General features: G+C 63.5%; 45 protein-coding genes (2 of these 45 only partly in view). 16 read left to right on the plus strand and 29 right to left on the minus strand.

The genetic code is table 11. The annotated features are described in order from the left end of the window. Window positions 1-2,920 carry the 5' portion of a putative Ig domain-containing protein gene (locus R6254_RS07140; RefSeq protein ID WP_318405547.1) on the minus strand. 1,736 nt of this gene lie to the left of the window's left edge, so only the first 2,920 of its 4,656 coding nucleotides appear in the window; the start codon lies at window positions 2,918-2,920; the stop codon falls past the left edge of the window. A 533-nt stretch (window positions 2,921-3,453) separates the two neighbouring features. On the opposite strand from R6254_RS07140, the gene R6254_RS21955 reads away from it, so the two are divergent. The 4 genes from R6254_RS21955 to R6254_RS07160 all read left to right on the plus strand — a co-directional run bounded on the left by R6254_RS21955 (window position 3,454) and on the right by R6254_RS07160 (window position 7,967). After that, entirely contained in the window at window positions 3,454-3,648 is a 195-nt protein-coding gene (locus R6254_RS21955) for a hypothetical protein (protein WP_412103126.1), read from the plus strand. A 92-nt stretch (window positions 3,649-3,740) separates the two neighbouring features. After that, the gene (locus R6254_RS07150; RefSeq protein WP_318405549.1) at window positions 3,741-4,580 is read left to right on the plus strand and encodes a response regulator transcription factor; all 840 of its coding nucleotides are present in this window, start codon (window positions 3,741-3,743) and stop codon (window positions 4,578-4,580) included. 95 nt (window positions 4,581-4,675) lie between these two features. Next, window positions 4,676-7,573, plus strand: coding sequence for an ATP-binding protein (locus R6254_RS07155; RefSeq protein WP_318405551.1), 2,898 nt, complete (start codon window positions 4,676-4,678; stop codon window positions 7,571-7,573). Between the two features lie 7 nt (window positions 7,574-7,580). Further along, window positions 7,581-7,967: a response regulator gene (locus R6254_RS07160; RefSeq protein ID WP_318405552.1), complete on the plus strand. Its 387-nt coding sequence runs from the start codon at window positions 7,581-7,583 to the stop codon at window positions 7,965-7,967. 60 nt (window positions 7,968-8,027) lie between these two features. Here R6254_RS07160 and norR read toward each other — a convergent pair whose 3' ends face one another. Further along, window positions 8,028-9,590 carry a nitric oxide reductase transcriptional regulator NorR gene (norR, locus tag R6254_RS07165; RefSeq protein ID WP_318405554.1) on the minus strand — a complete coding sequence of 521 codons (1,563 nt, stop codon included), beginning with the start codon at window positions 9,588-9,590 and terminating at the stop codon, window positions 8,028-8,030. Between the two features lie 190 nt (window positions 9,591-9,780). On the opposite strand from norR, the gene hmpA reads away from it, so the two are divergent. Further along, complete coding sequence (hmpA, locus tag R6254_RS07170; protein ID WP_318405556.1) at window positions 9,781-10,962, plus strand: NO-inducible flavohemoprotein; 1,182 nt, start codon at window positions 9,781-9,783, stop codon at window positions 10,960-10,962. A 103-nt stretch (window positions 10,963-11,065) separates the two neighbouring features. Here the strand turns inward: hmpA and R6254_RS07175 are convergent, their stop codons facing one another. After that, window positions 11,066-11,944: a helix-turn-helix transcriptional regulator gene (locus R6254_RS07175; protein ID WP_318405557.1), complete on the minus strand. Its 879-nt coding sequence runs from the start codon at window positions 11,942-11,944 to the stop codon at window positions 11,066-11,068. A gap of 160 nt (window positions 11,945-12,104) precedes the next feature. Between R6254_RS07175 and R6254_RS07180 the strand changes: the two genes are divergently transcribed. Both R6254_RS07180 and R6254_RS07185 read left to right on the plus strand, forming a co-directional pair. After that, window positions 12,105-13,160: a class I SAM-dependent methyltransferase gene (locus R6254_RS07180; protein WP_318405558.1), complete on the plus strand. Its 1,056-nt coding sequence runs from the start codon at window positions 12,105-12,107 to the stop codon at window positions 13,158-13,160. Between the two features lie 11 nt (window positions 13,161-13,171). Continuing rightward, window positions 13,172-13,390 carry a DUF1059 domain-containing protein gene (locus R6254_RS07185; RefSeq protein WP_318405560.1) on the plus strand — a complete coding sequence of 73 codons (219 nt, stop codon included), beginning with the start codon at window positions 13,172-13,174 and terminating at the stop codon, window positions 13,388-13,390. A 176-nt stretch (window positions 13,391-13,566) separates the two neighbouring features. On the opposite strand, the gene R6254_RS07190 is transcribed toward R6254_RS07185, so the two are convergent. Continuing rightward, on the minus strand, window positions 13,567-17,799 hold the full coding sequence (locus R6254_RS07190; protein WP_318405562.1) for an autotransporter domain-containing protein: 4,233 nt from the start codon (window positions 17,797-17,799) through the stop codon (window positions 13,567-13,569). A gap of 321 nt (window positions 17,800-18,120) precedes the next feature. Between R6254_RS07190 and R6254_RS07195 the strand changes: the two genes are divergently transcribed. After that, complete coding sequence (locus tag R6254_RS07195; RefSeq protein ID WP_318405564.1) at window positions 18,121-19,125, plus strand: LytTR family transcriptional regulator DNA-binding domain-containing protein; 1,005 nt, start codon at window positions 18,121-18,123, stop codon at window positions 19,123-19,125. 414 nt (window positions 19,126-19,539) lie between these two features. On the opposite strand, the gene R6254_RS07200 is transcribed toward R6254_RS07195, so the two are convergent. Continuing rightward, window positions 19,540-19,983: a group II truncated hemoglobin gene (locus tag R6254_RS07200; RefSeq protein ID WP_318405566.1), complete on the minus strand. Its 444-nt coding sequence runs from the start codon at window positions 19,981-19,983 to the stop codon at window positions 19,540-19,542. 133 nt (window positions 19,984-20,116) lie between these two features. On the opposite strand from R6254_RS07200, the gene R6254_RS07205 reads away from it, so the two are divergent. Beyond that, on the plus strand, window positions 20,117-20,431 hold the full coding sequence (locus R6254_RS07205) for a hypothetical protein (protein ID WP_318405567.1): 315 nt from the start codon (window positions 20,117-20,119) through the stop codon (window positions 20,429-20,431). 35 nt (window positions 20,432-20,466) lie between these two features. Here R6254_RS07205 and R6254_RS07210 read toward each other — a convergent pair whose 3' ends face one another. The 14 genes from R6254_RS07210 to apbC form a co-directional block, all read right to left on the minus strand. Further along, window positions 20,467-23,013: an ABC transporter permease gene (locus tag R6254_RS07210; protein WP_318405568.1), complete on the minus strand. Its 2,547-nt coding sequence runs from the start codon at window positions 23,011-23,013 to the stop codon at window positions 20,467-20,469. Between the two features lie 197 nt (window positions 23,014-23,210). Further along, window positions 23,211-24,749: a C13 family peptidase gene (locus tag R6254_RS07215; RefSeq protein ID WP_318405570.1), complete on the minus strand. Its 1,539-nt coding sequence runs from the start codon at window positions 24,747-24,749 to the stop codon at window positions 23,211-23,213. A gap of 23 nt (window positions 24,750-24,772) precedes the next feature. Next, window positions 24,773-25,864, minus strand: coding sequence for a formate dehydrogenase accessory sulfurtransferase FdhD (locus R6254_RS07220; RefSeq protein ID WP_318405572.1), 1,092 nt, complete (start codon window positions 25,862-25,864; stop codon window positions 24,773-24,775). Window positions 25,865-25,927: 63 nt separating this feature from the next. Then, window positions 25,928-26,341 carry a hypothetical protein gene (locus R6254_RS07225; protein WP_318405574.1) on the minus strand — a complete coding sequence of 138 codons (414 nt, stop codon included), beginning with the start codon at window positions 26,339-26,341 and terminating at the stop codon, window positions 25,928-25,930. 14 nt (window positions 26,342-26,355) lie between these two features. Further along, window positions 26,356-27,546 (minus strand): formate dehydrogenase subunit gamma, encoded by a 1,191-nt coding sequence (locus R6254_RS07230; RefSeq protein ID WP_318405575.1) that lies wholly within the window; start codon window positions 27,544-27,546, stop codon window positions 26,356-26,358. Window positions 27,547-27,560: 14 nt separating this feature from the next. Further along, window positions 27,561-27,800 (minus strand): hypothetical protein, encoded by a 240-nt coding sequence (locus R6254_RS07235; RefSeq protein WP_318405577.1) that lies wholly within the window; start codon window positions 27,798-27,800, stop codon window positions 27,561-27,563. After that, window positions 27,797-28,417, minus strand: a complete 621-nt coding sequence (fdh3B, locus tag R6254_RS07240; RefSeq protein ID WP_091999127.1) for a formate dehydrogenase FDH3 subunit beta — start codon at window positions 28,415-28,417, stop codon at window positions 27,797-27,799. Before fdh3B ends, R6254_RS07235 begins: the two co-directional genes overlap by 4 nt. Before the next feature lie 10 nt (window positions 28,418-28,427). Beyond that, entirely contained in the window at window positions 28,428-31,403 is a 2,976-nt protein-coding gene (locus tag R6254_RS07245) for a formate dehydrogenase subunit alpha (RefSeq protein WP_318405581.1), read from the minus strand. Between the two features lie 32 nt (window positions 31,404-31,435). Beyond that, window positions 31,436-31,639 carry a formate dehydrogenase gene (locus R6254_RS07250; protein WP_318405583.1) on the minus strand — a complete coding sequence of 68 codons (204 nt, stop codon included), beginning with the start codon at window positions 31,637-31,639 and terminating at the stop codon, window positions 31,436-31,438. A 292-nt stretch (window positions 31,640-31,931) separates the two neighbouring features. Then, a complete protein-coding gene (locus R6254_RS07255) occupies window positions 31,932-32,552 on the minus strand; it encodes a TorD/DmsD family molecular chaperone (RefSeq protein WP_318405584.1) in 621 nt (206 codons plus the stop codon). Then, window positions 32,549-34,690, minus strand: coding sequence for a 4Fe-4S binding protein (locus R6254_RS07260; RefSeq protein WP_318405585.1), 2,142 nt, complete (start codon window positions 34,688-34,690; stop codon window positions 32,549-32,551). The genes R6254_RS07255 and R6254_RS07260 overlap by 4 nt, the downstream gene beginning before the upstream one ends. Further along, complete coding sequence (locus tag R6254_RS07265; RefSeq protein ID WP_318405586.1) at window positions 34,617-35,303, minus strand: DUF3306 domain-containing protein; 687 nt, start codon at window positions 35,301-35,303, stop codon at window positions 34,617-34,619. Before R6254_RS07265 ends, R6254_RS07260 begins: the two co-directional genes overlap by 74 nt. Continuing rightward, window positions 35,296-35,883 carry a DUF3305 domain-containing protein gene (locus R6254_RS07270; RefSeq protein ID WP_318405588.1) on the minus strand — a complete coding sequence of 196 codons (588 nt, stop codon included), beginning with the start codon at window positions 35,881-35,883 and terminating at the stop codon, window positions 35,296-35,298. The genes R6254_RS07265 and R6254_RS07270 overlap by 8 nt, the downstream gene beginning before the upstream one ends. Before the next feature lie 59 nt (window positions 35,884-35,942). After that, window positions 35,943-37,034 carry an iron-sulfur cluster carrier protein ApbC gene (gene apbC, locus R6254_RS07275; RefSeq protein ID WP_318405590.1) on the minus strand — a complete coding sequence of 364 codons (1,092 nt, stop codon included), beginning with the start codon at window positions 37,032-37,034 and terminating at the stop codon, window positions 35,943-35,945. Between the two features lie 189 nt (window positions 37,035-37,223). Here apbC and metG point away from each other — a divergent pair, with 189 nt between their 5' ends. Next, window positions 37,224-39,314, plus strand: a complete 2,091-nt coding sequence (gene metG / locus R6254_RS07280; protein WP_318405591.1) for a methionine--tRNA ligase — start codon at window positions 37,224-37,226, stop codon at window positions 39,312-39,314. A gap of 24 nt (window positions 39,315-39,338) precedes the next feature. Here the strand turns inward: metG and R6254_RS07285 are convergent, their stop codons facing one another. Beyond that, window positions 39,339-40,253: a LysR substrate-binding domain-containing protein gene (locus R6254_RS07285; RefSeq protein ID WP_318405593.1), complete on the minus strand. Its 915-nt coding sequence runs from the start codon at window positions 40,251-40,253 to the stop codon at window positions 39,339-39,341. A 114-nt stretch (window positions 40,254-40,367) separates the two neighbouring features. Here R6254_RS07285 and R6254_RS07290 point away from each other — a divergent pair, with 114 nt between their 5' ends. Continuing rightward, window positions 40,368-41,360 (plus strand): tripartite tricarboxylate transporter substrate binding protein BugE, encoded by a 993-nt coding sequence (locus tag R6254_RS07290; RefSeq protein WP_318405594.1) that lies wholly within the window; start codon window positions 40,368-40,370, stop codon window positions 41,358-41,360. A 7-nt stretch (window positions 41,361-41,367) separates the two neighbouring features. Then, on the plus strand, window positions 41,368-42,240 hold the full coding sequence (locus tag R6254_RS07295) for an N-formylglutamate amidohydrolase (protein WP_318405596.1): 873 nt from the start codon (window positions 41,368-41,370) through the stop codon (window positions 42,238-42,240). Between the two features lie 8 nt (window positions 42,241-42,248). On the opposite strand, the gene R6254_RS07300 is transcribed toward R6254_RS07295, so the two are convergent. Beyond that, on the minus strand, window positions 42,249-43,988 hold the full coding sequence (locus R6254_RS07300; RefSeq protein ID WP_318406075.1) for a sensor domain-containing diguanylate cyclase: 1,740 nt from the start codon (window positions 43,986-43,988) through the stop codon (window positions 42,249-42,251). 148 nt (window positions 43,989-44,136) lie between these two features. On the opposite strand from R6254_RS07300, the gene R6254_RS07305 reads away from it, so the two are divergent. Continuing rightward, complete coding sequence (locus R6254_RS07305) at window positions 44,137-45,807, plus strand: SulP family inorganic anion transporter (RefSeq protein ID WP_318405597.1); 1,671 nt, start codon at window positions 44,137-44,139, stop codon at window positions 45,805-45,807. Window positions 45,808-45,897: 90 nt separating this feature from the next. On the opposite strand, the gene bamE is transcribed toward R6254_RS07305, so the two are convergent. Next, a complete protein-coding gene (gene bamE / locus R6254_RS07310; protein ID WP_318405598.1) occupies window positions 45,898-46,422 on the minus strand; it encodes an outer membrane protein assembly factor BamE domain-containing protein in 525 nt (174 codons plus the stop codon). 126 nt (window positions 46,423-46,548) lie between these two features. On the opposite strand from bamE, the gene R6254_RS07315 reads away from it, so the two are divergent. The 3 genes from R6254_RS07315 to nadB all read left to right on the plus strand — a co-directional run bounded on the left by R6254_RS07315 (window position 46,549) and on the right by nadB (window position 49,604). Continuing rightward, window positions 46,549-46,767, plus strand: a complete 219-nt coding sequence (locus tag R6254_RS07315; protein ID WP_318405600.1) for a DUF3460 family protein — start codon at window positions 46,549-46,551, stop codon at window positions 46,765-46,767. A gap of 106 nt (window positions 46,768-46,873) precedes the next feature. Further along, on the plus strand, window positions 46,874-47,746 hold the full coding sequence (locus R6254_RS07320; protein WP_412103127.1) for a segregation and condensation protein A: 873 nt from the start codon (window positions 46,874-46,876) through the stop codon (window positions 47,744-47,746). Between the two features lie 4 nt (window positions 47,747-47,750). Beyond that, the gene (gene nadB, locus R6254_RS07325; protein ID WP_318405602.1) at window positions 47,751-49,604 is read left to right on the plus strand and encodes an L-aspartate oxidase; all 1,854 of its coding nucleotides are present in this window, start codon (window positions 47,751-47,753) and stop codon (window positions 49,602-49,604) included. 74 nt (window positions 49,605-49,678) lie between these two features. Here nadB and R6254_RS07330 read toward each other — a convergent pair whose 3' ends face one another. From R6254_RS07330 to R6254_RS07360, 7 genes are all read right to left on the minus strand, one after another. After that, on the minus strand, window positions 49,679-50,455 hold the full coding sequence (locus R6254_RS07330) for a type III pantothenate kinase (protein WP_318405604.1): 777 nt from the start codon (window positions 50,453-50,455) through the stop codon (window positions 49,679-49,681). 58 nt (window positions 50,456-50,513) lie between these two features. Further along, the gene (locus R6254_RS07335) at window positions 50,514-51,959 is read right to left on the minus strand and encodes an amidase (protein ID WP_318405605.1); all 1,446 of its coding nucleotides are present in this window, start codon (window positions 51,957-51,959) and stop codon (window positions 50,514-50,516) included. A gap of 34 nt (window positions 51,960-51,993) precedes the next feature. Beyond that, the gene (locus R6254_RS07340; protein ID WP_318406077.1) at window positions 51,994-53,493 is read right to left on the minus strand and encodes a M81 family metallopeptidase; all 1,500 of its coding nucleotides are present in this window, start codon (window positions 53,491-53,493) and stop codon (window positions 51,994-51,996) included. 5 nt (window positions 53,494-53,498) lie between these two features. Then, window positions 53,499-55,151 (minus strand): ABC transporter ATP-binding protein, encoded by a 1,653-nt coding sequence (locus R6254_RS07345; RefSeq protein WP_318405606.1) that lies wholly within the window; start codon window positions 55,149-55,151, stop codon window positions 53,499-53,501. Then, entirely contained in the window at window positions 55,148-56,035 is an 888-nt protein-coding gene (locus R6254_RS07350) for an ABC transporter permease (RefSeq protein WP_318405608.1), read from the minus strand. The genes R6254_RS07345 and R6254_RS07350 overlap by 4 nt, the downstream gene beginning before the upstream one ends. Beyond that, window positions 56,035-56,988, minus strand: a complete 954-nt coding sequence (locus tag R6254_RS07355; protein ID WP_318405610.1) for an ABC transporter permease — start codon at window positions 56,986-56,988, stop codon at window positions 56,035-56,037. The genes R6254_RS07350 and R6254_RS07355 overlap by 1 nt, the downstream gene beginning before the upstream one ends. Before the next feature lie 142 nt (window positions 56,989-57,130). Next, a protein-coding gene (locus R6254_RS07360; RefSeq protein WP_318405612.1) for an ABC transporter substrate-binding protein crosses the window boundary here: on the minus strand, window positions 57,131-57,671 show its end. 1,043 nt of this gene lie beyond the right edge of the window; only the last 541 of its 1,584 coding nucleotides appear in the window; its start codon lies beyond the right edge, outside the window; its stop codon occupies window positions 57,131-57,133.

The following is a 57,671-nucleotide window of genomic DNA, read 5'->3' on the forward strand; positions in this document are numbered from 1 at the left end:
GGTTGGTGGGTGTGGAGGTGTTGTCGTCCACGACCACCACAGGCGCCGCGCCCACGGTCACCGAGACGGTGGCAGGCGCCGAGGTGCCTGCCGCATTGGTCGCGGTGTAGGTGAAGGAGTCAGCGCCTGAATAACCTGCCGTTGGCCTGTAGGTGATGCTGGTGCCGCTGGCCGTGGCCGTTCCGTGTGCGGCGGCCGTTGCCACCGCCACCGAGGTCGCCACGCCGCCGCTCAGGTTCAGCGTGATCGGGTTGGCAGCGCTGCCATACGCCACCGTGGCGCTGACGGCGCCGGCCACCGGCGTGCCCGACGCAACGGTGACGGTGTAGAAGACCGTCTTCATGAAAGGAAAGCCTGTGCCGGTGCTGCTGTCGGTCGCGGTGACGGAGAAGTTGTACGCCCCCGCCAGCGTGGGTGTGCCGGACAAGGTGCCGCTCGACACCCCCAGGCTCAGGCCCGTGGGCAGGCTGCCGCTGGTGATGGCATAGCTATACGGGGCCGTGCCGCCAGTAGCCGTGATGGTCTGGTTGTAGGCCGTGCCCCCAGTCATCGCCGGCAGGGTAGTCGGCGTAACGGTGATGGTGGGCGCAGCCACCGTCAACGTGTAGGCCTGCACACCGCTGTACGGGCCGCCACCCGACGAACTGTCGGTGGCGCGCACGGTGAAGTTGAAGCTGCCAGCGGCCGTCGGCGTACCCGACAACAAACCGCCACCAGACAAGCTCAGTCCGGCAGGCAATGCGCCGACGCTGACCACATAGGTGTACGGTCCCAAGCCGTTGGCGGCAGAGATGTTCTGGCTGTAGGCCGTACCAACTGCTGCTACGGGCACACTGCTTGGCGTCATCGTGATGCTCGGCGTGCCAACCGTGATCGTCACGGTGGCCGGTGCCGAGGTACCGATGCCATTGGTGGCCGTGTAGGTGAAGCTGTCGGGACCGCCATAACCGGCCGTCGGCGTGTAGGTGATGCTGGTGCCGCTGGCCGTCGCCGTGCCATGTGCGGCGCCGGACCCCACCGCCACCGACGTCGCCGCGCCGCCGCTCAGGTTCAAAGTAATCGGGTTGGCGCTGCTGCCGAAAGCCACCGTGGCACTGACATTGCCGGCAACCGGCGCGCCGGCCGCCACGGTGACGGAATAGGCGCGCGAACCCGTGTACGGGCCGCTACCGGTGCTGCTGTCGGTCGCGGTGACGGTGAAGTTGAACGGCCCCGCCGCCGTGGGCGTACCCGACAGCGTGCCGTTCGACGCCAGGCTCAGGCCCGTGGGCAGGCTGCCGCCGGTGATGGCATAGCTATAGGTGGCCGTGCCGCCGGTAGCCGTGATGGCCTGGCTGTAGGCAACCCCGGCCGTCATCGACGGCATGGTGCTCGGCGCCACACTGATCGTCGGCGCAGCCACCGTCATCGAATAGGCCCGCGCACCGCTGTACGGGCCGCCACCCGACGAACTGTCAGTGGCTCTCAAGGTGAAGTAGAAGGTGCCAGCGGCCGTCGGTATGCCCGACAGCACACCGCCACCAGACAAGCTCAGTCCGGCAGGCAATGCGCCGTTGCTGACCACATACGTGTACGGTCCCGTGCCGTTAGCGGCAGAGAGGCTCTGGCTGTAGGCCGCACCGATGGATGCTACGGGCAGGGTGCTTGGCGCCACCGTAATGAACGGCGTCCCGACCGTGATCGTCACGGTGGCCGGCGTCGAGGTGCCGAAGCCATTGGTGGCCGTGTAGGTAAAGCTGTCGGGACCACCGTAACCTGGCGTTGGCGTGTAGGTGATGCTGGTGCCGCTGGCCGTGGCCGTGCCGTGTGCGGCGGCCGTTGCCACCGCCACCGACGTTGCCGCACCACCGCTCAGGTTCAAGGTGATCGCGTTGGCGTTGCTGCCGTAGAGCACGTTGACGCTGACGGCGCCGGCCACCGGCGTACCCGACGCAACCGTGACCGAATAGGCGCGCGAACCCGTGAAAGGAGCGCTTGTGCCGGTACTGCTGTCGGTCGCGGAGACCGTGAAGTTGTACGGTCCCGCCAGCGTGGGTGTGCCGGACAAGATACCGGTCGATGCCAGGCTCAGGCCCGTGGGCAGGCTGCCGCTGGTGATGGCATAACTATACGTGGCCGTGCCGCCAGACGCCGTGATGGCCTGGTTGTAGGCCGTGCCCTCAGTCATCGCCGGCAGGACAGGCGGCGCGATGGTGATCGTCGGCGCAGCCACCGTCAGCGAGTAGGCCCGCGTGCCACTGATGGCAAGCGCGTCCGTGGCCTTGACGGTGAAATTGAACGTCCCCGCCGCCGCTGGCGTGCCCGCCAGAGTACCTGCGCTGGGCAGGGTCATGCCCGGAGGCAGCGAGCCAGCAATCAGCGTGTACGTATATGGTGCCGTCCCGCCAGTCGTGCTCAGGGTCGTCGGCGAATATGCCTGGCCGACAGTTGCCGCGGGTACCGAGCTGGGAGATAGCGACAGGCCAATCGTGACGTTGTAGACGATGGGCTGGGCCACGTCGTCCTTGACTGTGAAGGTGTCAGAGGGCGCGCCGTCCCCGTTATTGATGTAGCGCACGGCGTTGGTAACATTCGAGTCTTCCAAGCTGCCATGCGCGGGCTGGACCAGGGTGCCGGTCAGGCCAAACTGCGAGCATAAACTGTTGGAATAGTCTTCGTAATACGTTCCGCCAGGGTTCACTGTGATGGACCTGGGCGAGGGACAATTGCTGGCCGCATGGGCCAGTCCCGCGCCACCCAGCAACATCACCGCCGCACAAAAAGAAAAAGCCAGCCAGCGGCCCAGACCTGTGGCGCTGCCGCGCCATGACGCAAGCCGCCCGAGTTGCCCGAGTAAGGCCAACACCGCCCAGAGCGGCCCCACGCCCCGCTGCCCTGAAGAAACACCCGAACCCGCGCGAACAGACAGCTCTTGCAACATAACGTCTCCCTATCTTTTATATTTTTGGCATCCAGGCCCACGCGAGCAACGGCGCTACAGCTTGATGCGGTCTACTCAAAAAAGCATGTCGCAGGCAAGCCATGCGATGCCTTGCGCCTTCCCGCCAACAAAGAAAACAATACATTTTGTATCAGTATGAAAAATGACTACTAAATAAGTAACGGAAGTGAATGCCGATCTGGTGGCTCATTGGCAAGAAAATCGCGCGTCGCTTGCACCGAAGGGGGCCCGACTTGAGGGAACCCGTGCGTATCGCTTTCACAGCCGCAGGAACAAGCGCCAAAGCAGGACAGCGGACGCCCTTACCCGGACGTTTCAACGGGCCTCAGCGATGAGACCTCGCCTTGAAATGCTATGTTTTTAATAGCTTTCCCCGCTTTACACACAAGGGCTATAGCTACTTTTTACAAAAATTGATCTGCATGCGTCGCAGCCACTGCGCCGGATCTGCGACCTCCTGCGGGCAGACCGGGTGCGCCATGGCGGACGCATGCCATTCCACCGGATAAGCCATGGGCACCGCGCTGGCCGCTGCCTTGCGAAAACCCCGCCACCACGATGTGTTGGGCCGGAATGCCACGCGCCTTTTCGTGGGCGATCATGGCCACTATGGCCACTATGGCCGCCTGAGACTGACGCAGCCCGACTTCATCCTGACCATGCATCCGTCCACCAAGATGGAAACAGCGCGCTCTTCCCCTGCCTGATCCGGGCTTGATCGCCCAGACCCAGCCCATAGACTCCATGGGAAGAAAAGCCAATGGGTAGCGCCCAGCCCCATGAACAGCGATCAAGCACCGTGCACGACCAAGACATTTATTCCCTGACACCCCTGGGTGAACGCCAGCTGCGCGGGGCCATGACCACGGTTTTCCCCGAGGAAGTTGAATTGCTGGTCCGGGTGGATGGCGTCCTGACCGTGGGCCAGATCAAGGCCGGCATGAAGCCTGTTGCGCCGGCCAACTTCGACGCCACCTTCTTGCGGCTGATCACGACGGGCCTGCTGCACCTCCGGCTGGATGACCCCTTTGCCGATCAGTTCCTGATCATGCCCTCGAAGAAAGCGCTGAGCTGGGCCGCCGCAGAAGCCGATGCCGGCAGCGCCTCGCTGCAAAAAGCCGGCTACTTTGTGTGTATTGCGCACCAGCGACCGCTGCGCGCACTGGCGCAGCGTCAAGCGCTCTCCGCCCTCATCGTGGAAGATGAGCCCCACCTGGCCAAGTTCCTGCAGCATTACCTGACGTTTGAGGGCTTCCATGTGCGTATCGCCGGCACACGGGCCGAAGTCGTGGCCGAACTGCGCAAGCTTCCTGTCCCCGACCTGGTCCTGCTGGACGTGATGCTGCCCGATGTTGACGGCTTTGACATTCTGCTCAGAATGCGCCAGCACCCGGCGTTCAAGGGCGTGCCGGTGATCATGCTGACCGGCAAGGCCACGCGCGAAGCGGTCATCAAAGGCCTGGCCGGGGGCGCCAACGGCTACGTCACCAAACCCTTCGAGGCTGACGCCTTGCTGGAAGCCGTGCGCAGCGTGACCGGCCTGCCCGGTGAACCGCCGGCCTGCCCGCCCAGTCGCAGGTTGTGGTCCACACCCCATCCATCCCAATCCAATCCAAGCAGCGCCTGGCACTCGCCATGAGCCGGTCCAGACTTGTGCGGCTGCAATACATAGCGGCCCAGCGCGCTCAGGCTCACCCTGCCCACCCCGTCCTACCGCACGCTGATGGCACAGCCATGAAACTCACCTTTCTGACCAAGATCAACCTGGCCCTGGGCGCAGGACTGGCCATCCTGCTGCTGATCGGCGTGGGTGCTTACACGACCATCAATGCCTTGCTGGACGACGCCCGCAGCGAGAGCGACTTGCACGACACCGTGCTCTTGCTGGAGCGGGTGGTGTCCCAGCTGAAAAACACCGAGGCCTGGCAGCGCGGCGACCTGCTCACGGTCAATACAAGCGATTTGAAGGTCTACCAGCGGGCCCACTTCGCCGTCAAACCCGCGCTGACCGAAGCGCGCGCAGCCGCCGCCAGCGTCAGCACACCCTGGCTTCGCCCCTTGCCGGAAATTCCCATGGCCCATCCCCTGGAAGCCATGGCGCAAGCCCTGAGGACCCGGCCAAAATTCGGGCTGCAGACCGCGTCCATGCGGGTTGACAGTGACTCGAATCGCCAGCTTCTTGAAAAACTCGACAACCTGGTCGAGCGTATCAAGACCAGTGAATCCCTCGCCTTGCAGCGCTCGCGCGAAAAAAACCAGCGTAGCGCACAAACCATCAAACTGCTGCTCCTGGCCGGCGGCCTGCTCTCGCTGGGGCTGCTGGTCTGGGCGATCGTCGTGATCAACCGCTACGAAGCCAAGCGCCGGCGGGTCGAAGCCCAGTTGTCCGACAGCGTGGCCATGAGCCGCGCCGTGACCGAAAGCATGGCCGAGGGGGTGATCACGGCCACCGCGGATGGTCGCATCGCGAACGTCAATGCCGCCGGCCTGAAGCTGTTTGGTTATCGGCTGCCAGAGCTGCTGGGGCGTCCGGTGACACAACTGATACCGGCTCGCCACCACCCTGTGTTTGAGGTTTTTTTCAACTCCCTGCTCTCACGGCCCGAGGGCTTCAAGGTGTCCGGCCGCGAAACACGGGGCGTGAGCAAGAACGGCGACGAGATGGCGCTGCAACTGTCATTCGGCAATGTCACGGTGGACGGCCAGCGATTGTTCACGGCCATCGTGCATGACATGACGCAAACCAAACGCATCAGTGATGCACTGCACGCCAGCGAATCCCAGCTGCGGCAGATGAGCGACACCGTGCCGGCCTTGCTGGCCTACGTGGACGCGGAGCAGCGCCTGCAGTTTCACAACAAGGCCTACGAGGAAAGCTTTGACCGGACCCACGCTCAGATCCATGGCAAACACCTGCGCGACGTCCTGGGGGACGACTTTTATCACCAGGTGCGGGACAAGATTGAAGAGGCGCTCTCGGGTCGATCGGTTCGCTACGAAGGGGCCAGGATCAACGCCCAGGGCGAACTGCGGGACTACGACATCACCTACCTCCCGCGCTATGGTGAAGGCGAGCAGCAAGGCTTGGTGATGGGTTATTACGCACTCGGCAACGACATCACCGAGTTCAAGCGGATTGACCGCATGAAGAGCGAGTTTGTCTCGACCGTGAGTCACGAGTTGCGCACACCGCTGACCTCGATACGCGGCTCGCTGGGCCTGATCTCAGGCGGTGTCGCCGGCGTGTTGCCCGACAAGGCCCAAAAACTGGTGGACATTGCCAAAGACAACTGCGAACGCCTGATCCGCCTGATCAACACCTTCCTCGACAGCGAAAAAATCGAGTCCGGAAAAATGCACTTCGAGCTGCAGGTGATGGCCCTCCAACCCCTGCTGGAGCAGGCACTGGCGGCCAACGAAGGTTTTGCCGCACAGCACCAGGTCACGCTCGCGCTGGATGCCCCTGACAGCAGCCTGCATGCCCATATCGACAGTGACTGCCTGATGCAGGTCATCACCAACCTGTTGTCCAATGCCGTGAAGTTTTCACCGCCGCAGACACCGGTTCAGCTCAGGCTGCTGCGCGTCGGTGAACGGGTGCGGGTCGAGGTGATCGACCAGGGCTCCGGCATCCCCGAGGCATTTCGCAAGCGCATCTTCCAGAGGTTCTCGCAGGCTGACTCCTCGGATGCCCGGCAAAACGATGGCACCGGCCTGGGTTTGAGCATTTCACGCGCCATCGTGGAACGCATGGGCGGGCGCATGGGTTTCAGCTCAGAACCCGGCCAGGGAACCCTCTTCTTTTTTGAACTGCCCGAGTGGCAAGCCGTCACCGGCACGGACACGCCCCCAGGCACACTCGGCTACACGGTGCCCAGGCCACGCATCCTGGTGTGCGAAAACGATCACGAAGTCGCGGGCCTGCTCGACACCCTGCTCGACAAGGGCGGCTTTGACGTGGACAGGGTGCACAGTGCGGCGCAGGCGCTGGAGTTGTTGACCATCCAGGCCTACGCCGCGATGACGCTGAGCCCGCGACTGCCAGACCAGGCCGGCAGCGCGCTGATACGCGCGCTGCGCGGCGAAAAACACACACACCATTTGCCCATCGTGCTGGTCTCGGCCATGGCCAGGCAGGGGCAGCTGCACGTCAGCCAGCAACCGCTCATGGTGTCGGGCTGGCTGGAAAAACCGATGGATGAAAACCGGCTGATCCTCGGCCTGCGGCGCGCGATTGCAGGCATCACCGGGAACAAGCCACGCCTGCTGCATGTGGCCGGTGAGCAGGACATGCAACGCATCACGACCACCGTGTCGCGGGATCCGAGCCGCTTTGCATCGGCCGCCACCCTGGAAGACGCCCGAACCCATCTGCGCACCGGCCAAGTCGCCGCGGTGCTGCTTGACCTTGATCTGGGCCTGGGGGAGATAAGCGGCGCAGACCTGTTGGCTGACGGTGAAACGCTGACGCCTTCCCCGTCCGTGCTGATTTTTTCAGCCAGCGATGTGAGCGCCGTCAAGCAGGAACACACCGTCACCCTCCTACTGAAAGCGACAACGTCCGATGGTGACATGCAGGTCACGCTGGCGCGAGTTCCTGCCCGCGCCACGCCACTTCAACAACCAAGCTAGTCTCACCATGCCGGCCCCCCTTCAGCGCATCCTTTACGTCGAGGACGAGCCCCACATCCGCACGATTGCCCAGATGGCGCTTGAAGCCGTGGGCGGATTGACCGTTGTGGCCTGCGCCTCGGGTCGTGAAGCGCTGGCAACAGCCCCCAACGCCGACGCCGACCTGCTTTTGCTCGATGTGATGATGCCCGGCATGGACGGCCTCAACACGCTGCAGGCCTTGCGCCAGTTACCGGCCACCGCCCACACGCCGGTGATTTTCATGACGGCCAAGGTGCAGGCGGCCGAAGTGGCCCAGTACCAGGCCCTGGGCGCGCTGGACGTGATCGCCAAGCCCTTTGACCCGATGGAGCTCTCGGCGCAGATCAGGCGGATTTTCGATCGCCCGCGCTAGGAGCCTGTTGCGTCCTGTCATGCCCCATGGCGCACGCCAGCGGCCAGGCCGGGCTGGCCCTTAATCACCGCGCAGCCCCAGCCTTTTCGCCAGCCTGACCAGGTTGGCGCGGTGCAGCCCCAACTCACGCGCCGCCGAGGCCCAGTTGCCCTGATGCCGTGCCAGGCTGGCCTCGATGCGCTGGCGCTGGTGCGCCTCCATCGAGGTCCGCAGGTCCACTGAAAACGCTGCCGGCGGCGTGTAGTCGCTGGTATCAAGCGCCTCTGCCCTGATGGCTGGCGCGGACAAATCAAGATGTGCCGCCGTCAGGCTCACGATGCGCGGCCGTTTGGCCAGGCCGGCCAGCGCTTTCAGCGCGCTGCGGCCCATCAGGTGTTCGAGTTCGCGCACATTGCCGGGCCAGTCGTGGGCCAGCAGGGCCGACTGCGCGCTCGCCTCCAGCCGCAAGCTGCCCAGACCGAGGCGCGAACGATTTTGCTCGAGGAAATTGCCGGCCAGCAAGAGCACATCATGGCCGCGCTCGCGCAGCGGCGGCACCACCAACGGGTAGACGCTGAGCCGGTGGTAAAAATCGGCGCGCAGCCGCCCGGCACGCACCTCGTCGGCCAGGTCGCGGTTGGTGGCGGCAATCACCCGCACATCGACCTGGTGCTCGCGGTCCGAACCCAGGCGCTGCAACTGCCCGTTTTGCAGCACACGCAAGAGCTTGGCCTGCACCGTCAGCGACAACTCGCCGACCTCATCGAGGAACAAGGTGCCGCCGTCGGCCAGCTCAAACTTGCCGCGCCTGTCCACCACCGCCCCGGAAAACGCGCCGCGCACATGGCCAAACAACTCGCTTTCCACCAGCGTCTCGGGCAGCGCCGCGCAATTGATGCTGATCAGCGGCCGCGACGCACGCGGTGATGCGGCGTGTAACGCCTGCGCCACCAGCTCCTTGCCGACGCCGGTTTCGCCGGTGATCAGCACCGTCAGTTCGCTGTTGCCGACGATGGCGATTTCCTCCAGCAGCCGCCGGTGCGCCGCGCTCTGGCCGATCAGCGTGGGCACGCCATTTTCCGCGGCCAGCGCGCGGTAGCTGTCGGCGCGCTGGCGCTCGTCTTCCACACGCAGTGCCAGCCGCTCCAGGCGCTGCACCACGCTGACGGTGGCGGCGGCCAGGCTGGCAAAAGCCTGCAGGTCGCCCAGGTCCACGCGTGAAAAGCGCTCGGTGTTGAGCGCATCCAGGGTCAGCACGCCCCAGGGCTTTTCAGCCACCAGCACCGCGCAACCCATGCAGTCATGCACCGGCAGATGGCCGTGTATGCCCTCCACCAGGCCGTCATAAGGGTCGGGCAAGGGGCTGTCGGGCGCAAAACGCGTCGGGCCGCCGGCCTGCAGCAGTTGCGCAAAACGCGGATGTTCGTCCAGCTTGAAGCGCCGCCCCAGGGTGTCGGGGCTCAGGCCATTCACCGCCACCGGCAGCAGGCAGTCGCCGTCCAGCCGCAGCAGCGCCGCCGCATCGCAGGGCAACAAGGCGCGCACGGCTTCGAGCAGGCGGCGGTAACGCTCGCCATCGGGCAGTTCGCGGGACAGGTCATCGACCAGCGGCACCAGGGCTTGCAACATCGGTTTTGTATTCATATTGACTCTTCATTAAATCATTATGACTTCATTCAAAGAGTATCTTTTTGACTCACAGCTGCTGCAAGTCCTTGATTCATATGGGCGCAAGGCATGGCACGACTCTTGAGTAAAGAGTACGGGCCACAAGCCCCGGCAATGAGTCCTGCTTCGCGTGGTGCGAAGCGACACTGCCCTTACTGGAGAACCCATGCTGACCGCCAACCAACGCGCCATTGTCAAATCCACCGTGCCCCTGCTGGAAAGCGGCGGCGAGGCGCTGACCACGCATTTCTACAAGATCCTGCTGACCGAGCACCCGGAGGTGCGGCCCTTTTTCAACCAGGCGCACCAGGCCAATGGTGACCAACCCCGCGCCTTGGCCAACGGCGTGTTGATGTATGCCCGCCACATCGACCGGCTGGAGGCCTTGGGCGGCCTGGTCGCGCAAATCATCAACAAACATGTGTCGCTGCAGATAGCACCGGCGCATTACCCCATCGTGGGCGGCTGCCTGCTGCGTGCCATACGCGAAGTGCTGGGCGCCGAGATTGCCAGCGACGAGGTGCTGGCCGCCTGGGGCGCAGCCTACGGCCAGCTGGCCGACATCCTGATAGGTGCCGAGGAAAAAATCTACGCCGACACCGCCGCCGCGCCCGGCGGCTGGCGCGGCGCACGCGCCTTTCGTGTGGCGCGCAAGGTCGCCGAAAGCAGCGAAATCACCTCCTTCTACCTGGCCCCGCAAGACGGCGGCGCGCTGGTGAATTTTCAGCCCGGCCAGTACCTGGGCCTGCGCCTGGTGGTGAAGGGCGAGGAAATCCGCCGCAACTATTCGCTGTCGGCCGCGCCCAATGGCCGCGACTTGCGCATCAGCGTCAAGCGAGAAGCCGGCGGCCTGGCCTCCAACCATTTGCACGACAGCGTGCACGAAGGCGATCTGCTCGACGTGTTTCCACCGGCCGGCGAGTTTGTGCTGGCCGAGGGCAGCAAACCGGTGGTGCTGATCAGCGGCGGTGTCGGTATCACACCCACGCTGGCGATGCTGGACGTGGCCCTGCAAGGCCAGCGGCCTGTGCATTTCATCCACTTCGCGCGCAACCGCAAGGTCCATGCTTTTCGTGAGGCCCTCGTGACACGCCAGGCCAAACATGCGCAGTTGCAGCACTTTTACGTCTACGACGAACATAGCGGTGAAGCCGATGTGCCACACGCCACCGGCCGCGTCAGCAGCGCGCAGCTGGCCGAGTGGTTGCCGCCCTCGCGTGATGTGGACGCTTATTTCCTCGGGCCCAAACCGTTTATGCGTCTGGTGAAAAAACAGTTGCGCGAGTTGGGTGTGCCGGAGGCGCAAACCCGCTACGAGTTTTTCGGCCCGGCCAGCGCGCTGGAGTAAGGCTCGTTCATGCGCAAGCAGCTACTGTTTTAATAGCTGCTTGCGCTTATTTCATATGGGCTATGGGCCGTTTTCATCTAAATCCTCCGAAGCGGCGAGCAGCCTACCCCGGCTGACGCGATATCCAGGACCGCGCCGCAGAAGTCGCGGCCGGTGACAGCGCGATGTCGTCGTTGCTGCGGCGCAAGGGCTCGCGCAGCACCGAACGTTCGCTGATGTCCAGCGCCCGCATCACGGCCGCTGTGCGTGTCTCCACCCCCAGCTTCACGTACATGTGTTCCAGGTGTTTTTGCACGGTGCGCGGGCTGATGGACAAGAGCGCCGCGATTTCGGTGTCGGTCTTGCCGCAGGCCAGCCAGTGCATGACCTCACCCTCGCGCAAGGTCAGCGCCGGCGGGTTGAGCTCGTTCAGCCAGGTCGGCGGCGACGCGCTGTCGTGGGACACCACAGCGGCGCCATGACAGGCGTGGCTGTACAAAAAAGCCAGGTGCGGCCGCAACAACTCCAGCCGCTCGCGATCCCTTTCGTTGAAGTCCAGCCCGCGCCGGTTCAGCACCACACTGACCAGGGTGCGGGGGTTGCGTTGCAACGGCACGGCGATGGCGTATTCCAGCCCGATGCGCTGGTAATAGTCGCCGTACAGGGCGCTGCGCTGAAAGTCGTGCCGGCTCACCAGGTCGGACAGGCGCCGCGTCTGCTCGCCCCCGTCCATGCCATGGTGTAGCACCAGCGGGTGTTCGAAAAAATGCCGGTCAAAACAGGCGATCTCGTCGGCGCCCAGGCGCACGCCGGGCAGGCCCACCACCTGGCGGTGGCCGGTAAACAGGTCGCAGACCGAAAGGGTGGTGAGTTCGGAGGCGACGTAGCCGTTCAATCCCAGCACCGCCGCGCGCGCAAAACTGGCAACGTCCTCCGCCTGCGCTTCGATACGCGCCAGCACCTGCAAGGCACTTGCGTAATCGTGGCGGGTGAGGTGATTCATGGCGCTGCTCCACAAGAATCAGACATACGCATTGCTGCGTATTGGCGCCTGGCGACGGCGGCCCCAGTATGTCGTTGCAGGCGATTTTGTCCGGTTCAGTATAGGAGCCGCTCCCCAGCGGTGCAAGCCAGCGCAGTGGAAGAAAGGTAAGGAGAAAACCATGGCTATTAACGAGGAAAAACTCAACGCTTTCATGGGCCAGTTTGTGAATGATTTTGGTGCCGTGATGCATGCCGCCACCATCGTGGTGGGCGACCAGTTGGGCCTGTACAAGGCGCTGGCCACGGGGCCGGCCACGGCCGAAGAACTGGCGCGCCGGACCCAGACCGATCCGCGTTATTTACGCGAATGGTTGTCAGCGCAGGCTGCAAGTGCTTACGTCAGTTACGCGCCCGAGAGCCAGACTTTTTCGCTCAGCGAGGAGCAGTCCTTTGCGCTGGCGCAGGAAGGCAGCCCGGCCTTTATTCCCGGCGCCTTCCAGATCGCCGTGGCGCAGTTCAAGGCGATTCCGAAAATGCTGCAGGCCATGCGTACCGGCCTGGGGGTGGGCTGGCACGAACATGACGCCGCGCTGTTCCACGGCACCGAACGTTTCTTCCGCCCGGGCTACGCCGCCAACCTGGTCAGCGCGTGGATTCCGGCGCTGGAAGGGGTGAGTGCCGCGCTGAACCGCGGCGCCCGCGTGGCCGATGTGGGTTGCGGCCACGGCGCCTCGACCATCCTGATGGCGCAGGCTTTTCCGGCCTCGAGTTTCACGGGTTTTGACTACCACGAGCCCTCCGTCCTGCATGCGCGCGACGCGGCGCAAAAAGCCGGCCTGGACGGCCGCCTGCGTTTCGAGGTGGCGAGCGCCAAGGATTACCCGGGCAGCAACTACGACCTGGTCGCGGTGTTTGATTGCCTGCACGACATGGGGGACCCGGTCGGCGCCTCGAAACATGTGAAGAACAGCCTCAAGTCCGACGGCGTCTGGATGATCGTCGAACCTTTTGCCAACGACAAACTCGAAGACAACCTGAACCCGGTCGGCCGGGTGTTTTTTTCAGCCTCCACGTTTATCTGCACGCCCGCTTCACGCGCGCAGGAGGTGGGGCTGTGTCTGGGCGCCCAGGCCGGCGAGGCCCGCCTGCGCGAGGTGGTCACACAAGGCGGCTTCCGGCATTTCCGGCGCGCCACCCAGACGCCGTTCAACCTGGTTTTTGAAGCCCGTCCCTGAAAGGAGTCCCCATGTCACGCCAATACATTGATTGCCGCGAATACCCCAGCACCATGAACTGCAGCGTGGCGCTGTCGGCCGACAACGACAAGGAATTGCTGGAAGCCGCCGTGCAACATGCGGTTGCCATCCACGGTCACACCGACTCGCCGGATCTGCGCAAGCAGCTGGCGTCGATGTTCAAGCCGGGCACGCCACCGCTGCAACAGGCCCAGGCCAAAGCCGCCTGAAGTCCTGATTCGCTATCCATTTGATAGCTACTTACGCCCATTCTTTATGGGCGGGAGGCCTTTTTTTCTTAAGAAATCAACTCAGCTCGCTTCGTTTTTGTAAGGAAAAAATGCCTGTAGCCCAGATGGTACCTGCGCAGATACCGGACACCCGCCACCTACCGTTTGCGTGCGTCTTACCAGGCCATCTTCAAGCCGGCCACCAATATGAAGGCGTTCTGCCCCGAACCCCGGTATTCGTAGGCCGCATCCGCATAGCCGCTCAGCGTGCGGCTGATCTGCCCGCTCGCCGTGGCGCCCAGGGTCAGCGCGCTGCGTTTGATCGGTGTGCCCGTGCTTGTGAAGCTGGCCGCCTGGCCTGCAAGACGCGCCGAGATGGGTGCGTTGTTGTCACCGATCAGGTGCGACGCAACGGCCCGAAGTTCCAGCTTGCCCGTACTGGCTGCATCGCCCGTGTTGCTCAGTGGCCGCACAAACTTCATGCCCGCCGATGCGATGGTGTTCTGCGTGCGGCGCCCAGCCACCGTCAGGTTGGCGCCTGCAGCGCCGGTTTCCGTAAAGCCGTCTTCGCTCAGGCGTGTGTGGCGCAGCCCTGCCAGCGGTTTGAGTTGCCAGTTGCCAACGTTCATCGTGTACTCAAGCTCGGCGCCTGCGCCCCACTCCGTGCCGTGGTGGGATGAACTGGCGATGGCGCTTGCATTGCCGATGGCCACCGTGCGGCTCGTGTCAAAGCTGTGATTCGCGTAACTGCCGTCGAGTTTCAACTGCCACGCACCCGACGCATAACGGGCATACAGCCCGGCCTGCGGTGAATCAATCTTGCCGTTGGCAGGGGCGATGCCGCGGGTGTTGGCATCCCAGTCGGTGCGGCTGTAAGACAGCGCGGCCCCGGCCAGCCAGTCGGTATTGATGGCCCGGTCCAGGCCCAGCACAAAGCCATTGGCCCGGTAGTTGGAGTCAACACCATTGCCGTCACTGGCGCTGCGCCCGCCGCCGCCCATGGCCTGGGCCCACAGGCCGCCCTCGCTGCGTGCGGGCAGCAGGCCGGCTCCAGCACCGCCTGAGCCAGCATCACTTGCCGTGGTCGCCGGCAGCGCTGCATATTGCGTGGCGCTGAATCCGGCCGCGCTGCTGCTGCCCTGCGTCGCCAAACCGCTGCGTGTCCCCAGTGCCGATGAGAAGTTGCGCCCCACGGAAGCGGCGATCTGGCCGGCTGCGGTGTGCTGGTTGCCCGACAGGGCATCAAACGCTTGACGCGCTTGTGCGGCCGAAAGATTGTCGATCTGCTGGATCAGCTTTGCCGCTTGTGCATTGCCCGGTGCCAAGGCAAAGAGATTCAGGTAATTGGCCACATTGATCTGGTTGGGCGTCACGGCCACGCTGCTGTAGCCCTGGGTTGTGCTGGATGTCAGCGTCAAGCTCACCGCATTGGCCAGGTAGCGCAGTGTGGGGGTGAGAAAGGCCAGGTTGCTGCTCACGCCTGCAAACGTGCCGGTTTGTGTGCCGGTGTTGGTGAGCAGGGTGTAGCTGGTGTCGCGCGCATAAGTGCCTGCGCCGGCCTGCACGTCCACCGTGCCGCCAAGGGCGAGGTTGCCGTTGACGTTCACCCGGTCGGCGTTGCCGGCCGCATCGGTCTCGACGCGGTAAATAGAACCGGCTGCAAAGCCCAGGTTGCCGTTGACCGTCAGGGTGCCTATGGAGTTGCCGGGGGCCAGCACGCCGCCCGAGGCGATGCTGGTGTTGCCCACAGTGCCGCTGCCGCCCAGGATGCCGCCGCTGTTGACGGTGACGGCAGAGCCGCTGATGGCGCCGTTGACGAACAAGGTCCCGGCGTTGATGGTGGTGGCGCCTGTGTAATTGCTGGTGCCGCTCAGGATCAGGCTGCCTGTGCCGATCTTGCTCAGGGCGCCTGTGCCCGTCATGGTGCCGGCATAGGTGCCTGAAGTGGCCTGGTCAAAACTGATGGCGGCGTTGTTGGTGATGTTGCCTTGCAGGCTGGTGGTGTTGCCCTGCAAGGTGCCGCCGCTCACCGTGGTGCCGCCTGTGTAGTTGTTGGTGCCGCTCAGGATTTGTGTCCCCGTTCCCGTTTTGGTCAGCCCGCCACTGCCGCTGATGGCGCCTGCGTAGCTGGTGGCCGTGTTGTCGCCTCCGGTGGTGAGCGTGGCCGAGCCCAAGGCGACGTTGCCGCCCGCAGTGCCGCCACCAGACAGGGAGCCGATGGTCTGGCTGAAGTTATTCAGATCCAGCGTTGCGCCGGCGGTGTTGGCCAGCACCACGGTGCTGGCGCCGGACAGCGTGTTGGCTGCACCGGCCTGCAGGGTGCCGCTGTTGAGGCTGGTGCCACCTGTGTAGACGTTGGCACCGCTCAGGACCAATGCGCCGGCGCCAGTCTTGTTCAGCCTGCCGTTGCCGCTCAGGATGCCGGCATAGGTGCCCAACGTGGCCTGGTTGAAAGTGATGCTGGCGTTGTTGGTGATGTCGCCCTGCAGGCTGGCGGTGTTGCCCTGCAAGGTGCCGGCGCTCACCGTGGTGCCGCCTGTGTAGTTGCTGGTGCCGCTCAGGATCAGGTCGCCTGTGCCGATCTTGCTCAGGGCGCCCGTGCCTGTCATGGTGCCGGCAAAGGTGCTGCTCTGATTGCCGCCGCCAAGGCTCAGCGTGTTGCCGGCCCCGAGCAGCGCGGTACCGCTGCCAGTCAGGCTACTCAAGCCCGCCGATGCGCCGAGGTTGAGTTGCGTGCCGGTGCCCAGGTTCATCGTGGCGTTGTTGCCGAGCGCCGTGGTGCTGGTGGTACTCAGGCTGCCGCCCTGCACATCGAAGTTGCCGCTGAAGGTGTTGTTGCCGCCCAGGCTGAGATCAGCCGCGCCGTTTTTCGTCAGCGTTGCAGCGCCTGCCAGTACGCCGCTCAAGCTCAGGTTGTTGGTGCCGGCAACTGCCAGCGCCGCGTTGACTTGGAGGTTGTTGGCCAACACCAGCGCCGCACTGTTGTCCAGCGTCGATGCGCCGGTGACGGTTAACGCGCTGCTGCCGAGGGCCCCCGCGACGCCGAGCGTCAGGGTGCCGGCGTTCAAGCTCGTGCCGCCGCTGTAGGTGTTGACGCCGTTGAGGGTCAGGTTGGCGCTGCCGTTTTTGCTCAGGATACCGGCGCCGCTGATAACACCGCCCAGGATCAGGTCATTGCTGCCGGCCACCGCCAGGCTGGCGTTGAGTGTCACGTTGTTGCCCAGGCTCAGGACCGTGCTGTTGTCCAGGGTCGAAGCACCGCCGACGGTCACGTTACCCAGCCCGAGTGCGAGGCCATTGCCGACGGTCAAGGTCCCGGCATTCAAGGTGAAGCCACCGAGGAAGCCGTTGCTGCCGTTGAGGGTCAGGTTGGCTGCGCCATTTTTCGTCAGGCTGCCTATGCCATTGACTGCGCCGTTGAGGGTCAGGTCGCTTGTGCCGCCAATGCCGAGGTTACCGGCCAGGTTGATGACATTGCCGACGCTCACCGCTGACGCCGCATCCAGCGTGGTGCCGCCGGAGGCATTCAGTCCGCCGGCACCCAGCGCCGAGTTGGACGCCAGAATCAAGCCGCCGGCAGTCAGACTGACTGCGCCCATGAAGTTGTTGTTACCGCCCAGGGTCAGGCTGGCCGCGCCGTTTTTGATCAGGCCGCCGGCGCCGCCGATCGCGCCGTTGAGGACCAAGGCATTGGAGCCGCCGACGGTCAGGTTACCCGCCAGGCTCATCGCGTTGCTCAAGGTGACGGCAACGTTGCTGTCGAGTGTGGCGCCGGTGGATGCCGTGACCAGACCGGTCCCCAGCGCCGTGTTGCTGCCCACCACCAGCGTACCGCCCTGGAGGTCGGTGCCGCCGGTGTAGCTGTTGGCGCCGGTGAGGACCAGGGTGCCGTTGTCGAGTTTGGCCAGCTTGCCGCCGCCATCGATACCGACGCCGATGACGGCGGTGACACCCGGATCGACGCGGATCATCGTGGTGGCGCCTATTGCGGTCAATTGCCCGGAGCCGCTGGCCACGAGGTTGTAGCCATCGGTGAGGAATTGCAGCCCGGTGAACAGTTGCGGGGTCTGCACGGTGACGGTGCCCGCCGTGCCCTGGAACACGCCGAAATCATTGGCCCAGGTTTGTTTGACCGTGCCATCGGCCGACGTCCAGTTGCTGGTGCTGCCCCACCAGCTGCCGGTGCCGCCATCGACCACGCCGTTGGCGACGCTCTGGCTGCCGTCCCAGTACCTGATGCTCTGCGCCTGGACCTTGCCCGCACCGGCGACGCCTACCAGCAAGGCCACCACCGCCACGCAGGCCGCAGAGCTTGCCGCCCCGCCGCTCCGGCCGGAGCTGGCGGTTTCAGAAACCGCCTGGTACACGCCGAGCGCGCGGTTGAAGATGGTGCGATGGATGTGGTTCATGAAAACTCCCTGGGATTTTTTGCAGACTGGGCCGAATGCAAAACGCGCGCGATTGCTTCAGCGTCAAGGGATAAATTTTGCAATCAAAATACCTGCAACTCCAGCTGCAGAGGACGAATAGCCCAGCCCAGGGACGAATAGACCACGGGCGTTGTTTTGAGGTTGAAATTTGCCCTCTTGAACTGCAGTTCATGCCCGACCAGGCTGCGGGCAATCGCGCTGAATCGCGCTGCCAGTTGTTAAAAAGTAGCAAAAATGAAACCCGACAAAGCCTTTGTACATGGCCGCCCCGACCTCCTGACGACCTGACCGACTATGCCCATGATCCTCACAGCCCCCCAAGCCGCATCGTTTCGTACTTGGGAAAACACCCACTCCGGGGCGGCGCATCAGCCCGCGCATTGGCCGCATCTCGTGGCCTGCGAGCTGCTCGGCCAGCCGCTGGCTTTGGCCCTGCCTGCCGTGCTGAAGCGCCTGGGCCATCTGGGGGCGGCCGACCGGGTGTATGTGATCGAGTACGACGGCGCGTTGCGCCTGTTTCGCAATACCCATGAGTGGACGCGGCGCGGCGTGACCTCCCATGTGCAAGCCCTGCAGAACACGCCCGTGGACATGCTGGGCAGGCTGCACCGCGAGGCGCTGGCGGGCCATGCCGTGGCGGTGCTTGACACCGGGCGCATGCCGAAGGACGCCAGGGCGCTGCAGGCGGAGTTCCAACGGCAGGGCAACAAAAGCGTGCTGTGCCTGCCCCTGGTGTTTGAGGGGCGGCTGTGCGGGCTGTTCGGTTTTGACGCCACGCGCCAGCACACGCAGTGGAGCGACGAGGTCGTGGCGGCCATGTTTGGCTGCGCTGAACTGCTGGCCATGGCCCTGCATGGCGGTGCTGCGCGAAGAGCCCATAGGGCGAATAGCGGCAGTCGTGCCGGTGGCGACGCCAGGTCGCCAGCGGAGCCAGCCAACTTTGCGGCGCTGGTCTACCTGCGCCACGGAAGCGGTCTGCGCGGTATTCCTCTGGCTTCCATCGTGGCGCTGCGCGCGCAGCGCAACCACAGCGAGGTTTTTCTTGAGGACGGCGGGACGCACAGTGATGCTCGCTCACTCAAGGAATGGGAAGCCTTGCTGCCCGCCGACCCGTTCATGCGCGTGCATCGCGGCGCCATCGTCCGTACCGATGCCGTCCGCGAACTGGTGCGCCGGCCCAGTGGCCGCTGGCATGTGACTTTGCCCATCAACGCCGGGGTGTGGAATGTCTCCCGTGAGGCGCTGGCCGGTTTGCGCAGCCGAATCAGCGCCGCCCCTGGAACGGGCATGGGCACCCCCCTTTGAAGGCCGCAGCAGGGCGTATTTCTGCTGGGCAGAACGAGCACTTGCCCCGATGCAGCCGCCTTCAAATGAGTCACCTCACCCTCGGTTGCCAGCGCTGTCGCGCCATCGCGGGTAACCGCGCGTATGCGTGGGGCGGCTGACCTGCGCAGCCAACAGTGAAAAATCGCGCCAAGCCGCGCACCCGTACGGCAACCCGGAAGTCGTGCAATCGCTACACTTTTAATAGCTGCTTGCGCAGGATTGACGCCGGCTAGCAGTGTTTTTTATGCCTAAAATCCAGTTGGAACGGCATTTTCAGGCGCCCGGAAGTCGAATCGACAGTAATTTTTGGAAAAACAGGCCTCTGGCCCCCGTTTTTTCTACGTAACAAGCTATTATTTCTATAGCATTCGCCGCAGCAAGATCTGCCCGCGTTTACTCACTCCGGTTCCGCATCCAATCCGCCGTTTGAAAAAACGAGGTGTTCAACCGCGCACGCAAAGCCTCGTCAACACCGGTCTCCACCATGGCCTGGTCCATGCAGGCCAGCCATTCGTCGCGTTCCCGGATCCCAATCGAGCCCGTGGCGCCGCCCCCGCCGCCCTGCTGCGGCATGTGCCGCATGCGCAGGCGTGGATGGCCGAAACGGTCGGTGTAGTGCTGCGGCCCGCCCAGCCAGCCGCATAAAAACCAGAACAGGCGCTCGCGCGCATTCTCCAACGTGCTGCCATGCACGGCGCGCAGCGCGACGTAGCCGGGCTCCAGGTCCATCAGGTCATAAAAACGCTCCACCAGCGCCTTGACGCGTTCTTCGCCGCCTATCCATTCAAAAGGGGTGGCAAACGGCGGGGTGCCGGGTGGTTTTTCTTCGATTTGCATAAGAGTCGTTATTCAAAAAGGCTTGCAGGGTTTCAATTATCGGGATCAGGGCCGGGTGCAGCGTCATATGTATTGCAGGTGTAACAAGCTCCATGTCGCTGAACTGCGGGGAGGAACTTCGGCTCTAACGGCCATGACTCAATATCTGAAAGGCGCGGCGAAACGCCTTACCTTTTCGCTGGTGGCGCTGTCTGCCTTGAGCGGATGCGCGGTTTATGGACCCGCCCCCGGCGTGCCCTATGCCTATGGCACGGACGCCAATGGCCAGATCGTTTATGCGGTGCCGCCCGTTTATGCAGCCCCGTACTACGACCCCTACTTCTCCCCGGCCTACATCGGGCCACCGGTCTTTTTCAACTTCGGCTTTTGGGGTGGCGGCCGTGGTGGTCGGGGCGGTGGCCGTGGCGGCCATGGCGGTGGTGGTCATGGCGGCGGCGGTCACCGTTAGTTGGGCGGCGGCAGGTCTCACATCGCGCGTAGGGCTCACTGCGCCTTGCGCAAGGTTTCGACCACGGGTGTGTTCAGCACAGACCGCAAGCCCCACCAGCCGGCAGCCAGCGCCAGCAAGGCACCGGCCAGGCTGCCAAACAGCGGCACCGTCCACGATCCGGTCCAGCTGAAGTCAAACACATAACGCGCCAGCGCCCAGCCCACCAACAAGGCCACCAGGGACGCCAGAAAACCGGCCAGCAAACCCACACCGGCCAGCTCGGCGCGCTGCACCTGGCGCAGCAAGGAGGCGCGTGCGCCGACGGCACGCATGATGGCGAACTCCAGCGCGCGTTCTTCACGCGTGGCGGTGATGGCCGCAAACAAGACCACCAGCCCGGCGGCCAGGGTGAAGCCGAACAAAAACTCGACCGCGCGTATCACCTGGTCCAGCACACGTTGCACCTGGGCAATGGTGCTGCTCATGTCGACGTTGGTGATGTTGGGAAAAGCCTTGACCAGTTCGTTGTCAAAGCTGCGCGGCTTGGGCTGGCCCTCCAGCGCCGCCACCCGTTCGGGCGCACGGAAGGCACTGATGTAGGAGACCGGCACGTCGGTCAGATGGTCCACCGGGTACATCACAAAAAAGTTGACGCGCATAGAGCCCCAGTCGACCTTGCGCAGGCTGGTGATTTTGGCCTCACTGAGCTGGCCACCTATGTCAAAACGCAGGCTGTCACCCAGCTTGAGGCCCAGGGTTTTGGCCAGGCCGTCTTCCACACTGATGGCGCCTTTTTCCTCGGCCGTCCAGCGCCCGCCCACCACCTGGTTGTGCGAAGGCATGTCGGCACTGGTGGAGAGGTTGAACTCGCGGTCCACCATGCGTTTGGCGCGGTCGTCCTCGAAGTTGTCGGGTGTCACGACCTGGCCGTTGACCGCCACCAGGCGGCCGCGGATCATGGGGTACCAGTCGAACTTTTTCACGCCGCCATCCCGCAAGGCCTGCTTAAAAGCCTCACCCTGCTCCGGCTGCACATTGATCACAAAACGATTCGGCGCATCGGGCGGCGTGGCATTGCGCCAGCTGCTGATCAAATCGGTGCGCAGCAACACCAGCAGCATCAGCGCGAGCAAACCAACGGCCAGGGCGCTGACCTGCACCACCGCATACGTCGGACGGGCCGACAACTGACGTGTGGCCAGCACCAGCCAGCGCGGCGCCGTGGCTTCGTTGACGCTGGCGCGCAGCAGTTTCACCGCCACGTAGCTGGCCGCCGCAAACACCCCCACCGCGGCGGCAAAACCACCAACCGCCACCAGGCCCAGCTTGAGGTCGCTGCTGGCGGCCAGCAGCAAGGCGGCAAAGCCGGCCACACCGAGCAGCAAGACCGCCAGCGAGGCCGGCCGCAGGTTGCCGACATCGCGGCGTATCACGCGCAGCGGCGGCACCTGCGCCAGTTGCAGCACAGGCGGCAGGCCAAAAGCCAGCAGCAGGGTCAGGCCCATGCCCATGCCAAACGCCACCGGCCAGAAGGTGGCGGCAGGCAACACGGTTTCGACCAGGCCGGCCAGCAACAATACAAAACCGTAATGCACGCCGTAACCAATCAGCACACCCAGGGCGCTGGCGAACAGGCCGGCCAGCACAAACTCAAAGGTGTAGGCCAGCGCAATGGTGCGCTGCGGCTGGCCCAACACACGCAACATGGCGCAGTCGTCCAGGTGTTTGGCGGCAAAGCCGCGCGCCACAATCGCCACGGCGACGGCGCTGAGCAAGGCCGCCAGCAAGGCCACGAGGTTGAGGAATTTTTCGGCGCGGTCCAGGGTCTGGCGCATCTCGGGGCTGCCGCTTTCCAGCGACTCCAGGCGCACGCCGCGCAACTCGGCTTTTTTGATCTCCTGCGTGGCCCACTGCACGTAACTCTTCACCGCCGCATCGCTGCCGGCCACGGCCAGACGGTAGTTGGTGCGGCTGGCCGGCTGGATCAGGTGGGTGGCGGCCAGGTCGGCGGTATTGACCATGACCCGCGGCGAAAAGTTGATAAACCCGGCACCACGGTCCGGCTCCTGGACAATCACACGGGTCAGCTTGAAACGGGCGTCACCCATCAGCAAGGTCTGGCCCACGCGCAAGCCCAGCGCATCAAACAGCGAGGCGTCGGCCCAGGCGGTGCCGGATTCTGGAATATCACGCGTGGGGCTGCCGACACCCTCGGGGCTGTCGGCCACCGTCATCTCACCGCGCAACGGGTAACCGGCGGGCACGGCCTTGAAAGCCACGAGTTTGCTGCTGCCGCCGTCTTCTTCAGGCGCGCGGCCCATGGTCGGAAAAGTCACGGTGCTGATCGCCTGCAGGCCCAGGCTGCGCGCCTTGGCGATAAAGGCTTCGGGTGTCTGGCCGTCGCTGCGGATGACGGCGTCACCGCCCAGCAGTTGGCGTGCGTCACGCTGCAAGCCGCCTTTGAGGCGGTCGGCAAAAAAGCCCACGGCCGTCAGCGCCGCCACGGCCAGGGTCACGGCCACGATCAGCAGGCGCAACTCGCCGGCACGCAGGTCACGCAGCAGGGTCCGCCAGCCTAGCTTCAGGAAAAGTGGGTTCATGCTTGGACGATAACGTAAAGTCCACGACCTTGGAGCCTGTCGGGCTTGGGGCGCCGAAAGCGAAAATGGGCCCCAGTGAGGACAGTTTTTGCCGCATTTGCAGGTCCATCGCCAAGCTATGGGACAAAAAGACGGTGAAAAATGGACCGCTGCGGTCAATTTGCAGCCGGCGATCCCAAGTCTGGCAGGCTCCTAGCTCACGGACGGGTTTTGCTGCCCGGGGTTTCGCTCACAGGTGCGGCCGGCGGCGGTGCGTCCAGGCGCAGCTCCAGCTCACGAAGCACTGGGCGGATGTTGGCGCCCACTCTGATTTGCGGATTGGAAAATCCGTCATCCTTGCCGGCATCGATCTCGCGCTGCTGGATCAGCGGCACGGCACGCGCAAACGCCCGCTCGAAAGAATGGGTCTTGCGCAGCTGTTCGTCAAACATGGCGCGGCCAAAAAAGGTGAGTTCGGAGAGGCTGCCACAGCCGTAAGAGGTGTGGGTGGCGTCCGCCGCCGTCATGACCAGGGTGTTGTCCGTGGCCAGCACATCGATCCAGCCGCCCGAATAACAGGCCGACACGGCGATCACGCGGTTGCGTATGCCGGCCTTGTCCAGCGCCGCCCGCAGTTCGGCAGGACTGAGCGGCTCAACCTGCAACGGCCAGTGCGAGGCGGCAAGTTTGAAGTCGCTGGCGCCGTGGGAGGTCAGGTACACCACCAGCACGTCGTGTTCCTTGTCCATGCGCTGGGCCAGCGCGTCGATGGCGCGCTGCAGGTTCAGCGGCGTGGCCCAGGGAAGCGTGTCCGTGGTGCTGCCGTTGTTCAGCAAATGGATCACGCGGCCAGCGGCGTCAAAACGCTCGGCCAGGATGCGGCTGACCAGGGTGCTTTCGCGCAGGAACACGTCTTCCGGCGCGAAGGGCGCAAACACCAGGCCGTAGACGTCGGTCACGCCCGGGCGCTCATGCGCAATGGCCGCGATGGTGCGTTGCCACAAGGCCTGCTGCTCTTCCATCACTTGCTGACTCAGGCGCAGCTTGGGTTTATCGTCTTCGCTGCTAGCCGTGCGGCTGTAGTCGCGCTCCCAGCTGCGGGCTTCGAACTGCCACATGGTCAAGGCATTGGTCGCGACCAACGCCAGCACAAACACCACTGCGCGCCAGGTCCAGCCGGCGAAACGCAATATCAGGAAAAAACTGACCCCCAGCGACCAGGCGGTGAAGACTAGGTAAAACACCCAATACAGCCAGGGCTGGGACAAGAACTTGCCCGTGATCCAGCCATGCTGGATGTCCGCCATCAGGCCTTCATAGATCAGGATGTTGGGCAGCGACGCGATCAGCCACAACACAAAACAGCTGGCCACCCCGCTGAGCCGCGCGCCGCTTCGCGCCGTGTCGGCGTCCGGGCGGGCCGGCGCGGGAAAAGTCCACCAGGCCAGGCCGATAAACACGGCCAGCGTCCACCAACTGGACAACCAGGCCTGCACGTCAAAACGGGCTGGCCCGGCAACCTCCACACGCAACGCGGCAACCTCGACCACAAACACCAGCAGCGCCAGCAGCAGCACCTGCCACGGCGTGGGCGAACGCCCGGCCACGCGGGGCGGCAGGAAAAACGCGGCGCGTAAACCTTCCAGCAACCAGCGGGCTGTCGGCAAAAAACCGGTCGCATCGTCGCGCCGGTCGGCGTCGGGCATCAGGGCTTCGGGAATACCGGGCAGCGTGGCTTGAATCTGGGAATCTTGCATGGCGGCATCATGCCACGGGCTTGTCAGGACTCGGTTGCAGGCCCACGCAATTTGGGCCCCGCCAGCTCAGGCTGCAGATGCAGCCGCTGGGGATTGGCATAACAAACAAAACGCTTGTTGGTCGCACGGCCGATCGCACACAAGCCCACTGCCTGTGCCACTTGGTGACCCATTTGGGTGATGCCGCTGCGCGAGACCACAATCGGCACCCCCATCTGGGCGGACTTGATGACCATCTCGCTGGTCAGGCGGCCGGTGGTGTAAAAAACCAGGCCGTCCAGGCCGAGGTCGGTCGGGGAGGCGGCTAATGTGGGCTCCCCCTCTTCACCAGCCGGAGCCGCCGAACCGGCTTTGCCGGGCCGCAGGCGCAGCGCCCCCGAGGGGCTGGAGCCTGCGGCTCCAAAGCTGCTTGAGCAGCTTTGGACAGGCGACAGAAGCGAAGCCTCTGGCGAGCGGCGGCCTGCAAGTCCTCGCGAGGACACGTCAGTGCCGAGCGTGGGGGCCATATTCATCCACATCCAGCCGGCGATGGTGTCGATGGCGTTGTGGCGCCCGACATCCTCGACAAACAGCAGCATGTTGCCTTCGATGTCGCTTTCGTCGTGGCCCGCCTGGAACAGGGCACAGGCATGTACAGAGCCGGCGGACTTGTAAGTGGTTTCCTTGAGCCGTATGGTATTGACCAGCCCGTAGAGCTGCCCCTGCGTGATGTGGGCGTCGGCCGGCAGGACAATCTGGTCCACCTCGTCCATCAGCCCGCCAAACACGCTGCCCTGCCCGCAGCCCGTGGTGACCACACGTTTGGCGGTTTTTTCCTCGATGTTTTCTATACCGTGGCGGGTCTTGACGGCGGCGGCGCCTACGTCCCAGTCCACCGTGATGGACTCGATATCGCCCACCTCTTTGACCAGGCGTTGGTTGCGCAAATAACCCAGCACCAGCAGCTCGGGGTGCGCGCCCAGGGTCATCAGCGTGACCAGTTCGCGCTTGTCCACATACACCGTCAAGGCACGTTCGGCTGGAATGGAAATCTGGAGCACCTCACCGTATTCGTTGACGGTGGCTATCTCGCAGGTTAGCGGCGCACGGGCTTGGGTCAAAAATGGAAGAGACATGACCTGAGCCTATCGCAAAAAAGCCGGCCCTCCCGGAGCCGGCCCTGGATGAGGAAGGCCCCCTCAGGGTTTGTTGGCCGGATTAACCACCGCATCAGGCACCTTGCCACTTGGCGGGCTGGCGGCCGTGGCGGTCGGTGAGTGTGCTCCTGCAGCTTCCAGGGGTTTGGCGGCTTCGGGCGGCGTATAGACAAAGGCGCCCGGATCGGCGCAGGCCGGCGTAACCAGCGGCGGTTTGACGTCCGTGCCCGCCGCCTTGGCGGATTTGTAATAACTGGCCGCGACCTTGTCCTGCGATTGACACAACTGATAGGTATCCACCTTGCCAGCCCAAGCGGTCTTGGCGGCTGCTTCGGCGGCTTTGGCCTTGGCTTCGTCGCTGAGCGGTGGGAGTTTGGCCAGCGCCAGTACAGACACACCCAGCAACAAGCCCGTGAACAGGCCTTTGAGCAGGCCGGAAATTAGAAGATTTTTCATGGCGTCCTCGATTTTTATACCTGCACGGTCTGGCTAGGCGGCGCGGCTTCGCTGCGCTGGGCCGGCACACGGCCTGCCTTCACGTCTTCATACCAATAAGCGTGGTGCTCCTTGGCCCAGGCCTCGTCCACATAACCGCTGCGCATGGCCTTGTATGCGCCTTGCATGCCAATGGTGCCGAGGTAGATATGGCCCAGGAACAGACACATCATGAGCACGGTGGCCACGGCATGCACCATGTGGGCAATTTGCATGGTGGCGCGTTCGTAGACCAGGCCAGGCAGCAGCTTGTCGAGCACAAAGCCAGACGACACCACCACCACGCCGAGGAAAAATACACCGCCCCAGAAAATCAGTTTTTCACCGGCGTTGAAACGGTTGGAAGCCGGCTCGGCGCCGCCTAGCAGGCCGCCACCCTTGAGCAGCCAGTTCATATCGCCTTTTTGCGGCCAGTTGTCGCGCAGGAAGGTGAAAAACACAATCACCAGCGACACGGCAAACAGTGGTCCGGCAAAGTTGTGCGCGGTTTTGAGCACATAGGTCAGCCAGCCAAACAAGGTGCTGCCCATGACCGGCAACAAGAAGAATTTTCCAAAGGCCATCACCAGGCCGGAAATCGCCAGGATGGAAAAGGCAATCGCATTCGACCAGTGCGCCGCACGCTCAAACGGCGTAAAACGTTCGATCTTGCGGCCGGTGTCTGACCCATGAGTTTTGATGGCGCCCTTGCCGAAGTAAAAAATCGCAATCGCCAGCAGGACAATCAGGAACAAGGAACCGCCGTAAGGAATGATCCAGTTGTTGCGCACCTGGCGCCAGGCCTCGCCGGCATTGGTCAGGCGCGAACCCGGGTATTGCACAAAGGGCTGGATCAGATTGCCGGCTTCGGGCGCTTCGCTTTTCGGCAGGCTGGTGTAACCGGTGATGCCCGCGCCCACGTCGCGCCACAGAGGCGCATTGTTGCCAGGTTGCACCTTGGCCCGCTCGCCGTTGGTCTGTTTGGCGTAATTGGGGGCCGCATCGGCGTCGGGTTTGACCTCAAAAATATTCTGGCTCTGGATGCCACCAGCGGCCGGTGGCGCGGGCGCTGCAGGCTGCTGCGTGACCACCCCTGTCGCCGCCGGCGGACTCGCGGGGGCTTGCGCAGCGGCCCAGCCGCCCAGCCCAAGCGCTATTAAAAATATAGCTAGTCGCGCATGTTGCATATGGCCTCCGGCTATTATTTATCCGTATTCAGCTTGGTGTATTCGTTCTGGCTGTTTTGCATGCGCACCTTGAGGCCCTGCTCCCAACTGGTCTTGTCGCCGGCCTTCCAGCCGGGCGCCGAAAAACCGTCGTTGGTACCCATGTAGGCCGGGACATCGCTTTTGGTGCCGCTCAGGGTTTGCGGTTTTTCGCCGCAGGCAGACAGGCCGGCCACAACAAACAGCGCGGGAATCAAGAGGGTCAGGCGTTTCATGATTTGGCTCCTGCTGGTGGCTGACCGGCTTGCCGGGAACCATAGGCCGTTCCCCAACCCCAGACCTCGGCACCCTTGCCGCGCTGCACCACACGGTTGCGGAAAATATCCGCGACCACGTCGCCATCACCGGCCAGCAGCGCCTTGGTCGAACACATCTCGGCACAAGCCGGCAGCTTGCCTTCGGCCAGCCGGTTGCGGCCATATTTTTCAAACTCGGCCTGGCTGCCGTTGGCTTCGGGACCACCGGCGCAGAAAGTGCATTTGTCCATCTTGCCGCGCACGCCGAAAGTGCCTTGTGAGGGGAACTGCGGTGCACCAAACGGGCAGGCATAAGAGCAGTAACCGCAGCCTATGCAGACATCCTTGTCATGCAGCACCACACCTTCATCGGTGCGGTAAAAACAGTTGACCGGACACACCGCCATGCAAGGTGCGTCGCTGCAATGCATGCAGGCCACCGAGATGGATTTTTCGCCGGGCACACCGTCGTTGAGCGTGACCACGCGGCGGCGGTTCACGCCCCACGGGACTTCGTTTTCGTTTTTGCAGGCGGTGACGCAACCATTGCATTCGATGCAGCGCTCGGCGTCACAGACAAATTTCATTCTTGCCATGATGTATTCCTTATGCTTTCTCGAGATTGCAGATAGTTGTCTTGGTTTCCTGCATCATCGTCACGCTGTCGTAACCGTAAGTCGTCGCCGTATTAACGGCTTCACCACGCACCACGGGCGCAGCGCCGTTGGGGTAATACGCCAGCATGTCGGCGCCTTGCCAGTGACCGGAGAAGTGGAACGGCATCCACACGGTGTCGGCCCCCACACGTTCAGTCACCAAGGCCTGCACATTCAGTCGTGCGCCGGTCGGTGTACTCAACCACACGCGCCCGCCATTGCTGATGCCGCGCTCGGCGGCGGTCTTGGGGTTGACCTCGACAAATGCCTCTTGCTGCAACTCGGCCAGCCACGGGTTGGAGCGGGTTTCCTCGCCACCACCCTCGTATTCGACCAGCCGGCCCGAAGTCAGGATGAGCGGATATTTGAGTTCCACCTTGTCGGCCACGTTTTTCTGCTGCAGGGTTTTGTACAGCGTGGGCAGACGCCAGAAGGCTTTCTTGTCGTCGTGTGTCGGGTACTTGGCCACCAGGTCCGGACGGATGCCATAAATCGGCTCGCGATGCTGCGGAATCGCGTCGGGGAAATTCCAGACCACAGCACGTGCCTTGGCATTGCCGAAGGGATAACAACCATGGTTTTTCATGGTCACGCGAATCATGCCGCCCGAAGAGTCGGTTTTCCAGTTTTTGCCTTCGGCCGCAGCTTTTTCAGCATCGGTCAACTCATCCCACCAGCCCAGTTTTTTCATGAACAGGTGATCGACTTCCGGATAACCCGTGGTGATGTCGGCGCCTTTGGAGTGGGAGCCATCCTCGGCCAGCAGATTGACGCCGTCTTTCTCCACACCGAAGTTGGCGCGAAAATTACCGCCGCCATCCATCACATGCCGGGAGGTGTCATACAGGTTGGGCGAGCCCGGGTGTTTGAGCTCGGGCGTGCCCCAGCACGGCCACGGCAGACCGAAATAATCGCCCGTCACGTCGTAGCCCGTTTCCTTGTCCTTGCCGGGTTTGGCCCTGAGTGTTTTCACATCGAACAAATGCATGTTGCGCATGTGGGCCTTCAGGCGCTCCGGGCTTTGCCCGGTGTAGCCAATGGTCCAGCAAGTCTTGTTGACTTCGCGCAGGATGTCTTCGGGCACGGGTTCGTCCATGCCCTTGACTTTCTGCATCTTGAAGTTTTTCGACAACTCCTTGGCAAAGCCGAATTTTTCAGCCAACTGGTGCATGATCATGTGGTCGCTGCGGCTTTCCCACAGCGGCTCAATCACTTTTTCGCGCCACTGCAGCGAACGGTTCGACGCCGTGACGGAGCCGCTGGTTTCAAACTGGGTCGCCGCCGGCAGCAGGTAGACCGCACGGTTCGGGTTGAGGTCTTCGGCCTTGCCGGGCATGGCGGCCATGGCCGCAGTCGCCGACGGATAAGGGTCCACCACCACCAGCAGATCCAGCTTGTCCATCGCGCGTTTCATTTCCAGGCCGCGGGTCTGGGAGTTGGGCGCATGGCCCCAAAAAACGCAGGCGCGTAAATTGGAGTCCTGGTCGATCAGATCGTTTTTCTCCAGCACACCATCAATCCAGCGTGACACCGTGATGCCGGGTTTGCCCATCATCGCGGGCGAGGCATAACGGGCCTTGATCCAGTCGAAGTCGACGCCCCAGGTCTTGGCAAAATGTTTCCAGGAACCTTCGGCCAAACCGTAATAACCCGGCAGCGAATCCGGGTTGGGGCCGATGTCCGTCGCACCCTGCACGTTGTCGTGGCCACGGAAGATATTGGCGCCGCCACCCGACACCCCAACGTTGCCCAGGGCCAGTTGCACGATGCACGAAGCGCGCACCATGGCATTACCTATGCTGTGCTGGGTTTGCCCCATACACCACACCAAGGTCGAAGGCCGGTTCTTGGCCATCATGGTGGCCACACGCAGCATCTGCTCTTCCTTGACGCCGCAGGCTTCTTCCACCTTGTCCGGTGTCCACTTGGCCATCACCTCGGCCTTGACCTTGTCCATGCCGTAAACACGGTCGTTGATGTACTTGGTGTCTTCCCAGCCGTTGTTGAAGATGTGATACAGCAGGCCGAAGAGGAAAGGAATGTCGGAGCCGGAGCGAATACGCACGTACTCGTCAGCTTTGGCGGCGGTGCGCGTGAAACGCGGGTCCACCACAATCATCTTGCAGCCGGTTTCCTTGGCGTGCAGCATGTGCAACATGCTGACCGGGTGCGCCTCGGCAGCGTTCGAGCCGATGTACAACGCACACTTGCTGTTTTGCATGTCGTTGTAGGAGTTGGTCATCGCACCATAACCCCAGGTGTTGGCGACGCCGGCCACCGTGGTGGAATGGCAGATACGCGCCTGGTGGTCACAGTTGTTGCTGCCCCAGAAACTCACAAACTTGCGCAACAGGTAGGCCTGCTCGTTGTTGTGTTTGGACGAACCCACCCAGTACACCGAGTCCGGGCCGCTGGCCTTGCGCAACTCCAACATCTTGGCGCTGATTTCGTTGAGCGCCGTGTCCCAGCTGATACGTTCATATTTGCCGTTGACCAGCTTCATCGGGTAACGCAGGCGGTATTCCCCGTGGCCGTGTTCACGCAGCGCCGCCCCTTTGGCGCAATGTGCCCCCAGGTTGATAGGCGAATCAAACACCGGCTCCTGGCGCACCCAGACACCGTTTTCAACCACGGCATCCACCGCACACCCCACCGAGCAATGCGTACACACCGTGCGTTTGACTTCGATTTTCCCGCTGCCGTCACCAGTGCCGGGGCTGGCCGCCTGGGCTTTTTTGACCAGCGCCAACTGGCTCGCCGCCAGCCCAACCCCCACACCCAGGCCGGAGCGGCGCAGGAAGGCGCGTCTGTCCATGGTGGGCAAAGCGTTCGACAGGCCGCGCGACAGGCTTTGGACAAAACGTGCAGAGCCGGCGCGATGCGCTGGATCACCATGGATACCGTGAGGCTTTTTCGTGAGCAGCATGGGGCTCTCCGTAGGAAGAAAACGGGATGAAACTAGATACGCGTGGTCGTGTAATAACGCTTGACGTGTTCCGAGAGGCTGTAGCCACCGCCTTTTTCAGGGGCCGGCTTGGGCGCCGGACTGGCAGCCTCGGGGATGTGCACCCCGGGCAAGGCAACGACCGCTGCTGCGGCTGCGCCAGTGACGGCTGCGCCGAAAAAGAAATTGCGGCGCGAAGGTTTTGGCTGGCTTTCCATCGTTGTCTCCCAGGAAGCTTGCGGACATCTATGCAATAGGCACCGATGAGCTATGCACCGGCATGCCTAACTGTACGCCAGACCGCGTGACACAACAATGGCCCGGAGCGGCCTAAAGACGGGGCTTAGGGGAAAACGATAGGAAAAGATAAGACATCTTAGTTTTTCCCTGAACAAGGCCAATCCGCCCGAAGTGTCGCATTCTGAGAAATGCTGCAGGTGCAGCAAAAGCTCACCGCGAACAAGGCCCACTCCCTGCGAGACAGGTTGCACGCGCGGGAACGTGCCGACGTCAATCCAGCATGTCGAAACCCTGGGCTTCCACACTGATGAAGGCCTGCGTGAACCCGGCCAGGCCCCGATAAAAATCGGCTTTCGGATGGCGACTGACGGCTTCGCACAAGGCTGTTGCCCAGGGCTGGAGATGGCGCGCAAAAAACGCGCGCTGGCGCGTCAAATTGGCGACTTCCACGTCATCGCCGGCAATCAAATAACGCATGACCTCACACAGGTAGGCCACATGGTCTTCGGTTTCAGGCATGGCTTCGTCGCGCGCCAGGCCTAAGGCCGCGAGGTCGGTGCGCAAGGCCGCCAACGGTTTCTCGTTGAGAAAACCACTGAGGTAATGGGAGCCGAACAGGTAGACCTCGGGCTTGCCGACGCCGCCAAATAAGGCGTCGTATTCGCGAACGATGGCTTCATCCGACAACTGACGAGCGACACCGACCAGCTCGCGCCAGGATACTTCGAGCACGGCGCCGGCAGCCGGCGCTTCGGTCACCGCCACCCGGAGGTTCGCCATCAAGGCGGTTGTCGGTGGCGCGTAATACAGCGCCGCCAGCAGACCATACACTTCGGCGCGGGCGGTTTCTTCATCCAACGTGGACGACACAAGGGGGGCGGGCAGGGTCATGGGATTGAGCGGATGTCGGTGATCTTGATTTCGTTGTCGGCCGAATAGATGTCGATGACGCGGCAATCGCTGCACATCTTCAGGCGCTCGGCGGCCGCACCCTGGAACATGGCATGGCCGGCCAGCTTGCCCAGCATGGACTCGATGGCCTTGAGGGTGCCGAAAGGTTTGCTGCAGCGTATGCACTGATAAGGCTGGCTCTCGTTGAGCACGCGTGCTTCCTTGCGCTGCGGTGTGAGCAGCAGGCGCGGCAACAAGGTGATGGCGTCTTCCGGGCAGGTCGTGGCACACAGGCCGCACTGCACGCAATTTTTCTCGATGAACTTGAGCTGCGGCTTGTCCGGGTTGTCCTGTAACGCACTGGCCGGGCAGGCGCTGACACAACTCAGACACAAGGTACAGCTGTCCTTGTTGACCAGCAAGCTGCCAAAAGGTGAACCCTGGGCCGGCAGTTCAATGGCTTCCGGCAAAGGCTTGGGTGCCTGCATCATCAAATGGTCCAGCGCCATGTCCAAGGTGCTGCGTTTTTCCTGGGCCACGGCAAAACGCGCCGCAACTGTGGGCACCAGGGTGGGGTTGCGCGCCAGCTTTTGCAGACGGCTATCCAGGGCCTGCACCCCCTGCCCGCCTTCGATACGTATCAGATGAAAATGTTCGCCGGTGTAACCCATGCCATGGAGCAGCGCTTGCGCCACAGCCATTTGTTCGGACAAACCCGCCAGGTAAGCCGGCGCTTCTTCGTCGGTGAGCAGCACCGCCACCTGGACGGCGCCAAAAGCAATCGCGCTCAGCCACAGGTCCAGCCCCAGGCTGGCGGTGTGCCAGAGCGGCTGCGGAATCACATTCGCGGGCACACCGCGCACGCTCTTGTCCAGTTGCGCGGCACGGCCCAGGGCCTCGACGGCTTGCTGGCCGCTGCCCTGGCTGTGGAACAGCAAGGCTGCCTGGCGACCGCCCGCCTTGTTGTATGTGCTCAAAATGGTCTTGAGCCGCACACCCTGTTCGCTGGCACGTGGGTAGGCATAGGTCAACGCGCCGGTTGGGCACACCGTGGTGCAGGCGCCGCAACCGATACACAGATTGGGGTTCACCACAATCTGCTGGCGATCCTTCTGGCTGCTGATAGCAGTTGCCGAACAGATATCGATACAGGCATGGCAACCGACGGTTTCGTTGCGGCTGTGGGCACACAGCTTTTGTTTGTAGGCGAAAAACTTGGGCTTTTCAAACTCACCCACCATGTCGCGCAGCTTGACCACGGTAGGCAACAAGCCGGGCGATGCCAAACCTGCCGACAGACGCAAGGCGAAATAACCTTGCGGCGGCGCGTGTAACGCAATCAAGGGCTGGGCTCCCAGATCCAGCACCAGGTCAAAGACCTCGCTGACAGCCTGCGCTTCACGTCCGAAATCAATCGCGCCGGCCACCTTGCAGACCACCACGCAGTCCCGGTGTGAGCTGCACTTGTTGCTGTCCACCTGGTAACTCAGGTCGATCGCCCCCTCCGGGCACACCGCCACACAGGCGTTGCAACGGGTGCACAGGTCGAGGTCAATCGGATTGTTTTTGGTCCACGTCGTATCAAAAGCGCCCAGCCAGCCGCTGAGGCGCAAGTCGCCACCGCTGATCACCGGGTACTGGCGCTCCTGCCCGGGAAAACCGGGCTGGGCCTGGGCAGACACACCTTGCGCAAAAATTGTCACGTCCAGGGTGTCGGCCAGCAGCGCCGCCACTTGCTCGGCCTGGTCCAGCGCACCCACGATGAGCAGACGGCCGTTGCTTTTGTAGGTCACGGTCGCCACGGGCTCGGCATCCGGCAAATGCGCGGCCGCCAGCAGCGCCGCGATTTTGGGCATGGCGCCGGCGGCGTCTTTGCTCCAGCCACCGGTCTCGCGAATGTTGACAAACTTGATGACCGAGGTGATGCCTTCGGTGTGTTGCCCGACCTCGGCAAACAGGCGTTTTTCCTGGGTACAAGCCACCACCACGTCATCGCCGGATTGCGCCGCCTTCTGGAAGGCGCCGACTTCACGCCGGCATAGCGCCGAATGCAGCGTCAGTGGCTCATTGAGTGCCGCGCCCAGTATCTGGGGCTGGAGCGGCATGGTCTGGTTGCAGTCGCAAATCAGTGTGGGCATGGTCTTCTTGGCTGGCGCCGGAACCAGGGGATGGCTCGGCTTGGCTGGTATGGACGGGGCTGACAAAACCCGGAGGAGCTATGTCAGCGCTTTCATACGACTGTGCCACGATTTCGCCAGGCGGGTCATTCGCATTTTCCCGCGGTAAAACCGCCGCGGCATCCTGCTTGTTGGCGTCTTCCTCGTCGTCAAACAGCTTGAGAAACTTGGCGCTGGCCATCTGCCGGAGCATGGATTCGGGCAGCGGATCAGGCTTGGAATAGTCGTCAATGTAAGTATCCAGACCATCCATCACGTTGAAGTGTGGGTCGGCGAACAGCTTTTTCATCGCCGCATTACGCACCTCGGGGCCCACGTCACTGGCCATGAAGGGTTTGAAGTCCGAGTCCTTGGTCAACAGCTTCACGTCGTCCAGCGACAACGTTTTTTCAGGCAGTTTGACGGCATCGGTGGCAGGGTCTGGCGCCGGACTTGACGGCGGGATCGCCGGGGCGACAACCACAGCGGCAGGCTGCGCAGGCACGGCAGGCTCGTCCAGCGGCTTGCCCTGCAAGGTATCGGTCTTGCGGCGCGACCAGCGGCCTAAAAAACCACGGGCCTCTTCTTCAGCCATGACCGGACCCGCCAAAGCTCTTGTCGGTGCTCACCCGCGCCGGGTTGCCAAAACGGTCCTGCAGTGTTTTGAAACTTTGGGGCCGCTGACGGCGTTTGGTTTCGAGCACGTAGTGGGCATCCACAAAAGCCTGCAGCCACAACGCCACCTCCGACGGTACAGGCAGTTGCTCTACGGTTTCCTGCGCGTCCAGCCAGCGCCCGGCGTCGTGGTAACTCAGGGTGACCACTTGCGGCACCGCCACCGGCTCGTCGGCCAGCGCGGCTTCTTCCTCCATGCGCCAGACCACCCAGAAGCAGGGTTGCTGGGTGGTGACATTGAGGTAGTAACCCTCGGCATCGTCGGTAAACAGCTCGACCTTGAAACCCGGGTGCAACCAGCGCTCCTCGTGTTCCTCCTTGAACAGCAGGCGCGGCTGATCACCGAAGCCGGGCTCGTGCGGCACGATGTCGGCCAAGGTCCAGCGCCAGGGCTGCCAGCGGTTGTCTATACGCTCGCGGCGCATGACCACCGCCACCACCACACAGGGACGGCGAACGGTCTCATCCGTCGCGGGGGACTGCAGCAGGAACTCAGACATGTCCGCAGTGTACGGCGGTCTTCATGCCCACGGCCGGTGTGGCTTTTTTGCCGACGGCCTCAGGTGTTTTTCGAGATCGTGATGGTCGGAAATTTGGCCGAAAAGTCTTTGGCCTTGGCCGCCACCGTGATCGCCATCTTTCGGGCCACGGCTTTGTAGATAGTCGCCACCTCGCCATCCGGGTCCGCGACCACCGTCGGCCTGCCGTTGTCGGCCTGCAGACGGATGTTGATATCCAGCGGGAGCGCGCCCAGGTAGTCCATCTTGTAGTCGGCCGCCATCTTTTTGCCGCCGTCTTCCCCAAAGATGTGTTCGGTGTGACCGCAGTTGGAACACACATGGACCGCCATGTTTTCGACGATGCCCAGAATCGGCACGCCGACTTTTTCAAACATCTTGATGCCTTTTTTGGCATCCAGCAGCGCGATGTCCTGTGGCGTGGTGACAATCACCGCGCCTGTCATGGGCACACGCTGGCTCAGCGTCAGCTGGATGTCGCCGGTACCGGGCGGCATGTCGACGATCAGGTAGTCCAGGTCTTTCCAGTTGGTCTGGCGCAGCAGCTGCTCCAGCGCCTGCGTGGCCATGGGCCCGCGCCAGATCATGGCCTCGTCCTGGGCCACCAGGAACCCGATGGACATGACCTGGATGCCGTAGTTCTCCATGGGCTCCATGTTTTTGCCGTCCACACTTTCGGGCCGGCCCTCGATGCCCATCATCATGGGCTGGCTGGGGCCATAAATGTCGGCATCCAGCAACCCGACACTGGCACCTTCTGCCGCCAGGGCCAGGGCCAGGTTGACGGCCGTCGTGCTTTTGCCGACGCCGCCCTTGCCCGAAGCCACGGCAATGATGTTCTTGACATTGGGCAGCAACTGCACGCCACGCTGCACGCTGTGGCTGGCGATCTTGAAGCTGACATTGACCGAGACGTTGCTCACACCCGCCACGCCCTTGGCGGCGGCGATCAGCATCTTGCGGATCCCCGCGATCTGGCTTTTGGCCGGGTACCCCAGTTCCACGTCGAAAGACACGTCAGCGCCGCTGATCTGCAGGTTTTTCAGTGCATGGCTAGCGACAAAGTCCTTGCCCGTGTTGGGGTCCACCACGGCTTGCAGGGCGGTCAACAAAGTCTGCTGTTCTAGGGCCATCTGGGAAATCTCCGTTTGAATCTGACAAGGCAGGCCGGGTGCGTTAGCCGCGCCGCGTCTGCCGATAAGCTTGCCGTGAAGTCTAACGCCGCAGCGGCCGGCCCTGGGGTCATGGGGGCTTGCCCGGGTGGCAAAAACCCGGGCACCTTAAAATCGCCGCTTAGCCCCACCCAGCACAAAGCCATTCTTATGTCCCAGCGTCGCCTTTTCGTCACCACCGCCCTGCCCTACGCCAATGGCAATTTCCACGTCGGCCACATCATGGAGTACATCCAGGCCGACATCTGGGTGCGTTTCCAGCGCATGCAGGGCAATGACGTGAACTTTGTGGGCGCCGACGACGCCCATGGCGCGCCCATCATGATCGCCGCCGACAAGGCCGGCAAAACACCGCAGCAGTTTGTGGCCGACATTGCCGCCGGCCGCAAGCCTTACCTGGACGGTTTTCACATCAGTTTTGACAACTGGCACTCGACCGACGGGCCGGAAAACCATCAACTGGCGCAGCAGATCTACCTGGACCTCAAAAAGGCCGGGCTGATCGCGACCAAAACCATTGAACAGTTCTTTGACCCGGAAAAGAACATGTTTTTGCCGGACCGCTTCATCAAGGGCCAATGTCCCAAATGCGGCGCCAAGGACCAATACGGCGACAACTGCGAGGTCTGCGGGGCGGTTTACGCACCAACCGACCTGATCAACCCATTCTCGGCGCTGACCGGCGCCACGCCGGTGCTCAAAAGCTCGGAACACTTTTTCTTCCAGTTGTCCGACCCGCGCTGCGTGGAGTTTCTCGAAAAGTGGACGCAGGATGGCAAGCTGCAGCCTGAAGTCGCCAACAAGGTCAAGGAATGGTTCAGCGTCCGCACCAACCCCGACGGCAGCACCAGCGAAGGCCTGGGCGATTGGGACATCAGCCGCGACGCACCTTATTTCGGCATTGAAATTCCGGACGCACCGGGCAAGTATTTTTATGTCTGGCTGGACGCACCGGTCGGTTACCTGGCCTCGCTGAAAAATCTGCTGGACAAACGCGGCCAGAGTTATGAGGCCTACATGGACCCGGTCACCTTGCCGGCGCTGGAGCAGTACCACTTCATCGGCAAGGACATCGTCACCTTCCATACCTTGTTCTGGCCGGCGATGCTGCATTTCAGCGGCCGCAAGACACCGGACAACATCTTTGTGCACGGCTTTTTGACCGTCAACAACGGCGAGAAGATGAGCAAAAGCCGCGGCACCGGCCTGGACCCGCTCAAGTACCTGAGCCTGGGAATGAACCCCGAATGGCTGCGTTATTACCTGGCCGCCAAGCTCAATGCACGCAATGAAGACATCGATTTCAACGCCGACGACTTCATGGCCCGCGTCAACAGCGACCTGGTCGGCAAGTTCATCAACATCGCCAGCCGCGCCGCCGGGTTTATCGCCAAACGTTTTGCCGGCCAACTGGGCGAAGTCTCCACCGATGGCACGGCCTTGCTGGAAATTCTGCGCGCGCAAAAGGACAACATCCAGCAGCTGTATGAGGCCCGCGAATACGCCAAGGCCCAGCGCGAAGTCATGTTGCTGGCCGACCAGGTCAACGCCTATGTGGACCAGAACAAACCCTGGGAACTGGCCAAAAAAGAAGGCATGGAAGCGCGCCTGCATGATGTCTGCACCGTGTGTATCGAAGCCTTCCGCCTGCTCTCGCTCTACCTCAAACCGGTCTTGCCCGCGCTGGCCGCACAGGTGGAAGACTTCCTGAAAATCAGCCCGCTGACGTTTGCGGATGCCACCGGCAGCCTGGGCCAGGGCCATGTGATCGGCGACTACAAACATTTGATGCAACGTGTCGACCCCAAGCAGCTTGAAGCATTGTTTGAGGCTCCAGCCCAGCCTGCATCTGCGCAAGCAGCTATTGAAAAAATAGCGCCTGGCGGTGAAGCGATTGCGCCCACCATCACGATTGACGACTTCGCCAAGATCGACCTGCGTATTGCAAGCATCGTCAACTGCGAAGCCGTGGAAGGTTCGACCAAGTTGTTGCGCCTGACGCTGGATGTCGGTGAAGGCAAGACGCGCAATGTCTTCAGCGGCATTGCATCAAGCTACCAACCCGAAGACCTGATCGGCAAACACACGGTGCTGGTCGCCAACCTGGCACCGCGCAAGATGAAGTTCGGCATCAGCGAAGGCATGGTGCTGGCCGCCAGCCATGGCGACGAAAAAGCCCAGCCCGGCATTTATGTGCTGGAACCCACAGCGGGCGCCCAGCCCGGCATGCGCGTCCGTTAGGCTACGCACGGGCCTGCGCGAGCGTTAAGGCTCGCGGGGCCGTGCCCTATCTTCCGCCGCCATCTTCAGCAACCACGCACGAAAGATCGTGAGCTCAGGCATCGTGCTGCGCTGTGGCAGGGTGCACAGGAAGTAGCCGCGCGGCAACTCGATAGGCAGATCGAACGGAGCGACCAGTCGCCCCGACTCCAGCACCTCGCGCACCAGGCAGCGCTGCACCAGCGCGACACCGATGTTTGCGATCGCCGCCTGGATCAGGATCGACACCTGGTCGAAAGCGTTGGCCAGATTGGGCTGCGGGTCCGCAACGCCGGCGGCGTGCAGCCAGTGCGCCCAGTTACCGGGCGCCGTCGAGTGGTAGAGAAGTGGCTCCTGCGACAACTCGGCGGGGGAACGCCAGGCACGGCCCGCAGCGCGGTCTGGATGACAGACGGGCACCATCTCCCGACCAATCACGTAGCTGCAGTCCCAGCCCGGCCACTGGTCGGAGCCCGTGCCGGCCAGCAATGCCGCATCGGGCGCCGTGCCCGAGAAGTCCTCGTCCTTCCGGTAGGGCACAAAGCGTAGCTGGATATCCGGATGGCGGCGCTGAAAGTCGGGTATCCGCGGCACCAGCCATGTGCTGGCGAGCGTCGGCACCGCTGACAGTACCAGTTCGCCCTTGCGCCGGCCGCGTGCCAGCCCGGCGCTGGCGTGTTCTATCGCCGCCAGCGGCTCCTCGACCGCCTGCAGCAAAGTATTCCCCGCGTCGGTCAACACCAGCTTATGCGCGTTGCGCTGCACCAGGGCCTGCCCAAAGTGCGACTCGAGCCGCGCCACCGCGCGGCTGACCGCCCCCTGGGTGACGCACAACTGTCCGGCCGCGCGGGTAAAGCTGCCGGTACGCGCTGCCGCGACGAAGGCATGCAGTTCGGACATCGACGGGGAATGGAGTCGCATGGCAACAATGAACGCAGGTAATGCTGGAGTGCCGGATTGTCGCTTGTGTCGCTCCGACAATGCCCATAGGCTTGCTCTTTTCCCTCTTCCCCCACCCGTTCCTAGAAATTCGCCATGAAGCACATCGAACTTTCCCGCTGCAGTCGCCGCCTCGCCCTCCTGGCCGCCGCCATCGCCCTGGCCGGCACCGCCCAGGCCCAGACCGCTTACCCCGACCGGCCCGTGAAACTGGTCGTGCCTTTTGCGCCGGGTGGCTCGACCGACCTGGCAGCCCGCCTGATCGCCGAATTTGCCGGCCGCGAGCTGGGCCAGCCCATCATCGTGGAAAACCGCGCCGGCGCGGGCGGCTCCCTGGGCATGGAGATGGTGGCCAAGGCCAAGGCCGACGGTTACACCCTGGGCATGGCCACGGTCAGCACCCACGGCAGCAACCCGGCGGTTTACGCCGGCAAGCTCAAATACGACCCGGTGAAAGATTTCGCGCCGGTGACCAATGTGGCCACCACCCCCAGCGTGTTTGCCGTCAACCCCAAGATTCCGGCCAACGACATGCGGCAATTTATTGCGCTGGCCCAGGCCAACCCCGGCAAATACAGCTTTGCCACGCCCGGCACCGGCTCGTTAGGCCATGCCAACATCGAACACTTCGCGTCGCTGGCAAAAATCAAGCTGCTGCATGTGCCCTACAAAGGTGGCGGCCTGGCCATGAACGATGCCCTGGCCGGCCAGGTGGACGCCATCACCGACAATCTGCCCTCGGCCCTGCCCCACATCAAGGCTGGCCGCCTGCGCGCCCTGGCCGTGTTGTCCGAAACACGCTCGCCGGCCCTGCCCGACGTGCCGACTTATGGCGAACTGGGCCTGCCCCAGATGGGCGGCGGCGGCTGGTTTGGCATCGTGGCTCCGGCCGGAACCCCGACCGCCGTCATCACCCGCCTCAACCAGGCGATTCACAAAGCCATGAAACAGCCTGAGTTCCTCAAGAAACTCGAAGAATCGGGCGCCACACCGATTCCCGGCACGCCGGCCGAGTTCAGCAAACAGATCCAGCAAGCCATGGAGCGTTACCAGCGTGTGGCCCAGGTGGCCAAGATCCAGATCGACTGATCGCACCATGACAGCTCCTATCCACGCTTTCACCCTGTCCGGCCCCGAAGCGCCGGCCCTGCCCCTGGTCTGCGATTCGCCGCACAGTGGCACCCACTACCCCGACGACTTCGCCCATGTCGTGCCGCGCGCCTTGCTGCGGCGCGGCGAGGACACCCATGTCGAGGCGCTTTGGCGCGCCGCGCCGGCGGTGGGGGCCACCCTGCTGGCCGCGCATTTTCCGCGTACCTACATCGACGCCAACCGCACGCTGGACGACATCGACCCGGCCCTGCTGGCCGAACCCTGGCCCGCAGCGGTTGCGCCCAGCGAAAAAAGTCGCCTGGGTTTCGGCCTAATCTGGCGCCAGATGGGCGCCGACCTGCCGATTTACGATCGCAAGCTGAGTGTGGCCGAGGTCCAAAACCGCATCCAGCGTTATTACCAGCCCTACCACGCGGCCCTGGCCGAGGCGATTGAACGAAGTGTGCAACGCTTCGGTGGCGTCTGGCACCTGAACCTGCACTCCATGCCCAACAACGCTTTCGAGCGCCTGCAGATCCAGAGCCCAGAGCCGCTCGCCGACTTTGTGCTTGGCGACCGCGACGGCACCACTTGCGAACCGGAATTTATCGCGCTGGTGGAGCAGCAGTTACGTGCACGGGGCTACAGCGTGGCCCGCAACCACCCCTACAAAGGGGTGCAGCTGATCGCCAAAATCGGCCAGCCGGCGAAAAACCGGCACAGCCTGCAGGTGGAAATCCGCCGCCCGGTCTACATGGACGAGGTCACGCGCGAGCGGAATGCCAACTTCGCCGTGGTGCAAAGGGATCTGACAGAGGTTCTGCAGGCCATCGCGGCCTACCTGCGCGAGCGCAGCAGCGCTGCGCTGGCCGGCTGACGCGGCCTTCAGCTCACAAAACGCAAGGCCTTGCCGCGCTTGGCCGCCAGTTCGCTGACCGCGGTTTCCAGCACCTGCAACAACAGCCCCACCCCCTGGGCCTGGAACGGGGTGGCCGCCACGGCCACCTTGAGCTGCAGCACGGTTCCGGGCGGCAGCAGCTCACTCGGGGCCAGCCCGCGCGCGATCAGCCGCTGACCGAGGTCTGCCACCTGGTCGTGCGCCACGCGGCCTTCCAGGATCACGACGAAATCGCCGTCGCGGTGGCGCGCCACCGTGTCGCCCTCACGCACCACATGGGTGATGCAGGCGCCCGCGTGAACCAGCGCCATCTGCGCCACCTGCAGGCCGTGATCGGCGCGAATCTCCTGGATATTGCCGATACGCACACGTATCACCACGCCGGCTTCGGGGTCACGCTGCTGGTGACGCAACAGCTGCTCCAGCCGCGTCAGCATCACCCGGTGGTTGGCGGTGCCGGTCAGCGGGTCCACCCGGGACAAGGCGCCGACACGGACCTGGTTGTCACGCCGTTCGCGGTTGCGTAGATACAGGGCCATCAGCAGCAGCGGGATCTCGATGGCCGCGCCTATCTGCACACCATACTGGGTCATGAAGGACTGCGGCACCAACTGCATGTTGCGCAAGATCGGATAAATCGAACCGACCAGCAGCACCACGATACCGGCCAGCAGCCACACGCCGACCCGCGGCAGGCGCCAGGCATACCAGAGCGACACCCCCAGGTAAATCCCCAAACTCGCCAGGTAATACGGACCGCTGAGAACAAACACCGGATCGCGCCCCAGCAGCAGGAGACTCGCAGCCAGCACGCCGCCGACCACCGCCATGGCCAGCATCAGGTGGGTGACCCAGCGGGCACCACGTTCGACAACCAGCTCGCGCAGGAAAAGATGGCTCAGCGCCGCGCCAACCATAGGCAAGACCTTGGCCGCGGCATCGTTCCACCAGGCGTTGTCGGGCCAGAAATACTCGCCGGCCAGCCCGGTGATGGAGAACTGGACCAGGGCGACCACCGCGACATAGACGGCAAAGTAAAAATGAATCGGGTCGCGCCACGAATATGCGTTGACGCAGCAAAAGACCATCACCAGCGCCACCAGCCCCATGTAGACCCCCAGCAGCAGGTGCCAGCGTTTGCTGGACTCCTGGAAGTCGCGCATATTCCACACGGTCCAGCGCACATTGGTGGGGTGGCTGTGCTGCACCCGCAGGTAGCTGGGCCCGACCTCCTGGGGCTGCTGCACAAACTCAAACGCCGGGTGCAAATAACGCAGCGGCCACTGCGCCACGGCCATGGCATCGCCCGACTGTTCGACGCGCCAGTGGCCGCCCTCCAGTGGCCGGTAAAAATCCACCCGGTTCATGCCGGGGTGCGGCACGGCCAGCACCCGCAAGGTCGGCCCACTCACCGGGGGCAAGGCCAGGTGGTACCACACGGCCACGTCGCCGCCCGTCGGCATGATGCGGTCGGCTTGCGCGGGCCGGCCGTCGCCGCGCTCGAAGCGCTGCCGAATCTCGTCAGGCGTCTGTGCGCCGGACACGTCAATCAGGACCTGGGCCGCACCCTGCGGGCCCAGCCAGGGTTCACTGGAGGCCGCCGCCAGCGGGCCAGCAGCCAAGGCCAGCACGGCCAGGCCGATGGCGCTGCACCCCTGCCCCATCCGCCGGGAGATGGCCTTGACCTGCCCAAGAAGCAAGGTCCAGCGGCTGATAAAAAGTGGCATAAGCAAGGTGGCAGCGGCTTAAGATAGTAGCCAGGGACAGATGTTGAGTCACTTACGACTTGTTCTTTCAAGCCTGACTGCACTTTAACAAGGGACACCCGGTCTGACCATCCCATAGTTGAAGGAGGCGGTGCCCCGATTTTTTCCGATGAACCTACCTGCTTACCTCGCCCCCTTTCGCCCCCGCCTGCTGTCGGCCCTGAAGGGCTACACGCGGGACCGTTTCACCAAGGACCTGGGCGCCGGCCTGACCGTGGGCATTGTGGCCTTGCCGCTGGCCATGGCGTTTGCGATTGCGTCGGGTCTCACGCCCCAGGCCGGCATCTGGACCGCCATCATTGCCGGCGCGCTGATTGCCCTGCTGGGCGGCTCGGCGGTGCAAATCGGCGGACCGGCGGGCGCCTTCATCGTGATCGTCTACGGCATCGTCGAACAATACGGCTTGCCGAATCTGTTGATCTCCACCGCCTGCGCCGGGGTCTTGCTGTTTTTGCTGGGCCTGCTCAAGCTGGGCACCTTGGTGCGTTATGTGCCGGTCAGCATCGTGGTGGGGTTTACCAATGGCATTGCCGTGTTGATTGCGCTGTCGCAGCTCAAGGATGTGCTGGGCCTGCAGATCGCCAAGATGCCGGCTGATTTTTTCTCGCAGATCAAGGCCATCAGCACCCACCTGGACACTGCCAACGCCTATGCTTTAGGCCTGGGCCTGGCGTGTTTCCTGGGCCTGATCGTCTGGCCGCGGCTGTTTGCGCCGCGAACGACAGCCGGTGACGGCCTCGCCGCGCGCCTGGTCAAGCGGGTGCAGGCCATGGAAGGCTTGCAACTGTTGCGCGCCACCCGGGTCGCCTCGCGCGTGCCGGGGCCCATCGTGGCGCTGATCTCGCTGACGGCATTTGCCTACGTCCTGAGCCTGCCGGTGGAAACCATAGGTTCGCGTTTTGGCGGCATTCCGCGCGCGCTGCCGCCTTTTGCCTTGCCGGATTTTTCCTGGGACACGGTGCGCCTGCTGTTTGCGCCCACCCTGACGATTGCCATGCTGGGCGCGGTGGAGTCGCTGCTCTGCGCGCGGGTGGCCGACCAGCTCTCGGGCCTGCCCAAACACGATCCCAACCAGGAGTTGATGGCACAAGGCATAGCCAATTTTGTCGTGCCCTTTTTCGGCGGCATGCCGGCCACCGGCACGATAGCCCGCACCGTGACCAATGTGCGCGCCGGCGCCAGCTCGCCCGTGGCCGGCCTGGTGCATGCACTGATGCTGGTGGTGATTGTGCTGGCCGCCGCGCCGCTGGCCGTGCATGTGCCGCTGGCCGTGCTGGCCGGCATTTTGTTGTACGTGGCCTGGAACATGGGCGAGTGGCGCGAGTTTGTGCACCTGCGCCAGTACAGCAACCACTACCGGCTGCTGATGCTGGGTACGTTTTTCCTGACCGTGGTGTTCGACCTGACCGTGGCGCTGCAGGTCGGCCTGCTGCTGGCTTGTGTGTTGTTTGTGCGGCGCATGAGTTCGCTGTTCCAGGTGGTGGAGACGGCGCGCAGCGACGAGGCCGTCAACTTCCAGCTCTATGGCTCGCTGTTTTTCGGTGCGGTGGCCAAGATTGATCCGATTTTGTCGGTGGTCGAAAGTTCGCCGCGCGGCCTGCAGGTCCGGCTGGACGCCCAGTCGCTGCAGTCGCTGGACGCCTCGGGGCTGGACGTCTTGGGCCAGCTCTACAAGGCGGTGGTGCTGCGGGGCGGCCGCCTGGTCATCTCGGGGCTGAACGCCCAGCCGCGCCGTGTGATGGAACGCTCGGGGTTTTTGGCGAAAATCGAAGAACCCTGATTCGCTATCAAAAGCAGAGCTGCTTGCGCCCGTCTCTCCTGGGCTGGAGGCCTTTTTCGCTTATAAAACGCAGGCCAGTCCTCTTGAAACTCAGCTGACGTTGCCGTTCACGCCCGCAGCGCGTTCGTCCAGCACCGAGCCGGTGCGCAACACCTTCAGGTCTTTGTCGAACTCGACCCGAAAAATCCGCGGCGTGTTCGGGCCGTCGCTGTAGCGCCACTCGTAATGCGTCTCCTGCTTGAGCGCCATCGGCGTGATTTTCATGGGTTTGCCCAGCATCTTGCGCACCTGCTCCATGGGCATGCCGGGCAGGACCAGCGCAAAGTTTTGCGGCGTCAGGACCTGGCGCAGCGCACTCATCTTGCCGTCCGCGCCTATGGTGATCATGTAGTTGACCTGGCCTTCGGGCTGGCGGTTGTATTCGAAGGTGCGGGCACCGGGCTGGGCCGCCACGCCGGGAAAGGGGTTGCCAGCCAGATCGCTCGCCTGCCAGATTTTTTCGGGCTCGCCGAAACGTGTGCGCACATCGGCTTCGGTGGCCACACCTTCTTCCAGCGCCGCGATACGCTGATTGTCACAAGCCACCAGCCCCAGCAACACCGAGAGCATTCCCATGTGAAGCATCCACTTCTTAAAAATCAAGGTGGCCGGTGCCGCTTTCCCCCGGAAAGCGAAAAAAGGCAGGTGCATGGCGGTCCCCGGTAAAATCAGCCAAATCAACGTTTCAGGCAGTTTAATCTCATGTCCATTTTCGCCCGGCCGCACTACACCTCAGACGTGACCCAGTTCATTGACGAACTCAAAGCGAAAAAACCCACGCTGGAGGCCGAACAACGCCAGGGCCGCGCCCTGCTGTGGGACAAAAAGCTGAACGCCTCGGAACAGGCCGACTACCTGGACGCCCGCGTGGAGCAGCAGCCCTACGTCTACGGCACCAGCGGCCACCCGAACAGCAAATAGGCCCAAAGCGAGCCTCAAGCAAGCATCAAAAAGGCCTCCAGCCCTTGCTGGACAAGCGCAAAAAGCTACACTTTTAATAGCGACCGCGCCGGCCACTGCAAGCCCCATGTCCACCCTCACCGAACTGCCCCCCTCGCCGTCCGGACCAGGCCTGCCCGCCAACGTGTTGGCCTTGCCCGGCATGCCGGGGGTGATCGACCAGGTGGCGCTGGCCCGGCTCTATGGCGAGCCGCTGTTTGCGATGCCACAGGATTTGTACATCCCGCCGGATGCGCTGCAGGTGTTTCTGGAGGCCTTCGAGGGGCCGCTGGACTTGCTGCTTTACCTGATCCGCAAGCAGAACTTCAACATCCTCGACATCCCCATGGCCGCGGTGACGCGCCAGTACCTGGTTTATGTCGATGAAATCCGCTCCACCAACCTGGAGCTGGCCGCCGAATACCTGTTGATGGCCGCCATGCTGATCGAGATCAAGTCGCGCATGTTGCTGCCGCCCAAGAAAACAGCGGAAGGCCAGGAGGCCGAAGACCCACGCGCCGAACTGGTGCGGCGCCTGCTGGAGTACGAACAGATCAAGCTGGCCGCGCACAAGCTCAACGAAATTCCGCAATTCGGCCGCGACTTTTTACGCGCCCAGGTGTATGTGGAGCAGTCGCTGCAGCCGCGCTTCCCGGATGTGCATGTGGTGGATCTGCAGGAAGCCTGGGCCGACATCGTCAAACGCGCTCGGCTGGTGCAACACCATGTGATCTCCAGAGAAGAACTCTCGGTGCGTGAACACATGAGCATCGTGCTGCGCAAGCTGCAAGGCCAGAAGTTTGTCGAGTTTGAACACCTGTTTGATGCGAGCCGCGGCATGCCGGTGCTGGTGGTCACCTTCATCGCCCTGCTCGAGCTGTGCAAGGAAGGCCTGCTCGATGTGACCCAGGCCGAGGCCTACGCGCCGATCTACGTGCGCCTGGCCTACACCCCCGCCTGAGGATATGGCCCCCACGCTTGCCGCTTCGCGTGCTGCGCTGCCCCCCGAGGGGGCTGTCCCGCCTAAGGGCGGCTTGGCGGCGGGACCGGCCCCCACACTTGCCGCTTCGCGTGCTGCGCTGCCCCCCGAGGGGGCTGTCCCGCCTAAGGGCGGCCTGTCGGCGGGACCGGCCCCCACGCCGGCCCAGGCTTACACCTACGACGCCGTGATTGTCGGCAGCGGTCTGGCCGGGCTGAGCACGGCACTCAAGCTGCTGGAAGACCGGGCGGGCACGCCTTTTCGTATTGCCCTGCTGACCAAGGGCGCCCTCAGCGACGGCTCCAGCGGCTGGGCCCAGGGCGGCATTGCCGCCGTGCTGGCGGACGGCGAAGCCGGCGACAGTTTTGCAGCGCACATCCACGACACCCAGGTGGCTGGCGCCTGGCTGTCCGATGCGGCGGCGACCACCCAGGTGGTGGCCGGCGCGCCGGCGGCGATTGCCTGGCTGCAGGCGCAAGGTGTGGTGTTCACGCAGGAGCCCGGCGCCGGCCAAACACCCGCGTTACACCTGACGCGTGAAGGCGGTCACAGCCACCGGCGTATCGTGCACGCCACCGACGCCACCGGCGCCGCCGTGCAACAAGCGCTGATCGCCGCCGTGTTGGCCCATCCGGCGATTGACGTGTTTGAACACCACATGTTGGTCGACCTGATCGTGCACCAGGACACGACCACAGGCCTGGCGCGTTGCGTCGGCCTGTACGCGCTGGACAGCCGCCCTGACGGCGTCGGGACTGTCCACACCTTTGCCGCGCGCCACACCTTGCTGGCCACCGGCGGCGCCGGCAAGGTTTACCTCTACACCAGCAACCCCGACACCGCCACCGGCGACGGCATCGCCGCCGCCTGGCGCGCCGGCTGCCGCATCGGCAACATGGAGTTCATCCAGTTCCACCCGACCTGCCTGTCCCACCCCGAGGCCAAGTCCTTCTTGATCAGCGAAGCGCTGCGCGGTGAAGGCGGCATTTTGCGCCTGCCGGCATCGGTAGGCGGCGCGCGTTTCATGCCGGCGCACGACGAACGCGCCGAACTGGCGCCACGCGACGTGGTCGCCCGCGCGATTGACTTTGAGATGAAAAAACACGGCGTGGATTGTGTTTACCTGGACATCTCGCACAAGGGCGAAGCTTTTGTGCGCGAACACTTCCCGACCATTCACGCGCGTTGCCTGGCACTGGGCATAGACATCGCGCGCCAGCCGATTCCCGTGGTGCCGGCGGCCCACTACACCTGCGGCGGTGTGTTGACCGACCTGGCCGGCCGCACCGACATCGCCAACCTCTACGCCGCCGGCGAAACCGCCTACACCGGCCTGCACGGCGCCAACCGGCTCGCCAGCAACTCGCTGGTCGAATGTGTGGTGTTTGCCCAGCAGGTCGCAGACGCTATCAAATCAGTAGCTTCCCGCGCCCATTCCGAAAGGGCTGGAGGCCAAAATGATGCACAAGTATCACTGCCGGCCTGGGATACCAGCCAGGTGACCGACGCCGACGAGCAGGTGGTGATTGCCCACAATTGGGAAGAATTGCGCCGCCTGATGTGGAATTACGTGGGCATAGTCCGCACCAACAAACGACTCGAACGTGCGGCACACCGCATCGCCTTGCTGCAGGCGGAAATCCAGGAGTTTTACGCCAACTTTTATGTCACGCGGGATTTGCTGGAGTTGCGCAACCTGGTGCAGGTGGCCGAACTGATCGTGCGTTCTGCCCAGGCACGCCACGAAAGCCGCGGCCTGCATTTCAGCCGCGACTACCCGCAGACCGATGCAGTGGCTGTGCCGACCGTGCTGGTGCCGGCGGGGCGTGTGGCGGACTGATCCACCGGCTGGCGGGTGGTGGGTGGCCGCTTCGGACAGGCCAAGTCCCGGCCCGCGGTTTCATACATCAGTGGCTAGGAGATATCCAGCGGAAACCGCCGGGAAGCAATCTCCAGCAAGCCATCAAAAATCAGACCTTCGACCAGCTCGAACTTGACCGACATGCTGGGCCCCATCTTCCAGCCCGCGCCGCCGGTCATGATGCATTCAGGCGCTTCACCGCAATGCCGTGTGACGTTTTCCACCATGCGTTGCACAGCGCCGGCAATGGCGAAGGTGCCGCCGCTGGTCAAGGCGTCGCTGGTGTTGGTGGGGAAGTCTTTGACTTCGCCGGTCGGCACATGCAGGCCGGCTGTGCCCGACTCCAGGGCACGCAGCATGATGCCGTGGCCGGGCAGGATGATGCCGCCCAGAAATTTACCGGTCGCATCAATCGCCTCCACCGTGACCGCCGTGCCGACCATCACCACCACGCAGGGTTTTTGAACGCCACGCGCCAGCAGCCGGTGCCGCGCGCCTATCATCGCCACCCAGCGGTCGGCGCCTAGCCGGGCCGGGTGGTCGTAGCCGTTGCTCACGCCGGCTTCCTGGGCACTGGGCACGACCCAGCGCGGCGCCACATCCCACAGCTCCATCTGCTCGACCACGCGCCGCTTGATGGCATCGCCCGCCACGATGCAGCCGAGGATGCGGGAAGGCACGGGCAGGTTGTGCCATTCTTCATCGGCCAGCTTGTCGATGTTTTCGAGAAACACCGCCCCATGGGCCAGCACCCGCGATCCGGCGATCGGCGTTTCGTACTGGGCCCACTTCAGGCGGGTGTTGCCCACGTCAAGTGCAAGGAAAGTCATGTGACAGGATTATGAACAGGTTCTGGGGCCACCCCGAATTGTGCGGCCCAACGGGTTATCAGGAGGCCAGCGCCACCGGTCGTTTGAAGTCGGCCGTCCCCGTACGCGCGGCTTCGTAAGCACGCGAGGCACGCAGCACCAGCGCATCGCCAAACATCGGGCCAACAAACTGCAGGCCTATCGGCAAACCCGCCGCCGTCACGCCGCAAGGCACGGTGCTGGCCGGTTGCTGGGTCAGGTTGAAGGGATAAGAAAACGGCGTCCAGCCCAGCATGGCTGCCGAATCCATCGGTGAATGCCCGGCCGGCCGCGCCTCGAAGGCCGGCACAGCGACACTGGGCGTGACCAGCAGGTCAAAACGCCGCATGAATTGGCGCATGTGGCTGCCTAAAGCGCCACGCCGCAAATGCAGGCGTTGCAGCTCGAGCATGCTGAGTTTTTCGCCCAGTAGCGCCTCTGCGCGCAAGTCCGGGTCGGTCAGCGCCTGCTGTTCGGCCGACAAGGTGTTCCAGACCGTCCAGGCGCCGGCAAACCACAGGCCGGTGGTGATCTCCAGCGGGTCCTCAAACCCCGGGTCTATCAGCTCGACGTGGGCGCCCAGCTCCACCAGTTGCGCCACGGCTTGCGCGACCGAGCGGGCCACCTCGGGATGCACGTTTTTTGCATAGCCGAGTGTCGGCGACCAGGCGATACGCAGGCCCCGCACGCCGTCCTCCAGGCCTTGCAGGTAATCGCTGGGGTCGGGCGGCAGCGACGTCCAGTCGCGGTCGTCGGGCTTTTTCAGCACATTCATCATCAGCGCGGCATCCCGCACGCTGCGGCTGTGGGGCCCCAGGTGGGCGACTGAACCAAAGGGCGACAGCGGGTAGGCCGGCACGCGGCCAAAGCTGGGCTTGAGGCCAAAGTTGCCGCAAAACGCCGCCGGGATACGCACCGAGCCGGCACCATCGGTGCCCATGGCCAGCGGCCCCATGCCGGCCGCTATCGCCGCCGCTGCGCCGCCCGAGGAGCCACCCGGGGTTTTGCCGAGGTCCCAGGGGTTGCGCGTGATGCCGGTGCGTGGCGAATTGGTTTCGCCCTTGCAGCCAAATTCAGGCGTGTTGGTTTTGCCCAGAATCACCGCGCCAGCTTCGCGCAGCCGCGCCGTGACCGGGGCGTCCACGTCCCAGGGCTGCGTCGCGTCGACGGTGTGGCTGCCGCGCAAGGTCGGCATGCCGCGGGTCAGGATCAGGTCCTTGATGGACACAGGCACACCGTCCAGCTCGCCGCAAGGCTCGCCTTGGTTGCGAAAACGTTGCCAGCGCGCTTCGCTGTCCCTGGCCGCCTGCATGGCAGACTCGTGCGCCACCAGACAGAAGGCGTTGATTTTTGGATTCAGTGCATCAATCCGCGCCAACACGGCGGCGGTGGCCTGGACCGGCGAGGCCTCGCCAGCTTTGTACAGCTGCAGCAGCTCGGTCGCCGTGCAGTCGGCGAGGTCAGAAGAAGGTGCGGATGGCGTCATCGGGTACTCCAAAAGCCTGGGACTAAAAACGGTTCTAAGGCCTGCGCCGGATCGAATCAGGCAAATTTTTCCAGGGCAAATCGGCCGGGTCAGCGGCCATAGGCCCCGCCGCCTTGGCAATCAGGATGTCGGTGGCGGCGTTGGCCACCAGCGGTGTGAAGTCCGCACGAAAGTGGTTGGAGCTTTTGACCACGATGATTTTCATGGCCTCGGGCTCAATCCCGACCATGCGGAACAACTCGCGGTCCAGCATCTGCATTTGACCGCTGGCAACCGCCACCAGGATACCTTCAAGCTCCAGGCAGGCGCAGGGACCCAGTTGCGCGGTGTGCCCCGTCATCATCTGGCCTTTGAGCGTGACGACCCCGTCGCCGACCGCGCGCACCTTGAACTGGCTGGACACCGGCGGGTCACTGGCTTGGCCGGTAAACGTGGGCACCGCTGTGCCCAGCGTGATCGACATGGTCGCCCCCACCCCCGCAGCGGCAGCAGCCAGTGCGGCTTGCGGATCGAACATCAGCCCCAGGGCAATCTGGCCAGGAAATTTTTTCCCCGCGCCTTGCTGCAACAGTGCATGCAGCAGGCCGGTGGTGTTGCTGTCCCCGCCGGCCCCCGGGTTGTCCTGCGTATCGGCAATAACCAACGGCTTGTGCGCTTGGGAAGCCCGCGCCAGCGATTGCGCCACCGCATCGTGGGCAGACAGGAATTCGAGTTTCCACTGTGTCGGTTCGGCCACCAGGGCAAACAGACGGTCCACCGCCTCTGCCGCATGCTCACCATGCGCCCAGACCATGGGCCCGCACTCCTCAAAATCGGACGCCGGAAAAGCCATACAAAAACTCAGGCAGGTGCCGAAATGTTTGTCCAGCTCCGGCAAGGCGTCGTAGAGGGTTGCGGCAGGCTGCATCCAGGTGCTCTGTGCGTTCAGCGGAATCAGAAACGGCAGGCGCCGGTAGCGCAATGGCTCCTTGCGGCCCAGCTTGATGCGGCGTGCCAGTAATTGCGCCGCCAGCTCGCCGGTCGCTGCCATGTCAATGTGGGGGTAGGTCCGGTAGGACACCAGCGCATCGGCTTGCTCCAGCATGCGCTGCGTCACGTTGGCATGCAGGTCCAGGCTGGCCACGATGGGCATGTCCTTGCCCACCACCTGGCGGATGCGCGTGATCAGTTCGCCTTCGGTGTCGTCCACATGCTCTGCCACGCCGGCGCCATGCAGGTCCAGGTAGACCGCGTCAAAACCACCCTGATTCACGTCCAGCATGACGGACGCGCTCATGCGCTCGAACGCATCTTGCGTCACATAGGACGACGGCGATGCGCCACACCAGCTGCTGGGCACAAGCTGCCAGCCTCGGGTTTTTGCGGCATCCATGAAGCCGCCTATGGGCAGATTGACGCCGGTGAGCTTGTCCAACATGGCCCGGCCATGGACAAAAGCAGGGAAATCATCGCCCCGGTTGAACGCCGCCCAGTCGGCCTTGGTGGGCGCGAAGGTGTTGGTTTCATGCTGGTAACCAGCGACAAGAACTTTCAGGCTTTTCAAGACAGGGCTCCAGGTGCGGCGGCCAGCAGCCGGCGTGTGTAATCGTGTTGCGGGCGGGCATACAGCTCGGCGGTCGGCCCTTCTTCGACAATGCGGCCCTGGTGCATGACGATGACGCGGTCGCAGAGCTGGGCCGCCACGCGCAGGTCGTGGGTGATGAACAGCAGGCCCAGGCCCAGCTCGGCCTGGATCTCGCGCAGCAGTTTCAAAATCTGCGCCTGCACACTCACGTCGAGCGCACTGACGGCTTCATCGGCCACCAGCACACGCGGCCGGCAGGCCAGGGCACGGGCAATCGCAATACGCTGGCGTTGTCCGCCCGAGAACTGGCTGGGGTAACGCTGCAGCCCTTCGGCGGGCAGCCGAACCTTGTCCATCAAACTGACGGCCAGCGCCATGGCTTCTGCGTGAGTAGCTCCGAAATTAATAGCGCCTTCAACAATCGAGTCACCGACCTTGCGGCGCGGGTTGAGCGAGCGGTTGGGGTCCTGGAACACCACCTGCACCTGGCTGCGCAAGGGCCGGAGTTGGCCTTCGCGGAAATTCGCCACGTCCAGCACAGCGCCCCTGTGGTCGTCCTGGGTCCGGCCCCACAAGACCTGGCCGCCGGTGGGATCAATCAGCCGGATCAGGCAACGCGCCAGGGTTGATTTGCCCGAGCCGGACTCGCCGACCACACCCACGGTTTCACCCGCATGGACGGCCACCGAGGCCGCCTGCAGCGCGTGTGTCGGTCGGCTGCGGCCCAGCCAGTCGCGCGCCATATAGGTTTTGCTGACATCCTGCCCGCGCAGCAATGGCGCGCTGCTTGGTGCCGGCCGTGCCGGCGGCGGCGTCATGCTGGGCACTGCCGCCAGCAGCATTTTGGTGTAGTCGGCCTGCGGACGGTTCAGCACCGCATCGCGTGTGCCGTATTCCACCGCGCGGCCCTGGTGCATCACCAGCACGTCGTCAGCGATCTCGGCCACCACCCCCATGTCGTGTGTGATGAACAACACGGCACAGGCCTGGCGGTGACCGCTGGACTGGTCTTCCTGCAGTGCGGCAATCAGCTTGATGATTTCTTTCTGCGTGGTGACGTCCAGCGCCGTGGTCGGTTCGTCACAAATCAGCAGGGCTGGCTGCAAAATCACGGCCATGGCAATCACGATGCGCTGACGCTGCCCGCCCGAGAGCTGGTGCGGGTAGCTGCGCACCATGCGTTCAGGCTCCGGCAGCTTGACACGTCGCACGATGTCCAGCACCGCTTCGCTGCGCCGTTTGGCACCCCAGTCGGTGTGTTGCCTGAGCAACTCGTCAATCTGGTCGCCGCAGGTCATTACCGGGTTCAGCGCCGTCATCGGCTCCTGAAACACCATGCCCATGGCCTGGCCGCGCAGGCTGCGCAGGCGCTGTGCCGAGGCAAGCAGCAAGGATTCGCCCTGCAACACAATGCTGCCCGGACCGGCTTGGAGCTCAGGCGCCAGCAGCCCCATCACGGCGGTGGCCATCACCGATTTCCCGGACCCGGACTCCCCCACCACACACAGTGTTTTGCCCGGATGGATGCTGAAGCTGACGTCTTCGACCGCATAGGCCCGGTCGCTGCCGGGCGGCAAGGCCACATGCAACTGGTCGATGACCAGGACCGGTTCGGTGCTTGAACTCATGGGTTGCGCCTGGAAAATTTCGGGTCCAGCACGTCACGTAATCCGTCGCCCAACAGGTTGATCGCCAGCACCGTTGGCACCAGAAACAGCGCGGGGAACAACACATTGCCCGGGTACTGGGTGAACTGCACCCGGCCCTCGGCCATGATGTTGCCCCAGGTCGGAATGTCGGCCGGCAGGCCCAGGCCGAGAAAACTCAAAATCGCCTCGGTCAATACCGCCGACGCGGCGACAAACGTGCCTTGCACAATCAGCGGCGCCATGGCATTGGGCAGGATATGCCGCCACAAGATCACCGGCGTCGGGGTGGCCAGCGCACGCGCGGCTTCGACAAACGGCTCCTCGCGCAAGGTCAGCACCATGGCCCGCACCAGGCGTGTGACCCTCGGAATTTCGGGAATGGCAATCGCCACCACCACCGTCCACAACTGCGCGCCCAGCGCCGCCACCAGCGCAATCGCCAGCAGGATGGCGGGAATGGCCATCAGCCCGTCCATGAAACGCATCAGCACCGCATCCACCACCCGAAAATAACCGGCCAGCATGCCCAGCAATGCCCCCACACCTATCGCCACCGCTGCCGTGAAGGCCGCGACCAGCAACGAGGTGCGCGTGCCGTACAAGACGCGGCTGTAGATATCACGGCCGAAGTTGTCGGCGCCCATCCAGAAGGTGTGCGCCACCTGTATGCCGTCCAACTGCGCAAACTGGCCGTGCACGCCCGCCGCGGTGTTGATGTGGGCCGAGTCCATGGCCGCCGGGTCCACCGTGCCCAGCACAGGCGCCAGCGCGGCCAGCAGCAGCAACAGACCCAGCACCCCCACGCCGAAGCGGAAAGCGCTGTTGCGCCAGAGGCGCTGCCAAAGAAGTTGCCAGGCCAGCATCAGTAACGAATCCTCGGGTCAAGAAACAGATAACTCACATCCACCAGCAAATTGACCAACACGTACAACAGGCTGAAAAACAGCACCAGGCCCTGGATCACCGGGAAATCGCGGTTCAACACCGCGTCCACCGTCAGCGAGCCCAGGCCGGGAATGGAATACACGGTCTCGGTCACCACCACCCCGCCAATCAGCAGCGCCACACCAATACCGATCACGGTGACGATGGGCACGGCGGCGTTGGCCAGCGCATGACGCATCAGCACCGCCGATTCGGCCAGACCTTTGGCACGGGCCGTGCGAATGTAGTCCTCGGTCAAGGCCTCGGACACGCTGGCGCGTGTGACGCGGGCAATCAAGGCCACATAAATCATGGCCAGCGTGACCCAGGGCAGCACCAACTGGCGCGCCCAGGCCCAGACACCCTGACCGTCGGCGCCGAACAGGCGCCGGTAGCCCTGCACCGGGAACCACTCAAGCTGCACGGCAAAGATGTAAATCAGCAGATAACCGGTCACAAACACCGGAATCGAAAAGCCCGCCACCGAGAAACCCGACAGCAACCGGTCCAGCCAACCGCCCATGCGCCAGGCGGCGATGGTTCCCAGCGGCACCGCCACCAGCACAGCCAGCAACAGCGTGCCGACCGCCAGGCTCAGGGTCGGCTCCAGCCGCTGGGCAATCAGCTCGGTGACGGGTTTGTTCAGGTAAAACGAATAACCCAGATCACCCTGCAACACATGGCTGAACCAGATCCAGAACTGGGTCAGCAAAGGTTTGCTCAAGCCCAGGGCTTCGCGGATTTTTTCAATGTCTTCGTTGGTCGAGTTGTTGCCGGCAATCACCGCGGCCGGGTCCCCCGGGGTCAGCCGCAGGATCAGGAAAACCACGACAGCCACCACCAGCAGAACCGGAATGGTGGCCAGCAGGCGCTGTAGCAGAAATCTCAGCATGCCTGTTTGTCGTCCACCGCCATCCGCCCGGCGTAGGACGCCCTCTCCACCAGCCGGGGCCGCGGAACCGGCTCCGCCGGGCCGCAGGCGCAGCACCCCCCCGGGGGGCAGCGCAGTACACGCAGTGACAAGCGTGGGGGCATTAGTTCTTTTTGATGTTCCAGTACACCTGAGCGCCACCGGGCACCAGGCCTGTGATGTTGGACCGCAAGGCCGCCGGGTTGTTGTACTGGCCCAGCGGCACATGGGTGGCGGTTTCTATGGCGCGCAATTGCAGTTGCTCGGCGAGTTTTTTCTTCTCCGCCTCGCTGCCCGCCTGCGCGAACTTGACCTTGAGTTCTTCAATCACCTTGTCGTCCTGCCAGCCAAACCAGCCCTTGTCGCCAGTGGCGTTGAGCATGGCCATGGTCAACGGGTTCTGGATGTCACCGGCGGTCCAGGCCGTCATGAACGCATTCCACCCCCCTTTGTCGGGTGCATCTTTCTTGGCGCGCCGGGCCAGCAGCGTGGCCCAGTCGGATTGCTGCATGTCCACCTTGAAACCGGCGGCTTCCAATTGCTGCTTGGCGACCAGTGGCAGCTTGGCAATCGAGGTCAGGTCGGTGGGCCGCATCAGTACGACGGGTTCACCCTTGTAGCCGGCATCGGCCAGCATTTGTTTGGCTTTGACGGGGTTGGCCATG

It is taken from the genome of Polaromonas potterensis, assembly GCF_033446725.1.
GTDB lineage: Bacteria > Pseudomonadota > Gammaproteobacteria > Burkholderiales > Burkholderiaceae_C > Polaromonas.

Coding starts and splice junctions, on each gene's coding strand:
- R6254_RS21955 (WP_412103126.1), top strand. CDS start 3,454: ATGGGCACCGCGCTGGCCGCTGCCTTGCGAAAACCCCGCCACCACGAT.
- R6254_RS07155 (WP_318405551.1), top strand. CDS start 4,676: ATGAAACTCACCTTTCTGACCAAGATCAACCTGGCCCTGGGCGCAGGA.
- R6254_RS07160 (WP_318405552.1), top strand. CDS start 7,581: ATGCCGGCCCCCCTTCAGCGCATCCTTTACGTCGAGGACGAGCCCCAC.
- norR (WP_318405554.1), bottom strand. CDS start 9,590: ATGAATACAAAACCGATGTTGCAAGCCCTGGTGCCGCTGGTCGATGAC.
- hmpA (WP_318405556.1), top strand. CDS start 9,781: ATGCTGACCGCCAACCAACGCGCCATTGTCAAATCCACCGTGCCCCTG.
- R6254_RS07175 (WP_318405557.1), bottom strand. CDS start 11,944: ATGAATCACCTCACCCGCCACGATTACGCAAGTGCCTTGCAGGTGCTG.
- R6254_RS07180 (WP_318405558.1), top strand. CDS start 12,105: ATGGCTATTAACGAGGAAAAACTCAACGCTTTCATGGGCCAGTTTGTG.
- R6254_RS07185 (WP_318405560.1), top strand. CDS start 13,172: ATGTCACGCCAATACATTGATTGCCGCGAATACCCCAGCACCATGAAC.
- R6254_RS07190 (WP_318405562.1), bottom strand. CDS start 17,799: ATGAACCACATCCATCGCACCATCTTCAACCGCGCGCTCGGCGTGTAC.
- R6254_RS07195 (WP_318405564.1), top strand. CDS start 18,121: ATGATCCTCACAGCCCCCCAAGCCGCATCGTTTCGTACTTGGGAAAAC.
- R6254_RS07200 (WP_318405566.1), bottom strand. CDS start 19,983: ATGCAAATCGAAGAAAAACCACCCGGCACCCCGCCGTTTGCCACCCCT.
- R6254_RS07205 (WP_318405567.1), top strand. CDS start 20,117: ATGACTCAATATCTGAAAGGCGCGGCGAAACGCCTTACCTTTTCGCTG.
- R6254_RS07210 (WP_318405568.1), bottom strand. CDS start 23,013: ATGAACCCACTTTTCCTGAAGCTAGGCTGGCGGACCCTGCTGCGTGAC.
- R6254_RS07215 (WP_318405570.1), bottom strand. CDS start 24,749: ATGCAAGATTCCCAGATTCAAGCCACGCTGCCCGGTATTCCCGAAGCC.
- R6254_RS07220 (WP_318405572.1), bottom strand. CDS start 25,864: ATGTCTCTTCCATTTTTGACCCAAGCCCGTGCGCCGCTAACCTGCGAG.
- R6254_RS07225 (WP_318405574.1), bottom strand. CDS start 26,341: ATGAAAAATCTTCTAATTTCCGGCCTGCTCAAAGGCCTGTTCACGGGC.
- R6254_RS07230 (WP_318405575.1), bottom strand. CDS start 27,546: ATGCAACATGCGCGACTAGCTATATTTTTAATAGCGCTTGGGCTGGGC.
- R6254_RS07235 (WP_318405577.1), bottom strand. CDS start 27,800: ATGAAACGCCTGACCCTCTTGATTCCCGCGCTGTTTGTTGTGGCCGGC.
- fdh3B (WP_091999127.1), bottom strand. CDS start 28,417: ATGGCAAGAATGAAATTTGTCTGTGACGCCGAGCGCTGCATCGAATGC.
- R6254_RS07245 (WP_318405581.1), bottom strand. CDS start 31,403: ATGCTGCTCACGAAAAAGCCTCACGGTATCCATGGTGATCCAGCGCAT.
- R6254_RS07250 (WP_318405583.1), bottom strand. CDS start 31,639: ATGGAAAGCCAGCCAAAACCTTCGCGCCGCAATTTCTTTTTCGGCGCA.
- R6254_RS07255 (WP_318405584.1), bottom strand. CDS start 32,552: ATGACCCTGCCCGCCCCCCTTGTGTCGTCCACGTTGGATGAAGAAACC.
- R6254_RS07260 (WP_318405585.1), bottom strand. CDS start 34,690: ATGCCCACACTGATTTGCGACTGCAACCAGACCATGCCGCTCCAGCCC.
- R6254_RS07265 (WP_318405586.1), bottom strand. CDS start 35,303: ATGGCTGAAGAAGAGGCCCGTGGTTTTTTAGGCCGCTGGTCGCGCCGC.
- R6254_RS07270 (WP_318405588.1), bottom strand. CDS start 35,883: ATGTCTGAGTTCCTGCTGCAGTCCCCCGCGACGGATGAGACCGTTCGC.
- apbC (WP_318405590.1), bottom strand. CDS start 37,034: ATGGCCCTAGAACAGCAGACTTTGTTGACCGCCCTGCAAGCCGTGGTG.
- metG (WP_318405591.1), top strand. CDS start 37,224: ATGTCCCAGCGTCGCCTTTTCGTCACCACCGCCCTGCCCTACGCCAAT.
- R6254_RS07285 (WP_318405593.1), bottom strand. CDS start 40,253: ATGCGACTCCATTCCCCGTCGATGTCCGAACTGCATGCCTTCGTCGCG.
- R6254_RS07290 (WP_318405594.1), top strand. CDS start 40,368: ATGAAGCACATCGAACTTTCCCGCTGCAGTCGCCGCCTCGCCCTCCTG.
- R6254_RS07295 (WP_318405596.1), top strand. CDS start 41,368: ATGACAGCTCCTATCCACGCTTTCACCCTGTCCGGCCCCGAAGCGCCG.
- R6254_RS07300 (WP_318406075.1), bottom strand. CDS start 43,988: ATGCCACTTTTTATCAGCCGCTGGACCTTGCTTCTTGGGCAGGTCAAG.
- R6254_RS07305 (WP_318405597.1), top strand. CDS start 44,137: ATGAACCTACCTGCTTACCTCGCCCCCTTTCGCCCCCGCCTGCTGTCG.
- bamE (WP_318405598.1), bottom strand. CDS start 46,422: ATGGGAATGCTCTCGGTGTTGCTGGGGCTGGTGGCTTGTGACAATCAG.
- R6254_RS07315 (WP_318405600.1), top strand. CDS start 46,549: ATGTCCATTTTCGCCCGGCCGCACTACACCTCAGACGTGACCCAGTTC.
- R6254_RS07320 (WP_412103127.1), top strand. CDS start 46,874: ATGTCCACCCTCACCGAACTGCCCCCCTCGCCGTCCGGACCAGGCCTG.
- nadB (WP_318405602.1), top strand. CDS start 47,751: ATGGCCCCCACGCTTGCCGCTTCGCGTGCTGCGCTGCCCCCCGAGGGG.
- R6254_RS07330 (WP_318405604.1), bottom strand. CDS start 50,455: ATGACTTTCCTTGCACTTGACGTGGGCAACACCCGCCTGAAGTGGGCC.
- R6254_RS07335 (WP_318405605.1), bottom strand. CDS start 51,959: ATGACGCCATCCGCACCTTCTTCTGACCTCGCCGACTGCACGGCGACC.
- R6254_RS07345 (WP_318405606.1), bottom strand. CDS start 55,151: ATGAGTTCAAGCACCGAACCGGTCCTGGTCATCGACCAGTTGCATGTG.
- R6254_RS07350 (WP_318405608.1), bottom strand. CDS start 56,035: ATGCTGGCCTGGCAACTTCTTTGGCAGCGCCTCTGGCGCAACAGCGCT.
- R6254_RS07355 (WP_318405610.1), bottom strand. CDS start 56,988: ATGCTGAGATTTCTGCTACAGCGCCTGCTGGCCACCATTCCGGTTCTG.